The sequence below is a fragment of the Streptomyces sp. CBMA29 genome (genome assembly GCF_014596445.1).
GTDB lineage: Bacteria > Actinomycetota > Actinomycetes > Streptomycetales > Streptomycetaceae > Actinacidiphila.
Map to the genome: position 1 here is coordinate 1 of NZ_MECL01000034.1, position 57,671 is coordinate 57,671.

Sequence of the window (57,671 nt, forward strand, 5' to 3'; positions counted from 1 at the left end):
CTGGCCGGGCGAGGCGCCGCCCGGAGCGCGCGGGGACCGCGAGACCGCCGAAGCGTTCGGCGCGGCCTGGCACGCCAAAACCGGCGCCGAGGTCGTAGTCGAGCGTGTGCTGCGGCTGCACCGGCTCGGTGAACTCACCCCGCGCAGCCCCGCGCCGCCGGGCCGCGCCCGGCTCGCGGGCACCTCCGACCGTGAGCTGGTGCTGCGCTGGCACCGTGACTTCAGCGCCGACATCGGCGAGACCCCGGTCGACGACACGCGGGCCGTGGACGAGGCCATCGCGCTGGGCGGACGCACCCTGTGGGAGGTGGACGGCGAACCGGTCGCCATGGCGGGGCGCAGCGCGGACCCGGCGGACCCGACAGGATCGGTCCGGATCGTCGCCGTCTACACCCCGCCCGAGCTGCGCGGGCGCGGCTACGCGGGCGGCGCCACCGCGGCCGTCTCGCGCGCCGCGCTCGACGCGGGCGCCCGCGACGTCCTGCTCTTCGCCGACCTCGCCAACGCCATCAGCACCGGGCTCTACCGGAAGCTGGGATACGTGCCGGTGGGCGATCACGTGTCGCTGGTGTTCGGCGAGGCGCACGGTGCCGGGAACGGTGACGGACCGACCGGCGCCGCCGGATCGGCGCACTGACCCGAAATCGCCGTCGCGGCGAAGGGGCGGCGGCGGGTCCGCCGTAAGAGGATATGACGGCAGATGTGACACCAGGGACGGGGGAGACCGCGCGATGGCGGCGCGTCCCGCCGCATCGCCGCCCCGGCGGGGCCGCCGCGCCGCCGCATAATGGGTGGTGGCGGAACCCCGCCGCTCGTCGTCATCTGCTCTGGAGGACCCGTGACCGGCGCCGGCCGACAGCCGTCCCGCCTCGTGAAGATGCGCCCCCCGTCGTTCGGCGCGGACCCCACGGGCGCCCGGCTGGAACGCATCCTTTCCTCACCGAATTACGCGGACGGCGCCTTCGTCAACCCCGTCGGCGCCCGCAGCGTCCCCAGCGGCGGCATGTTCAAGGCGCTTCCGGCCAGTTTCCGCAAGGAGGCAAGGCAGCCGCGCAAGCCCGCGGGGCCGGTGCCCCTGCACCCCACCACGCTCGCCGACATCGCGCGCCCGCCCGCCTCCGGGCTGCGGCTGACCTGGATGGGCCACTCCACGGTGCTCGCCGAGATCGGCGGCAGGCGCGTGCTGTTCGACCCGGTGTGGGGCGAGCGCTGTTCGCCCTTCGCCTTCGCGGGCCCCAAGCGCGTGCACCCCGCGCCGGTCCCGCTGGAGTCGCTGACCGGCCTGGACGCGGTCGTCATCTCGCACGACCACTACGACCACCTGGACATGCCCTCCATCGTCGCGCTGGTCCGCAGCGACGCCGTCTTCGCGGTGCCGCTGGGCGTCGGCGCGCACCTGGAGCACTGGGGCGTACCGCCCGAGCGGCTGCGCGAACTGGACTGGAACGAGTCCACGGAGGTCGCGGGGCTCACCCTGACCGCCACCCCGGCCCGGCACTTCTGCGGACGCGGCCTGCGCGGTCGCCAGCAGACCCTGTGGGCGTCCTGGGCGGTCACCGACGGCACCCACCGCATCTACCACAGCGGCGACACCGGCTACTTCCCCGGCTTCGCGGACATCGGCGCGCAGCACGGCCCGTTCGACGCCACGATGATCCAGATCGGCGCCTACAGCGAGTTCTGGCCCGACATCCACATGACCCCGGCCGAGGGGCTGCTGGCGCACAGCGACCTGTCGGGCGGCACTCCGGCGGGCACGATGCTGCCGATCCACTGGGCCACCTTCAACCTGGCCATGCACTCCTGGGCGGTGCCCGCCGAGGGCAGCGTCGCCGCCGCGCGCGAGACCGGTGCGAAGATCGCCACCCCGCGCCCCGGCGCGCCCTTCGAGCCCGCCGACGAACAGCCCGAGGACTGGTGGTGGCGGGCCGTCGCCATGCCGCCCGCGGGCGGCTGGCCCGAGCGGCCGGAGCACGCGGAGGGGACCGAGCGGATCAACACACCGGACGGGTCGGAGGCCGCCGAGGCTTCCGAGTCCGCCGGGGGCGTGGACGGGGACGCGGGGGCCGAGCCAGAGTCCGGGTCCGAGCCCGAGCCCGGGTCCGATCCCGAGTCCAGTTCCGATCCCGAGGACGCCGGCCGTACGGACAGCGGCGACTACGAGGTGGCGCGGCCCAAGTAGGTCAGCTCCCCGGCGTCCGGCACCGCGATCTCGTGGAAGCCGAGCCGGTCGTAGAAGGCCCGCGCGGGAGTGTTGGCGGTGAGCATCCCCAGGTGCACCGCCGGTACGCCCCTGGCGGCCAGGGCGTTGAGGAACGCCTCCGTCAACGCCCGCCCGTGGCCGCCGCGTTGGAAGTCCGGCAGCACATCGATGTGCAGGTGCGCCGGATACGCGGCCAACTGCGGCTGCTGCGCCATCCGTTCCGGGTGGTGCAGCAGCACGGCCATCGCCTCGCTCGGCGTACCCGGCTCCCCGACCGGCTCGGGGAAGCGGTCGGCGACCGTCGGCAGCCACTCGTCGCGGAAGCGCTCGACGAAGGCCGCCGTGTCACCGGTGCCCAGCACATAACCGACCGCCCGGCCGTGCCCGTCGTCCAGCACGAAGGCCGCCTCCGGCTCCAGCACGGCGTACGGAGCCGCGAAGATCGCCCCCAGCAGTTCGTGGTCCCGCTCCGGGTACCGCGCGCTCGCGTCCCCGCCCGCGTCAGCCGTGCGCAGGCAGATGTCGTACAGCGCGGGCAGGTCCTCCGGCCTGAACGGGCGTATCGCGGTGGTCACTCGGTCTCCAGGGGCGGGAGGTCGGCGGGCCCCTCGGGGTCCGCGGCGGCGGGCAGGCTCATGAAGGTGAACGCGAAGGCGGCGGGCGCCGCACGCAGTTGGTGCCGGGGGAGTACGTCGGGGCCGCAGGCCGCGCTGCCCATGCCGTGCAGCGCGTGGTCGAGGTGCACCCACAGCACCTCGGAACGGGTCAACTCGTTGGTGTGCGTGGCCTGGTCGAGTTCCCGGGTGCTCCACGGACGGGCGGTGAACCAGAACGGCGGCTCGCCCTCCACCTGTAGCCCTGTGCCGTCCGCGCGGCGCAGCCGCGCCCACCGCACGTCCGCGCGTGCGCCGTTCTCCTGCGGGCGGACGTACGGCGTCTGGAGCCCGTCCACGGTGCCGGTGTACCGGCCGATCCGGGACGCGGCGCGCGTGTCCGGGTACGCCTCGCCGGGCCCGCCGCCGTACCACTCGACGGCGTCCAGGGTCTGGCACAGCCCGAGCCGTACCCCGAGCCGGGGGAGCGGCAGCGTCCAGTCGCCCTCGGGCGTGACCTCGACGCCCAGGCGCAGCCGGTCCCCGGCGGCCGTCCAGGTGCAGACGGTACGCAGTGCCAGGTCGGAGGAGGCCGGCGCGACACGGGTGGTGACGGTGAGCGCGTCATCGCCGACGGCCACGGAGACGATCCGGTGCCGCATCCGGTCGAGGCCCAACTCCCGCCACAAACGGTCCAGTTGCCCCTCCGGATTCCAGTCCGCACCGCGGTCGTTGTCGGTCGGGGCGCGCCACACGTCCAGTACGGGTCCGGTGACCGCCGCGCCCTCCAGATAGCGCAGCGTGCCGTCCGCCGCGTCGAAGACACCGGGGCCGAGCACGATCAGACCGCCCTCGGCGAGCCGCGGGGAGTGCGGATCGCCGACGCGCGCGGTGGCCGCGTCCGTCGGCGCGGGCGCCGCGAACTGCGTCCACGCCACCTCGTGACCTGACGGCGCCCACGCGGTGTCCTCGGCGAGTACCGCCCGCACCGTCCACCACCCCTCGCCGCGGCCCACCGTCCGCGCCGCCCGCGGCAGTTCGAGCACCGCGCTCTGTCCGGGGCCGAGCGACGGCACCTCGAACCGGCCCGCGTCGCTCCGCGCGCCCGCCACCTCGTACGACCAGCGGAACGCCAGATACGACAGGTCGGTGAAGTCGTGCAGATTGGTCACCGTGACTGTGCCGCGCTCCGCGTCCCCCTCGATCCTGACCGGCTCGACGACCTTCTTGTACTCGGTCAGCCCCGGCGACGGCGTGCGGTCGGGGAAGACCAGCCCGTCGCAGACGAAATTCCCGTCGTGCACCTCCTCGCCGAAGTCACCCCCGTAGGCGAAGTACGACGTCCCGTCCGCGGTGCGCTGCCGCAGCCCGTGGTCGATCCACTCCCAGACGAAACCGCCCTGGCAGCGCTCGTACGCCTCGAACAGCCGCTGGTACTCGCTGAGTCCGCCGGGCCCGTTGCCCATCGCGTGCGCGTACTCGCAGAGGATGAAGGGCAGTTCGCGCCGGTGCTTGTCCAACTCGGCGTCCGCCAGAGGCGGTTCCGCGCGGCGGCCGATCAGCTCGGTCTCGGCGTGGTTGGCGTACATCCGGGAGTAGACGTCGGTGTCGGCGCAGGTGAGGTCGCCCTCGTAGTGGATCGGCCGGGCCGGGTCGCGGCGCCTGATCCAGTCCGCCATCGCGGAGAGCCCGGCGCCCGTGCCGCACTCGTTGCCCAGTGACCACATCACCACCGAAGGATGGTTCTTGTCCCGCTCCACCATCCGCGCGGCCCGGTCAAGCAGCGCGGGCGTCCACCGCTCGTCGGCGACCGGGTTGCCGCGCCAGCCGACCACCTCGAAGCCGTGCGTCTCCAGATCGCACTCGTCCATCACCCACATGCCCAGCTCGTCGCACAGGTCGAGGAAGGCCGGATGCGGCGGATAGTGGCTGGTGCGGACCGCGTTGACATTGTGACGCTTCATCAGCAGCAGGTCGCGGCGCATCGTCTCGCCGTCCACCACCCGGCCGTGGTCGGGGTCGAACTCGTGCCGGTTCACACCGCGCAGCAGGATGCGGCGGCCGTTGACCTTCAGCACACCGCCCTCCACCGCGACGGTCCTGAAGCCGATCCGCAGCGGTATCCGCTCGCCCTCGGTGGCCAACTCCGCGTCGTACAGCCGCGGTACCTCCGCCGACCACGGCTCCACCGGCACCGTCACCTCCTCACCGGTCGCCAGGTCGAGCCCCAACTCCGGTACGGTCACCGTCCCGCCCGGCTCGCAGTCCACCCGCAGCGTGCCCGTACCGCTCGCGTGGTCGTAGCCGCAGTGCACGAAGAAGTCGGTCACCGCGCCCTCGGGCCGCTCGATCAGCGTCACGTCGCGGAAGATGCCGGGCAGCCACCACTGGTCCTGGTCCTCCAAGTAGCTGCCGGACGACCACTGGTGGACCCGGACCGCCAGCACATTGCCGCGCGGGCGCAGCAGTTCGCCGACCTCGAACTCCACCGGCAGCCTGCTGCCCTTGAAGGTCCCCAACTCCCGCCCGTTCAGCCACACCCGCGCGCACGAGTCGACGCCGTCGAAACGCACCACCGCCGCGCCGCCCGGCCAGTCGTCCGGCAGGTCGAAGGCGCGCAGATGGTCACCGGTCGGATTCTCCGTCGGCACGTGCGGCGGGTCGACCGGGAACGGGAAACGGATGTTGGTGTACGCGGGCCGCCCGTACTCGTGCTCATGGGTGTGCCCCTGGAGCGGCCAGTGCGACGGCACCGTCACCGCGCCCCAGCGCGTCGCGTCGAACCCCGGCTGGGCGAAGGAGTCGTCCTCCGCGTCCGCCGTCGCCGACAGCCGGAAGCGCCACGCGCCGCCCAGATTCACCCGCCGCGCGTCCGACACCGCCCACCACGCGCGCGGCGCGAGCGCGCCGGTGCCGGGCGACACATCCTCGTAGTACGGATCTACCCCGGACTGTGACGCGTCGCGCATCGTGCTGCTCCTCATGAGGATGCTGGTGGTGTGCCCGCTGTATCGCCTGCGGCTGTACGGGCATGGGGTGGTATCGGACGGTACGGCCGCCAGGCTTCGCGGCCTCCAGCGGTGTTGGGACATGCCGGTGGCCTGGTCGGTCACGGTTGATTCTCCTGAGGTGAGGGCCCGCGCCGCTAGAGCCTGTCCGGCGGATCATGGGCGGACAGGCGCTGATCGTCGGGATCAACGCATCCGGTACGGGGGAGCGGAGCGGCGGCGCGCCGGGCGTCGCGGTGACGTACTGCCTTGACCCGTAAGGGAGTTGGCGGTGCCGACGGATTTGACCGGCGTACGGCGGCGCTGGGAGCATGCCCGCCCGGGGCGCGGGGGCGGACCCGTGGTGCGGACGAGGGGGGCGCTTTCACCATGACGGACATCACGACGGTTGACGTCGCGACGGCGTATGCCGGGACCGGCCGGGGGCTGGCTGCTGCCGCCGAACCGATCAGCGGCCTCGACGGCGGCTCCGCGCTCGTCCTCATCTCGGTGGTGGTCGTGGCCGTCGCCGCGGTCGCGGTGATACCGCTGATCATGGATGTGCGGCGGGCCACGGCCTGGCGTCAGCAGATCACCGACCGGCTGATCGAGGACGCGGCCCGCGACCACGAGGTACGCGACCTGCTGCGCGACCTCCGCGAGCCGCGCGGCGTCCGCGGTCTGACCCGCAGCGTCATCGCTGTCCTCATCCTCGCGCTCGTCGGTTTCGCGCTGGCCGTCGCGATGCTGTCGTCGGGCGCCGACTCCGGCGACCTCCGCAAGACCATCGTCACCTCGCTGATGACCGTCCTCGCCACCGTCTCGGGCTTCTACTTCGGCTCGCTCGGCGCGCAGAACAGCGCGGAGGACGCGCGGCGGCAGGTGGGGCGGTCGTCGGCGGCGGCGCCGAAACCGGGCGCCTCCGGCGGGGGTGCCGCTGGGGGGAGCGGCAAGGAGGCCGTGCCGCCGCCCCCGGGGCCGATCGCTCCCGCTGCTCCGGCGGGTGCTGGTGCTTCCGAGGGCGGGCACGGGGCCTGAGGCGTTTCTTGCCGGGCCGCTCCGACCGCGGCCGGTGCCGCCCTCCGCCCCGCCCTCTCGCGGGTCAGACCCGCAGGAACGCGTCGATCCGGGCCCGTAGCGACTCCGCGTCCAGGCCGTGCCCGGCCACGTGCTCCCGCCAGGTGCCGTAGTGGCGCAGTTCGGCGCGGCGGGTGCCGAGCGCGAGCACGCGGTGCGGGACGTCGGCCAGCGCCTCGGCGGCGTGCGCCGACGACGTACCGGTGAGGTAGGGCTCCACGACGACGAGGTCGGCCGCATCGGTCCCGGCGGTCGCCTCCCGTACGGTCGCCGCGTCGAACGGCCGTACCGTCGAGGCGTACAGCACCGTCACATCGCGGTCGGCCGTCGCGTCGAGGACGGCGTCCAGCATCGGCCCGACGGCCAGGACGACCCCGGCGCGCCCTTCGCGCAGCACCTGGAAGCGGCCGGGCGACACGGGCCGCGGTGCCACGTTCGAGTGATCGCTCAGCCGTACGTAGACGCGACTGTCGCCGTCCGCCGCCGCGTGCCGCAGCAGCGCGTCGGCCTCGTCGGGGTGCCCCGGCACGTGGACGGTCCAGCCGTCGAGCGTGTCGAGCAGCGCGACGTCGCCCGGCGCCTGATGCGTACGCCCGCCCGCGGCGATGTCGTACGAGGCCCCCGCGCTGACCAGGACCGCGCCCACGCCTTGGTGCCCGATGTCGAGCTTGACCTGCTCGAAGGCCCGCTCGGTCAGGAAGCTCGCGAAGGTGTGCGCGATCGGCCGCAGCCCGGTGAGCGCCAGGCCGCCCGTCGCCCCGACCAGCAACTGCTCCCTGATCCCGACGTCGATCACCCGGTCGGGGTGGGCGCGGGCGGCGTCACTGAAGCGGTCAGAAGAGATCACGGCGAGGACGACGGCCAGCCGCGGATCGGAGTCGAGCAGTTCGGTGGTGACGGCGGCGAACCGCTCCCGCATGGTGTCCATGGAATCCCCAGTCATGTCGTTCCTTCGCCTGGTCGCGGTCGCGACAGATGGCGCTCGGGTGACGTCGCTTGTCGTCGCTCGTGGACCCGGCGGTCACTTCGGCTCGACGCGGGCGACCACGGCGTGCGGCCGTCCCGGATGCGGCGCGGTGAACGCCTCGTACAGCGCGGCGTGGTCCCGGCCGTCCACGGTCACCGCGGACCAGCCCTCGGCGGCGAACCGCGAGGCCAGGCCGCCGGGCCAGCCGTACGTGGCCGAGGCGTTGTCGACCGCGACGACGTGGAGCCGGTCGAGGCCGGCCGCCCCCGCGTACTGCACGGCCTCGTGATTGCTGCCCTCGTCCATCTCGGCGTCGCCCACGAGCACCCATACCGCCGGTTCGTTCCGCCCCTGGGCCCGCAGCCCCAGCGCGCTGCCCACCGCCAGGCCGAGCCCGTGCCCGAGCGACCCGGAACCGATCTCCGCGCCCGGTACGAGCGTGCGGTCCGGGTGGTGGCCGAGCGGGGAGTCGTACGCCCCGAAACCGGCCAGCCACTCGTACGGGATGAAGCCCTTGGCGGCGAGAACGGCGTAGTACGCCATCGGGCCGTGGCCCTTCGACAGCAGGAAGCGGTCCCGGTCCGGGGCGTCGGCCCTCTCGGGCCCGACCCGCAGGACCCGGTCGTACAGCACCCACAGGACGTCGAGAGTGGACGTGGCGGCGGAGTCGTGTTTCTCGTCGCCGGTCATCCGTGACATCAGGTGGCGCAGGTCGTCGTACCCGTAGCGCTCGGGCTGTTCCGAGGGGCCGGACGGCCCGGTGCGGTGCGTCATCGTCATGGGACGACCTTGCAACTTCAAGCCGACTTGAAGTCAAGCGTATGCTGGGCCGATGTGACCCTCTCCACCCGTGACCTGCTGCCCATCGGCGAACTTTCGGCCCGCGGCGGCATCGCCGCCTCCGCGCTGCGCTATTACGAGGACCTCGGGCTGATCCACTCCGAGCGCACCTCAGGCGGCCAGCGCCGCTACCGCCGCTCCACGCTGCGGCGGCTCGCCTTCATCCGCGCCGCCCAGCGCATCGGGCTCTCCCTCGACGAGGTCGGCGCATCCCTCGCCCGGCTCCCCGTCGACCACGTCCCCACCGCCGCGGAATGGAGCGGCGTGGCCCGGTCCTGGGAGCAGCGCATCGACGACCAGATCGCCGAGTTGCAGCGCCTCAAGTCCAAGCTGACGAGCTGCGTCGGGTGCGGCTGTCTCTCCCTGACGCGCTGCGGTCTCTACAACGTCGACGACGCGGCGGGTGCGGCGGGCCCCGGCGCCCGCTATCTGCTGGGCGAGACGGCTCCCGAGACGGCTCCCGAGACGCCTCCCGACGCGGCTTCCGCGCCTCACGGGTCCGCCGCGCCCGCCGCGCCCTGAGGGTCGCCGGGCCGCCGGGCCGCCGACTAGATGCCCTCCATCTTGAAGGGGTCGTGCTCCGCGAGCAGCTTGTCGAGCCGCGCCTGGTCCACCCGGCTCACGACCTGCCCGACCTCCTGCCGGTCGCGCACCACCTTCGCCAGCGTGAACGCCGCCGTCACCACATAGAGCAGCCCCAGCCCCAGAAACGCCCGCTCCCATCCCCCCACCGGCAGATACGCCACCCCGACCACCATGGCCCCCAGCGCCACCGCGAACGAGATCGCCGCCTGCGCCGCATACGCCGCCGTCGTCTCCTGCTGAATCGGTTTCGTCATGCCCCGACCTTCCCCCCGCCCGGCCCCGCCCCACATGAGTACCGCTACTCAACTCCCCCCGCCCCAGCCCCCACCCCCTGTGCGCACAAACACCCCCCGAGGTGCGGTATCGTTCTCGTGCACGGTCACCCGGGGCCACCACCCCGACCGACCAAGCACCGGGACGTGGCGCAGCTTGGTAGCGCACTTGACTGGGGGTCAAGGGGTCGCAGGTTCAAATCCTGTCGTCCCGACGGTGCACGAAGGGTCCGCTGATCTGGCATTTAGCCAGGTCAGCGGGCCCTTCGCCTTGTCTCGGCAACGGCACGGCCGCTGACCCTCTCCCACGATCCGTGCGTCTCTGTCCTCGGATGTCACGAATCCGCCGGCAGGTAAGCGCGGACCCGCAGTGCGGCGGACAGCGGCCCGGTGCCCACCGTCAGACGGCGCTCTCCCGGAACTGCTGGTTCGCGCCGCCGCCGCAGGTCCACTGGATCAGCCGGGCGCCGTCCGAGGCGGCGGCTCCCGAGACGTCGAGGCACTGGCCGCTGTGCCGGGCCTGGAGACGGACGTAGCCGTTGCCCTGGTCCTGGACCAGCCACTGCTGGTTGGCACCGCCGTTGCAGTAGTACTGGTTGACGAACGCGCCGGCGACGGTAGAGGCGTTCGAGACGTCGAGGCACTTGCCGCTGTGCTGCGCGATGACCGAGACGTATCCGCCGCCCGTACTGGTCATCCGCCACTGCTGGTTGAGGCCGGCGCCGCAGGTCCACTGCACGACGGTGGCGCTGTCGGCGGCGGAGTTGTCGGAGACGTCCAGGCACTTGCCGCTGTGCCGTGCCACCAGGTTGTCGTACGGGCCGCCTGCGACGCCCGTGACGGCGCCGGTACCGGTGTCGATCCCGACCTGCGGGTACCAGGGCAGGTCCATGGTCGTCGCGGTCGGGAAGGTCAGCGGCAGCCATACGTACTGGGAGCTTTCGACGTTACCGCCCATGGAGTTCCCCCAGCGGTCGCCCATGTAGAGGTAGGAGGTGCCGGAGGTGCCCTGGACCGGGAGGACGTAGGCCGTCTGCGAGCCGTACGCCGTGTGGTCCCCGACGTCGGTCATCGCGGTCCACGGGCCGGCCGGATTCGTGGCCGTGGCGTACCTCTGCTGGTTGGGGCTCCATCCGCTGTTCGCGGACGTGAGCATGAAGTAGACGCTTCCGCGTTTGAAGAGGGCCGGCGCCTCACGGAAGGTACCCGGCCAGGGATTCGCCACGAGACTCGCGACGCCGGTGTAGTCGCCGGTCAGTTTGAAGATGTCCAGGTCCGCGTTCTCGTTGGCGGAGGAGACCAGGTACGCACTGCCGTCGGTGTCCTGATAGAGCGTCATGTCCCTTGAGGTGATGCCGAGAGGCCGGAAGCTGCCGAGGTAGGTGTAATTTCCGTCCACCGTGTCGGACTCGGCCACGGCGACCTTCGCCTCGGTGTAGTCGGTGGCGGTTTCTTTGTGCATCCACATCACGTACTTGTGGGTGGTGGAGTTGTAGATCACTTTCGGGCGCTCGATGCCGGCGGTGGCCAGCTCCGCCGCGCTGTTCTGGGTCAGCGCGTTGTTGCGGAACTCCCAGGTCTTGAGGTCGGTGGACCGGTAGACGGATACGTAGCGGAAGGAGTTGTCGGCGTTGCGGTTCTCGCCGAACCAGTAGTAGGAGGAACCGACCTTGATCACCCCTCCGCCGTGGGCGTGGACCACCGCACCCGTGGTGTCGGTGAACTGGGTGGCGTTGGTGACGGTGACCGAGGCCGCTCGGGCGGGCGTGACAGTGGCGAACAGGGTCAGCAGGCTCACCAGCACGGCGAGTGGCAGCAGCCGAAGACGATGCGGCACGGAGAACCTCCGGTGAACAGGGGTGCGCGGACGCGCCGGACCGACGGGCGGTCGGGCGGTCGGACCGGCGAGCGGCCGCTTGGCGGACCCGCACTGGGGATGTTTCTTTCTGTTTACTTTCGATGGAGGACGGTAGGCCGTCGGACTTTCGCCGTCAATGCTCCGCGCGAAGAGTTCTCATCCGATGTGTCGCTCGGGTCGGCGCTGGCCGCATATATGACACTTCTGGTGCATAGCTCATGAAGTTGGACTGATTTCGGAGGAGTTTTGACGCGGCCTCTGGACAAGCGATGCGGGATCGCCATTAATTCATCCGACGACTCCACGTCGCGTACTTCATGTTTGCGCAAATACTCCGCCATGTCGCCGGAGCGGAACGCATCACTGGGGCGCGTCATGCCCGAATGCCCCGCATCCGTGTGGCTGTTTGTTCGATCAAGGAGATCGCATTGTCCCGATCCGAACCCTCGCGCCGCAGCGTTCTCACCGGCATCGCCGCCGCCACGGTCGCCGCCGCGGTGGGCGGTACCGTCTACGCCCCGCGCTCCGCCGCGGCCACCGCCGCTCCCCGGCCCGTCCCTCTCCAGCCGTTGCGCGTCCCGGCGTCGGATCTGGGGGTGGACCAGCAGCCGGACAGCAAGGTCGCATGGTTCCAGGACGCCCGGCTCGGCATGTTCATCCACTGGGGTGTCTACTCCGGCCCCGCCAAGGGCGAGTGGTGGATGCACAACGCCCCCGTGACTCCGGACGACTACCGCGCATACGTCACCGACGCCACCGCCGAGCAGTTCACCGCGGACGCCTACGACCCGACCGCCTGGGCGCGGTTGGCCACCGACTTCGGCGCGAAGTACACGGTGCTCACCACCCGCCACCACGACGGCTTCGCCCTGTGGCCGCTGAACCACCCCAACAGTTGGAACTCCGGACAGGCGCCCCTCAAACGGGACTTCGTCAAGGACTACGTGGCCGCCGTCCGCGCCGCCGGCCTGCGCGTGGGCCTGTACTACTCGCCGATCGACTGGCGGTATCCCGGCTACTACGACGTCACCGGCGCCAACTGCGCCCCCAACCCCTGGAACTACACCACTGACGCCGCGCACAAGGAGAACGCGCGGGTCATGAAGACCGAGGTCTACGAGTCGGTCAGGGAACTCGTCACCCAGTACGGCACCATCGACGACCTGTGGTGGGACGGCGGCTGGATCGCCGAGCAGGGCACCGACGCCGACGGCGCCTTCTTCTGGGAGCCGGGCCAGTACCGCGACACCGCCAACCAGTGGCCGGTCGACGCCCAGTACGGCGAAACCGACAGCGCCGGAAAACCCCTCGGCCTGATGGGCATGGTGCGCAAGCACCAGCCCGACATCGTCTGCACCTCGCGGTCGGGCTGGATAGGCGACTACACCAGCGAGGAAGGCGGCTCCGTGCCCACCGGCCCGATCCGGACCGGCGTGGCGGAGAAGGCATTCACCGTCGACGGTTCCTGGGGCTACAACGCCTCGGCGACAGTGATGGCCTACGGCACCGCGATGAGCGTGCTCGTCAACTCATGGGTCCGGAACATGACCGTGATCGTCAACGTCGGTCCCGATCGTCACGGTACGGTCTCCGGCGCCCAGGCGGGCCTGCTGCGCCAGATCGGCACCTTCATGAAGGCGTGCGGCGACTCCGTCTACGGCACCCGCGGCGGCCCCTGGCAACCGGTGGACGGACAGTACGGCTTCACCTTCAAGAACAGCACGGTCTTCGCCCACCTGCTGCCCGGCTACAGCGGCACCACGTTCACCACACCGCCGGTGGGGGACGCCAAGGTGAGCAAGGTCTACGACGTCGCGACCGGCGGCAGCCTCTCCTACAGCGTGGGCAGCGACGGCCGTGTGACGGTCACGGGCGTCAACCGCACCCGCTACGCCGACGACAGCGTCATCGGCATCACCCTGGACCGCACCGTCCAGCCGACCGACATCGCCTCCGGGCACACGGCCACCGCCAGCAGCCAGCAGACCGGCAACCCCGCCTCGAACGCCCTCGACGGATCCACCGCAACCCGCTGGTGCGCCTCCGACGGGAGCACCGGCCAGTGGCTGAAGGCCGACCTGGGTTCGGTCAAGAGCGTCACCGGCGTCCGCGTCGTCTGGGAGTCCGACGCCCGCTACCTGTACCGCGTGGAGGGCTCCGCGGACAACAGTTCCTGGAGCAACCTCGCGGATCTCACCGCGACACCGCTCACCGGCCGGACGCAGTCCGTCACCGTCACCGGACAAGTCCGCTACGTACGAGTGACTGTCACCGGCCTGCCCGCGGGGACCTGGGCATCCATCCGATCCCTCCAGGTCTTCGACCGGCCCATCGAGGCCGACCTCGGCACCTGCCGGCTCGTCAACCGCAACAGCGGCAAGGTGCTGGATGTCAGCGGCGCGGCGCTGACCGACGGAGCCGCTGTGATCCAGTGGCCGAGCACGGGAGGCACCAACCAGCACTGGAGCCTTCAGCCGAACAGCGACGGCTCCTACCGCCTGCTCAACTCCCGCAGCGGCAAAGTCCTCGACAGCCCCGGGAGCTCCGCCCAGGGAGCGGCGATCGACCAGTGGAGTGACGACTCCGGCACCAACCAGTGGTGGAAACTCGTCCCGTCCGCCACGAGCGGCTACTACCAACTGGTCAACGTGCGCACGGGATGGTGCCTCGACGTGGCAGGCGCTTCCACCGCGGACGGTGCCGCCGTCATCCAATGGCCCGCCACCGCGGGCGCCAACCAGGACTGGCAGATCATCGCGGTCTGAATCACACGCGCTCGTGCGAGAAGTCCTGCGAACCGGTTCGCACCACCCGGTGCCAATGGTGATGCGCGGCAGTCGGTCCGCAGGGCCAACTCGTTCAAGGAGACAGGGTTCTGGGGCCTTGACGGACGAATCGGTTCGCTCTACGTTCGCCCTCGAACCGATTCGCATCGTTGATCCGCCCAGGACAGTGCCGGTCCTGCGGGTCAAGGACTGAACCGCTGTCCCGACCACGCGGCGGCCGTGATGCCGCCGAGCCCTCCAGCAAGGATCGAGTTCTGTCGATGTCCGACCTCCTCAACGGACCTTTCAGCATTGAAGAGATACCGTTCAGCCACTACGGATCGTGGTTCAACGTCTCGCCGGTCATCGCCCAGGACACCCGTGCCCGCGATCTGCATCTGGTGTCCCACCAGAACGGGATGCACCCTGTTCTGCGCTTCGTACCGCTCCTTCCGGGCAGCGCCGACCGCGCGGAGACCGTTTGGGAGGCGACTCCCGCGACCTTGACCTGGCGTCATGCCGGCGGGCGGATCGACCTGGCGCACGACACCGCCGACACCGTCCGGCTGGTGGGGGACAACCTCGATCTCATGATCGTCCCGGCGGCCCCGGAGCTGACACCGTTCAGCGGCACCTACTTCTACCGGGACCCCGTCGACGATTCGTACCAGTTCACCTCCTACGAGACCGGGCGCCGCTACCGGATCACCCTCCTGACGGGCGCGGTGGCCGTCCCGGCGGGGATTGAGGGCCTGGGCGGCGTCCCCCGTCGGCTCACTCTGTCCGGAGCGCGCGGCTGGGAGGCGGTGATCGAGGAGATCGACAACGCTCGGGCGCCGCACGTGGCGACCCGCGACTTCGGTGCCGTCGTCGGCCGCAGCGAAGCGGCGTTCCGCGGCTTCGCGGACGCCGTCGTCGGACCGGCCGCCGACCGGCAGCCGGCTGCCGAACTGGCCGCTTACGTGCTGTGGTCGGCCACGGTCCGCCCGGCCGGGTTCCTCCGCCGTCCCGCCGTGCTGATGTCCAAGCACTGGATGGACAAGGTGTGGAGCTGGGACCACTGCTTCAACGCGCTCGCGCTCGCGCCCGGCCTGCCGGAGCTGGCCTGGCATCAGTTCCAGCTCCCGTTCGACCACCAGGACGAGAGCGGAGCGCTGCCGGACTCCGTCACCCACTCCGAAGTGCTCTACAACTTCGTCAAACCGCCGATCCACGGCTGGGCACTGCGCCGACTGCGCGAACGCCTGCAACAGTCCCCGGAACAGGAGGAGTTGAGGGAGACCTACCGCAGGCTCAGGCGGTGGACGGACTACTGGCTCGTGGCACGTACGGCGCCGGACCAGGCGCTGCCGCACTACCAGCACGGCAACGACAGCGGCTGGGACAACGCCACCACCTTCGACGCCGCGCGCGTTCTGAGCACGGCGGACCTCGCCGCCTTCCTCATCCTCCAGTTGGCCGAACTGGCCGAACTGGCCAAGGAACTGGGCTACGCCGATGACGCGGACCGCCATCTGCGGACCGCCGAAAGGGTGCGGGCCGCGATGCTCGACCGCCTGTGGGCGGACGGCCGGTTCCACAGCCGTTCACCGCGGACGGGCCAGGTGTCCGCCAGCCGGAGCCTCCTGGACCTCATGCCGATCGTGCTGGGGGACCGGCTGCCGTCCGAGGTGAGCGACCGGCTCGCCGACCGTATCGCCTCCCATCTCACCCCCTACGGCCTCGCCACCGAGCACCCCGACTCCCCGCACTACGCGTCCGACGGCTACTGGCGCGGTCCCATCTGGGCACCGTCGACCGTCCTCATCGAGGACGGACTGCGCCGCACCGGCCACACCGATCTGGCGGACGAGATCAGCAGCCGTTTCCGCGCGTTGTGCGAACGCTTCGGTTTCGCCGAGAACTTCGACGCACGCACCGGCGTAGGACTGCGGGACCGGGCGTACACCTGGACCGCCAGCAGCTATCTCCTGCTCGGCGACGACCATCACCGGCGGGTCTCGGCATCGGCCTCCTCCGCTCACACCGGCGGGTGAGTCCGATGCCCAGACATGGGATGTCCTCGGTGGGTTCGCCCTCGCGGACGGCACCGAGACTTCGGGTAATCCCTGCACGGGTATGGACATCGCCCCGTGTCCGGCATGTAAATTCATCCCATGTCGCTGCGTGCGGCTCGTGCTTCTGCCCTTGGGGTGGGCGCCCCGGGGCCGGGCGGACGTCCTTCGCCATGCAACAAAATCCACTCGGTCGTCCGACGTTAGCGCTAACAAAACATCGACTCACTCGCGGGCCTCTGCGGCGGCCACGCGGGTGAGTACCGCACTCCCTGTCTCCTCCCCCCACTTCCCCAAGGAACAGGCAATGGAGTCTTCACTCGTTCCCTCCCGAATCCCGGCCGCCCGCGGACAGCGTTCCCCGGCGACCGTCGTGCTGAGCGTATTGGCGTTGCTGGCCGCGATGTTGGCGTCGGCGCTGACCTGGTCGACGTCGGCCGCGGCGGTGGCCGCGCCGGTGGTGGGTTCGCAGTCCGGACGATGTCTGGACGTCAAGGGCGGCAGCGACACGGCGGGAACCGCTCTGCAGATCTGGGACTGCGACAGCCAGCCGAACCAGGCGTTCGAGTTCACCTCGGCGGGTGAGCTGAGGGCGCTGAACGGCACCCGCTGCGTGGACGCCTCCAACGGTCAGACGTCTCCGGGCACCGCGGTCATCATCTGGCCGTGCAACGGGCAGTCCAACCAGTCGTGGCGCCGTAACGCCGACGGTTCGATCACCGGAGTCCCGTCCGGTCTGTGCCTGGACGCCAACGGCGCGGGCACGGCCAACGGCACCGCGGTCATCCTGTGGACGTGCAACGGCCAGGCCAACCAGAAGTGGAGCACGTCGACGACGCCGCCTCCCGCGGGGGGATCGGGCCCGTGCGACATCTACGCCACGGGCGGCACGCCCTGCGTGGCCGCGCACAGCACGGTGCGCGCGTTGTACAGCTCCTACGCCGGCGGGCTCTACCAGGTCAGGCGTTCCTCTGACGGCGCGACCAGGGACATCGGCGTGCTCGCGACCGGCGGTTACGCGAACGCCGCGGCGCAGGACTCGTTCTGCGCGGGCGCCTCCTGTGTGATCACGGCCGTGTACGACCAGTCCGGCCACGGCAACGACCTGTGGTATCAGGGGTCGGCGCAGGTGCCGGGATCGAGCCAGAGCAGTCCCGCGAACGCCACGTCGGAATCGCTGTCGGCGGGCGGTGGCAAGGCGTACTCGCTGTACGTCAAGCCCGGGAACAGCTACTGGCGGGACGGTCATCTGACGGGTGTGCCGACGGGGGCCGCGCCGGAGGGCGCCTACATGGTGACCAGCGGTACGCACGTCAACGGCGGCTGCTGCTTCGACTACGGCAACAGCGAGACGGACCGGAAGGCGGACGCGGCCGGGGCGATGGACGCGATCAACTTCGGTACGCAGTGCTGGTTCGGCGGGTGCTCGGGCAGCGGCCCGTGGGTGCAGGCGGATCTCGAATGGGGCCTGTTCTCCGGCGGCAGCCAGTCCTGGAACTCCAACCAGCGGGCCTTCACCAGCAAGTTCGTCACCGCGATGCTCAAGAACAACGGGACCTCGAGATTCGCGCTCAAGGGTGCGAACGCGCAGTCGGGCGGGCTCAGCACGCTGTGGGACGGCGCTCTGCCCGGCGGCTACAGCCCGATGAGGAAACAAGGGGCGATCGTGCTCGGCAGCGGCGGCGACTGCTGCAAGCCCGGCGGCGGCGCCAACCTCAGCGCGGGCACCTTCTACGAGGGAGCCATCGTGGCCGGCTACCCGTCCGACGCCACGGACAACGCGGTGCAGTCCAACATCACCGCGGCCGGCTACCGCTGAATCGCGTTCCCAGCGGGGGTGACCGGTGGCCCTCGGCCGGCCCGAGGACCACCGCACCCCGTTCCTTTTCACCGATCCCGGACCAGGAGCTGATGAACCATGTCTGTGTTCACCGCGAGAGCCAGGCGGGTGCCGACGTCGTCCCCCCGTTCCCTCCGCAGGACGTTAGCGCTCACATTCGCAGTCGCACTGCTGTCGGCGGTGGCCCCCATGGCCGTCCTGACCACCGCCCAGCCGGCCGCCGCGCTCGGCAACGGGCTGGCGTTGACGCCGCAGATGGGCTTCAACGACTGGAACGCCTACGGCTGCAACGTCTCGGAGTCACTGATCAAGTCCACCGCGCAGGCCATGCACACCAACGGCATGCAGTCCGCGGGATACGGCTACGTCAACATCGACGACTGCTGGATGACCCACTCGCGCGACAGCGGCGGCCACCTCGTACCGGACCCGGCGAAATTCCCCGACGGCATCAAGGGCACCGCGGACTACGTCCACTCGCTGGGCCTGAAGCTCGGAATCTACGAGGACGCGGGCACGGCGACCTGCGCCGGGTACCCCGGAAGCCTGGGGCACGAGACCACTGACGCGCAGTCCTTCGCGTCCTGGGGCGTGGATTACCTCAAGTACGACAACTGCAGCAACTCCGGTGTGGACGCGCAGGCCCGCTACACCGCCATGCGCGACGCCCTGGCCGCGACCGGCCGGCCGATCCTCTACAGCCTGTGCAACTGGGGCCAGGACAACGTGTGGACGTGGGGCGCCGGGGTCGGCAACAGTTGGCGCACCACCGGCGACATCAACGCCAGCTACTCCAGCATGCTCTCGATCTTCCACAGCAACGTCGGGCTCGCCTCCTACGCCGGGCCCGGTCACTGGAACGACCCGGACATGCTGGAGGTCGGCAACGGCTCACTGACCACCACCGAGAGCCGTACGGAATTCAGCCTCTGGTCCGAGATGGCCGCGCCGCTGATCGTCGGCACCAACGTCGCCTCGGCCAGTGCGACGACACTGGCCACGCTCACCAACACCCGTGTGATCGCTGTCGACCAGGACTCGCTGGGCAAGCAGGGGACCATGGTCTCCTCCTCCGGCGGCCTGGACGTCCTGGCGAAGCCCCTGGCCAACGGCGACGTGTCCGTAGCGCTGTTCAACGAGACCGGATCGACCGCGACCATCAGCACCACCGCGGCCGCCGTCGGCAAGACCGGCGCCTCGGGCTACACCCTGACCGATCTGTGGTCGGGCGCGACGTCCTCCACGTCGGGCGCGATCAGCGCCTCCGTGCCCGCACACGGCACGGTGATGTACCGGGTCGCGGGCGGTACGACCGGCGGCGGAGGGACCGGTACCGCCGGCGAACTGCACGCCGTGGGCGCGGGCAAGTGCCTGGACGTACCGAATTCGACGACGGTCGCGGGCACCCAGGTGGAGATCTGGAGCTGCGGCGGCGGCGCCAACCAGGTCTGGACCCGCTCCGCCTCCCACCAGCTCACCGTCTACTCCGGCGGCTCCCAGATGTGCCTGGACGCCAATGACAACCAGACCGCGGCCGGTACGAAGGTCGTGATCTGGGGCTGCAACGGCCAGGCGAACCAGCAGTGGCTGCTGAATCCCGACGGCACGGTGACCGGAGTGCAGTCCGGCCTGTGCCTGGACGTCACCGGCGCCTCCACCGCCAACGGGGCCCTGGCCGATCTGTGGCCCTGCAACGGCCAGACCAACCAGCAATGGTCGCTCACGTGAAGGCGCGGGACCGCGCCGCACACCATCCATCCCGTCCGGCCCGTGGAAGGACCGCGCCAGTGTCAGCATTAGGAAGACTGTTCCGGCGGATCAGAACCTCGACGGCCGTGCTCACGGGCCTCGTCCTGGCCGCCGGCGGCCTGGTGGGCACGGTCGCCGCACCGGCCCACGCCGCTACCTCGATCGTGATCAACGGCGCCTCCGGCGGCCGGACCTTCGACGGCGTCGGCGCGATCAGCGGCGGGGGCGGCAACAGCAGACTCCTGACCGACTACCCGGAACCCCAGCGCGGCCAGATCCTGGACTACCTCTTCCGGCCGGGCTACGGCGCCTCCCTCCAGATCCTCAAGGCCGAGATCGGCGGCGACACCAACTCCACGTCCGGCGCCGAGCCGAGCCACCAGCACACCCGGACCGATCTGAACTGCAACCGTGGCTACGAGTGGTGGCTGATGGAGCAGGCCAAGACGCGCAACCCCGACATCAAGCTGTACGGGCTCGCCTGGGGAGCGCCCGGCTGGATCGGCAACGGGAACTTCTGGTCCACCGACATGGTCAACTACCTGCTGTCGTGGCTGGGCTGCGCGAAACAGCACGGGCTGACCATCGACTACCTCGGCGGCTGGAACGAGAGAGGCTACAACGTCTCCTGGTACGAGCAACTGCGCAGTGCGCTCAACAGCAACGGCTACGGCGGCGTGAAACTCGTGGCGGCCGACTCGGACTGGTCCGTCGCCAACGACGTCGACTCCAACCCGGCCTTCGCCTCCGCGGTGAGCGCCATCGGCACGCACTATCCCTGCGGCTACCGGTCGGCCCAGAGCAACTGCTCGGTGCCGTCGTCCGCGCTCTCCTCCGGCAAACCGCTGTGGGCGAGTGAGAACGGCTCGGACGACTACAACGGCGGGGCGCAGGCGATGGCGCGCGGCATCAACCGCGGCTACATCGACGGGAAGATGACGGCGTATCTCAACTGGCCGGTGGTCGCGGCGATCACCCCGAACCTCCCGTACCCGACCATGGGTGTCGCCCTTGCCTCGCAGCCGTGGTCCGGCTCCTACTCGATCGGCAAGAACGCCTGGGTGATGGCGCAGACCACCCAGTTCACCGCTCCCGGCTGGCACTATCTCGACGATTCAAGCGGTTACATCGGAGGCAACCGGAGCAACGGCAGCTATGTCTCGCTGAAGTCGGCCAGCGGGTCCGACTACTCCACCGTCATCGAGACGATGGACGCCGGCAGTGCTCAGACGCTGAACTTCACCGTTGCCGGAGGACTGTCGAACGCGACGGTGCATGTCTGGTCGACCAAGGTGAGCTCCGGAAACCAGGCCGACTACCTCGTCCACGCCGCGGACGTCACGCCGTCCGGCGGCAGCTTCAGCCTCACCGCCCAGCCGGGTTACGTCTACACCCTGACCACCACGACCGGCCAGGGCAAGGGCACCGCCACCAGCCCCGCCGCGGGCAATCTGAGCCTGCCCTACAGCGACTCCTTCGACAGCTACGCGGCGGGCACCGAGGCGAAGTACCTCATGGACTGGCAGGGCGCCTTCGAGACGGTCGCCTGCGCGGGTGGCCGCAGCGGCCGGTGCGAGCGCCAGATGAGCCCGCAGAAGCCGATCACCTGGGACGCGCTGTCCGATCCGCACGCCCTGCTCGGCGATGTGAGCTGGAGCAACTACACGGTCTCCTCCGACGTGCTGCTCGAACAGCCGGGATACGCCGACCTGATCGGCCGTGCGAACTCCCAGGACTACACGACCACCGGCGGCCTCAACGCCTACCGTCTCCGGGTGAGCGACACCGGAGCGTGGTCGATCCTGAGTTCGAGCACCAACGGCAGTGTCACCACGCTGGCCCACGGCACGGTGTCGGCGCTCGGCACCAACCGCTGGCACACCGTGGCCCTGACCTTCTCCGGCGCCGCCGTCACCGCCGCCGTCGACGGCGCCACGGTCGGCTCGGTGAACGACTACTCCTGGGCCGGCGGCCAGGTGGGCTACGGCACCGCGCAGACCGAGACCGCCCAGTTCGACAACCTGTCCATCACCCCCGGCAGCGGCGGCAGCGGCGGGGGCACGACGGCGGCCGTCGTCGGAGTCGGCTCGGGCCGGTGCATGGATGTGCCGAACCAGTCGCAGACATCCGGCACCCAGGTGGCGCTCTGGGACTGCAACGGCGGGACCAACCAGCAGTGGACCAGCACCTCCGCCGGTGAGCTGCGGGTCTACGGCGGCGACTGCCTGGACGCCTCAGGCCAGGGCACGAGCCCCGGCACCAAGGTCGACATCTGGAACTGCACCGGTGGCGCCAACCAGAAGTGGACGCTCAACGCCAACGGCACCATCACCGGAACGCAGTCCGGCCTGTGCCTGGACGCCACCGGAGCCGGAACGGCGAACGGCACCCTGCTGGAGCTGTGGACCTGCAACGGCAGCAGCAACCAGAAGTGGACGCGCGCCTGATCCGCGCCTCCCTCCTGCTCGGGACCCCGCGGCGACGCGGGGCCCCGAGCCCTCCCCCCCCTCAACCTCCTGAGAGGCACCCATGCCCTCTTCACCCTTCCAGCCCAGCCGACGGCACGTGCTCACGGCAGCCGGAGCGGCGGCGGCCGCCGGCCTGTTGCGGTTCGCCCCCGAGGCCGCCGCGACCGACGGTCCCGGCAGTTACACCGCGAGTTGGCCGTCGGTGGACCAGCACCCTCCGGCCCCGGCCTGGTTCCAGGACGCCAAGTTCGGCATCTACTACCACTGGGGCGCCTTCAGCGTTCCCGCCTTCGGGAACGAGTGGTATCCGCGGAACATGTACATCGGCGGCTCGGCCGAGAACCAGCACCACATCGCGACCTACGGCGACCCGTCGGCGTGGCCGTACAACAACTTCATCGACGGCGCACGCGACAAAGCGGGCAATCTCGTGCAGTTCGCTCCCCGGCTGGCATCCTCCGGCGGCGCCTTCGACCCGAACGCGTGGGCGCAGTTGTTCAAGGCCGCGGGGGCGAAGTTCGCCGGGCCGGTCGCGGAGCACCACGACGGTTTCTCGATGTGGAACAGCCAGTCCAACCCGTGGAACTCGGTCAGGCACGGACCCAAGCTCGACCTGGTGAACCTGCACGCCCAGGCCATCCGCGGGCAGGGCCTGAAGTTCATGACCTCGCTGCACCACGCCTACCACTTCAACGGCTTCTACGACCACGTGCCGTACCAGTCGGACCCGACGCTGCGCATCCTCTACGGACAGCAGGGCACCGCGGTGGAGAACCAGCTCTGGTACAGCAAACTGGCCGAGGTGATCAGCGGCTACCAGCCGGACCTGATCTGGCAGGACTTCGACCTGGGCCTGGTCCAGGAGTCCACCCGGCTCCAGTTCCTCGCGTACTACTACAACCAGGCCGTCGCGTGGAACAAGGACGTCGTCGCCACGTACAAGGACGGGTTCGACACCAAGGGCGAAGTCCTGGACTTCGAGCGCGGCGGCCCCGCGGGCCTGCTCGCTCCGTACTGGCTGACCGACGACAGCATCTCCTCGTCCAGTTGGTGCTACACCGTCGGCATCGGCTACTACACGACGCAGGCACTGCTGCACGCGCTGATCGACCGGACCAGCAAGGGCGGCACCATGCTGCTGAACATCGCCCCCATGGCCGACGGCACCATCCCCTCGGGGCAGCAGACGATCCTGCGCGCCATGGGCGACTGGCTCGGCCGCTTCGGAGAGGCGATCTACGGCACCCGCTCCTGGGCGAGTTACGGCGAGGGGCCGACGGCGATGGGCGGCGGCTCGTTCAGCGGTCCCAAGGCCGGCGTCGCCCAGGACATCCGGTTCACCCGCAGCCAGGACAGCAAGGTCCTCTACGCCACCGCACTGGGCTGGCAGGGCGGCACCATGACCATCACGACCCTGAACTCCCGCCAGATCAACCTCAGCGGCCTGACCGGCGCGCAGTTGCTGGACAACGCGGCGGGGACCTACGTCAACCTGCCCGCGCCGACGCAGGACGGCTCAGGACTGCACCTGGCCATGCCCTCGTCCAACCCGCCGTTCAGCGCGCTGGCCTACACGGTCAAGCTCACGTTCTCCGGCCAGATCCCGGCGCTCGGCGCTCCGGGCGTCCCCACCTCATGGGCGAAGATCACCAACGTCACGAGCGGACTGGCGCTCGACAGCGGTGGCAGTGTCGGCTCCGGTTCCAACCTCAAGCAGTGGAACTACGACGGCAGCAACAACCTCCAGTGGCAGCTCATAGACGCGGGCGGCGGCTTCTACCGCATCGTGAACCGCACCAACGCGATGGTCGCCGACAGCTGGGGTGACGCCTCCAACGGCGCCCCCGCGCGGCAGACGACATGGAACGGCGGCGTCAACCAGCAGTGGTCGCTCCGGAGCGTCGGCAACGACCGCTACCAGATCGTCAACCGTGGCACCGGCACCGCCCTCGACGGCAGCGGCAGCACCACCGCCGGTTCGACGACGGTGATGTGGACCCCGAACTCCAGCACCAACAACGAGTGGACCATCACCGGGATCTGACGCCCGCGACGTCGGGCCGCCGCGTGCGGCACCCCCCGATCTCACCGACCCGCCACGTTCGCAGACGACGCGGCGGGGCACCCCCTAGGAGGAGATTGATGAGAAAGAGAGCCGGACGAGGCAGATTGGCGACGGCCGCAGCCGCCGCGGTGGGGCTCGCCGCCCTGCTGGTGATGCCGACCGCGGGGCATGCCGCCTCGGGCGAGTCGCTGAGTGTGGACCTGAGTTCCTCGCGCGGGACGTCGACCGGCGTAGGCGAAGGCTTTCTCTACGGCATCACGCAGGACGGCAGTCAGCCGTCGGACCAGTACATGCAGCCGCTGGGAATCAACGCCTTCCGTGGCGGCGGTTGGTTCTCCGGCGGCTGGATCAAGGACGGGTACCGGTACGGAGCGGCCACCAAGGCCGACATCGACTCGATCACCGCGCAGGCGCGGAGGCTGACCCAGCCGCCGTACCACGCCCAGTACCAGGTCCTGGTCAGCGACCTCTACGGCAACAACGGCGGCCAGCCGTCCAACGAGACGTATCCCTGCGACAACGGTGACTGCTCCAACTGGGTGAGCTTCATCGACTCGACCGTGGGTGCGTTGCAGGCGACCGGTCTCCCGTTCGTCTACGACATCTACAACGAGCCCGACATCTCCGTGTTCTGGACCCGGGGGATGAACAGCCCCCAGTACTTCCAGATGTGGGACACCGCCTACCGGGAGATCCGCCGCGTCGCCCCCAACGCCAAGATCGTCGGCCCGTCGCTCGCCTTCACTCCGCAGAGCAATCCGGGTGAGTGGAACACCTGGCTCGCCCACGTCAAGGCGGCCGGAACCGTACCGGACATGATCACCAACCACGACGAGGGCGACGTCGACGACCCGGTGACCGTGGCGCAGTCGCTCACCAACGCGCTGTCGGCGAACGGCATCTCCGCACGGCCGCTGTCGGCGAACGAGTACCAGCCAGCCGACCGGCAGACCGCCGGGGTGACCGCCTGGTACTTGGCGCGGTTCGCCCAGTCCGGGTACACCAACGCCATGCGGGGCAACTGGGCGTGCTGCACGACCCCGAACCTCACCGGCGTCCTCACCCAGTCGAACGGAGTGTGGCAGCCCAACGGCAACTGGTGGGCCCTTCGCACCTACGCGGACATGACCGGGACTCTCGTCAACACCTCAGGTCAGGTCGGCTCGACCGCCATATCAGCCTCGAAGGACAGCGCCGCCAAGCGGGCGGTGGCCGTGATCGGTGACAGCAACGGATACACCGGCACCGCGTCCGTGACCTTCAACGGCCTGGCGTCGGTGCCCTGGCTGGCGAACAACGGCAGCGTCAACGTCACCGTCGAACGTATCCCCGACCAGTACCCGCTCAGCGCCCCGCAGGTGGTCTACAACCAGAACGTGAGCACCTCATCGGGCGCCCTCTCCGTGCCCGTCACGTTCCAGGCCGCGCACGACGCCTTCGCGGTCTACGTGACTCCGGCCGGATCGACGGGCGGCAACACGACGGGTGCGTTGCGCGCGGTGGGTGCGGGCAAGTGCCTGGATGTGCCGAATTCCTCGACCACGCCGGGTACGCAGCCGCAGATCTGGGACTGCAACGGTCAGGCCAACCAGAGCTGGTCGCGTACGTCCTCGAATCAGTTGACGGTCTTCTCCGGCGGCAGTCAGTTGTGCCTGGACGCGTATGACAACCAGACCGCGGCCGGTACGAAGGTCGTGACCTGGACCTGTAACGGCGGTGCGAACCAGCAGTGGCAGGTGAACTCCAACGGCACGGTCACCGGCACCCAGTCCGGTCTCTGCCTCGATGTCACCGGAGCCTCCACCGCCAACGGCGCCCTCGCCGAACTGTGGACCTGCAACGGCGGCAGCAACCAGCAATGGACCCTCGGCTGACCTGATCCTTCGCGCGCCTGGCCCGAGACCCACTCCTCAGGGTCAGGCGCGCGTACGGCAGGCGCCGGTGCTGGAACGGAGGGAGATGGGAGGCGCGAGGAGGATGTGCCGGGGCGGCGTATCGGGCGCGGCAATGCGTTCGATGAGCAGTGTCACGGCCTTCCCGCCCATGTCGACGGCCGGGACGTCCGCCGCGGTGAGGGGCGGACGGAAGTCCTCGGCCCACATCCGCGCCGCGACGCCGGTGACCGAGAAGTCGTACGGCACCGTCAGCCCCGCGTCGGCCAACGCCCGCTGGATGCCCGGCAGGGCGGCCTCGTTGACGGTGGTGACGGCGGTGAGGTCCGGGTGAGACCCCAGAAGTTCCTCGATGCTCTCCTGTCCGGAGCGGGCGTCGTCGCCGCAGGTGACCTCCACACCTTCCAGACCCCGCTCGCCCAGGGCGGCCGTGAACCCCTCGCGGGCCCTGAGCGCCGGGCCGTAGCCCGCCGCGACGAGTTCGGGCGAGCGGCTGATCAGCGCCACCTTCCGGTGGCCGAGGTCCGCCAGATGATGGACCGTGTGGCGGATCAGCCCCGCGTAGTCGACGTCGATCCAGCACATCGCCTGGTCGTCGGACGTATGCCCGATACCGACGAAGGGCAGTCCCGCACGCTGGAGTCTGCCCACCCGCGCGTCCTCGAGCCGGATCTCCATGAGGATCACCCCGTCGACCCGGCTTTCGGAAACCAGCCGTTCGAAGGAGCGGTCGTGGTCGCCGCCGGAGGGGGACAGCAGCACGTCCAGGTCCGCGCGGGCGGCCGCGTCGACCACGCTGGCGACGAAGTCCAACTGCATATGGGTGAGCCGGTTGCCGGCCGGGGGGATCACCAGGCCGATCGTGCGGGTCCGGCCTTCCTTGAGCGCTCGGGCGGTCGCGTTGGGGCGGTAGCCCACCTCGTCGATCACGTCCTGAATACGTTGACGCGTACCAGCCGCGACGGGCCGTTTGCCACTGAGCGCGTACGACACCGTGCTGCGCGAAACACCCGCTCGTCGCGCGATCTCCCCGATGTTCATGCAGCTCCTCAGTGGCATACCGCAGCCGTGATCATACTATCCGCGAATCGATTCGCTGTTCCCGGAGCCCGCATCCGGCAGGGAAGGCGCCGATCGACCGTCGGCGGGGAACGACGTCCGTTCCGAGTACCAGCCGGAAAACGCATCTTTCCCGGCATGGCCACGATCGCCAGCGATCATCAACTGCCCTGGCGCCGTGGGGAACTGGCCGTGCGCGTTCCCTTGACCGGGTGTTACAGCAGCCCTACGGTGTCCGCTGAGAAATCGTTTGCTCTGTTGCGCAGAGCACACACGGTGGAGGCCGGTCGACCCGGTGCCGCAGGACGGGCGGCACTGGTGTCGACGGCGCCACTGGTCGCTGTACGGCATCACCCCCACTTCTCAGGAGGGCATTTCGCCATGCGTGGATTCGCGCATCTCCAGCCGGGCCGGCCGCTCGGCCGCACCATCGGCCTGGGAGCCGCAGCACTACTGGGCGTGGCTTCGGCCGCGTTCGCCGGCACATCCGCCCAAGCCGCTCCCACTCCGTCCACGACCCTGGTGGTCAACGCCGGTCAAGTGCTGCGCCCGGTGACCCATGTCGCCACCGGATCGCTGTACGGGCTCGCCAACGCCACCGCACCCGCAGACAATCTGGTGCAGGCGATCAAGCCGAACACCTTCGTGCAGATGCCCGCCGGTGGCCATCAGCAGGGTTCCGGCGACATCCTCGTCGTCGCGCCGAAGGCCGCCAGAGCCGGGGCCAAGGTCGTCAACCGGCTGTCCGACTACTACGCGGGCTGGCCCTACCAGTTCACTTGGAGCAACTGGCTGAGCGTGGTCGACGACCAGATCGCCAGGACCAAGGCGTCCGGGATCACCAACCTGGCCGCGTACGCCCCGTGGAACGAGTCCGACGGCACCTGGAATTCGGCCAACGGCACGTTCGAGGACTTCTGGACCACGACCTACCGTGAGATCCGCTCCAAGGACGCCACGACGCCGATCCAGGGTCCGAGCTTCTCGGACAACATCAGCGACATGGACAACTTCCTGCGCAACGCGGTGGCGACCAACACCGTGCCGGACATCATCGCCTGGCACGAACTGACGAGGTCCTCGAAGATCGCCGGTGACGTCACCACGGTGACCAACCTGGAGAACAAGTACGGCATCAGCCCTCGCCCCATCGCGATCGAGGAGTACGCCGCCCCCTCCGAAGTCGGCATCCCCGGCGCTCTGGTGGGCTACATCGCGAAGTTCGAGCGGCTGGGCGTCCACGACGCCGAACTCGCCTTCTGGAACCAGTCCGGCGCCCTCGGAGACCTCCTCACCGGTCAGGGCGGCAGCCCCAACGGCGCGTACTGGCTGTACAAGTGGTACGGAGACATGAGCGGGAGCATGCTCACCACGACCGCCCCGGCGCAGACCGGCATCGACGGCGCCGCGTCGCGCAACAGCGCCGGCAACGAGGTCGACGTCATCTTCGGCGGCGGCAACGGTGACTCGGCCGTGACGGTCAACGGGCTCAACACCCTTTCCGCGTTGGGGTCGTCCGTCCATGTCAAGGTCGAGTACACGCCGTCCCGCGGGCGGACGACCGCCGTGTCGGGTCCGATCACGCTCTCCGAGTCGAACTACACGGTGAACGGCGGATCCATCACGGTCCCGGTGACCACGAACACCACCGACGGCTATCACCTGGTCATCACACCGGCCACGACAGGCGGCGGCACCACCACCCTCGACGGCACCTACCAGATCGCCAACAAGAACAGCGGGCTGGCGCTCGACACCGCGAACGGCGGCACGGGCCAGGGCACGCTGGTCGACCAGGCCACCGTCAGCTCCTCGGCCACCCAGAAGTGGACGCTGGTGTCAGCCGGTTCCGGACTGTACAAGATCCGCAACCAGGCCAGCGGACTGCTCCTCGGGATCACCAACGCGAGCACCGCGGACGGTGCGACCGCACTCATCTGGGGCGACAACGGCACCGCCGACCACCTGTGGCGGCTGACCGCCGACAGCGGCGGCTACTACAAGATCGCCAACTCCAACAGCGGCCTGCTGCTGGGCGTGACCAACATGAGTACCGCCTCCGGCGCCCAGGTTCTTCAATGGGACGACAACGGCACCGCCGACCATCTGTGGAAGCTCACCGCCCGCTGACACGGGCTGTACCGCCAGGCCCGACCGCCGCGCCCCGAAACGTCCGGAGCGCGGCGGCCGGGCCGCCCCGCGGGCAGCCGGCCCCAGCACGTTCCGGCACGTTCCGGCACGTCCTGGCGCCGCCCGGCAGCGGCGGTGCGCCGGTACCGCTCAGGCCGACTCGCGCATGATCAGCCTGCACGGAACGGTCTGCACGCCACCCGAACCTCCGCCGTCGATGGCGTCCAGCAGCCGCAGCGCGGCGATGCGCCCGATCTCGCCCAGGTTCATGTCGATCGTCGTCAGCGGGGGACGGGACGCGAGCGCCATGATGTCCCAGTTGTCGTAGCCGATGACAGCGATGTCGTCCGGCACGCGACGGCCCTCTTCGCGCAGGGTGTCGGCGACTCCGCGGGCGATCTGGTCGTTGCCGCAGAAGAAGGCGTCGGTGTCCGGCGCGGTACGCAGCACGCGCAGGGCGGCCCGCCGCCCCCACGCCTCGCTCCAGTCGCCGAAGTACACCTGGCCGCCCGACGGCTCACGCCCGGCCTGGCCGAGCAGTTCCTCGGTCAGGCGCGCCCGGTGGCGGGCCGCCGCGTGATGGGCAGGACCGGAGACATGGGCGATGCACCGGCGTCCCGAACCGATGAGGTACTCCACCGCCAGCCGGGCTCCGCCCTCGTCGTCGGAGGCCACCGACATGTCCGCGGGGTCCTCCGAGGGGGCCAGCGCGTAGACGGTCGGGATCTCCCGCAGACCCTGCAACGCGGGCCGGGGGTCCGTACGCCGTCCGGTGACGATGATGCCGTCCACCCGGCGGGCCATCAGGGTCTGTACGTAGTGCCGCTCGCGAATCGCGTCACCGCGCGTGTCGCACAGCAGGACCGAGATCTTGCCCGCGCCGAGGGCGTCCTCCGCGCCGAGCAGCACCGGCGTGCTGAACCGGCCGATGCCGTCTGTGGTGATCAGACCGACGGTCCAGGTCCGTCCCGCCAGCAGGCCCCGGGCCTGCTCGTTGGGCTGGAAGCCCAGGCGGCGCGACGCTTCGAGTACCCGCTCCCGGGTCTCGGGCCGCATACGGCCGTTGCCATTCAGCGCCTTGGACGCCGTGCCCACGCTGACGCCCGCCACGACGGCCACGTCCGTCAGCGTCACACGTCCCGCCGACAGGCGCCGATCAGTCTCTGTCACGGACAATCCTTTTCTCACATACAGGTCTGTACCCATCCTGCCAGGACGCGGCATGTATCCCAAGCGTTACGCGGAAGTTGATGCGGGGTCTGCAGGAGGTCTTGACTCGCCTGACTCGGCGCTTCTAGGTTTCCTGCAAGAAAACCATTGCTCACGTTTCGCGGCCCTACGGATCGTCGGTGGCCGCTGCGAAATCGCGCGGACGCGGTCCGCGGTGTCGCCGACCCGGCGACGCACCTCATATCGACCGTGCATTCCGGGGAGATCCATGTCCCACAGCAAACCGACACCACTTGTTCCGGCCGGGCCCGTCCGTCCGGGCCGCGGCGCCGCAGTGGCCCTGCGCCCCGTCGTCGCGGCCGACGTCACGGGAGGGTTCTGGCACGGCCGCCGCGAGGTCAACGCCCGAGTCGGCATCCCGCAGGGACCACGACTGCTGGAATCGGCCGGAAACCTCCACAATCTGCGGCTGGCCGCGCATACCGCGCGGGGAGCGTTCCGGGGTGACTACCCCTTCATGGACTCGGACGTCTACAAGTGGCTGGAGGCCGCCGCCTGGCGGCTCGGCGCGTCCGGCGGCGCCGCGGACGTCGAACTGGCCGCCCAGGTCGACCGGATCACCGCCCTGGTCGCGGACGCCCAGCAGCCGGACGGATACCTCAACACCTGGTTCCAGGTCACGAAGGACGGCCGTCGCTACGAGGACCTGCGCTGGGGGCACGAGCTGTACTGCGCCGGCCACCTCATCCAGGCGGCGGTCGCCCACCACCGGGCGACGGGCGGCAAGGAACTGCTGGAGGTGGCGGTGCGGTTCGCGGACCACCTGGACTCCGTCTTCGGCCGCGACAAGCAGATCGACGGGTTCGACGGTCACCCGGAGGTCGAGACGGCGCTGGTCGAGCTGTACCGGGAGACCGGCGAGCGACGCTACCTCGACCTGGCCGGATACTTCGTGGAACGCCACGGGCACGGGCTGCTCGGCGGCGAGGCGTACTGCCAGGACCGGCTGCCGCTGCGGGACCAGGAGAACGTCGAGGGCCACGCGGTACGCCAGTTGTACCTGCTGGCCGGCGCCGCCGACCTCGCGACCGAGACGGGCGACCGCGGGCTGCTGGCGGCGTGCGAGCGGCTGTGGGCGGCCATGGTCGCCACCAAGACCCACATCACCGGCGGTCTCGGCGCCCATCATGACGAGGAGGACTTCGGGGACCCCTTCGAGCTCCCGAACGAGCGGGCCTATTGCGAGACCTGCGCCGCCGTCGCGTCGGTGCACTTCGGCTGGCGGATGGCGCTGCTCACCGGCGACGCCCGCTACAGCGACCTGATCGAGCGCACGCTCTTCAACGGCTTCCTCGCCGGAGTCTCGCTGGACGGCGAGCGATGGCTGTACGTCAACCCGCTCCAGGTCCGTGACGGCCACGCCGATACCGGGGGCGACCAGTCCGCGCGCCGCACCCGGTGGTTCCGCTGCGCCTGCTGTCCGCCCAACGTCATGCGACTGCTGGCCAGCCTGGAGCACTACATCGCGTCCAGTGACTCCGACGGCCTGCAGATCCATCAGTACGCCACCGGCCGCTACGTCGGCGAGGTGGCGGGCGAGCCGGTTATTGTTAGCGCTCACACCGACTACCCGTGGTCCGGTGTCGTGCGGCTCTCCGTCGAGGACGGCCCCGCTGACAGACCGTGGACCCTGTCCCTGCGCATCCCGCAATGGTGCGCGGGTCACCGGATCTCGGTGGCGGGGCAGGACGCCGCGGCCACCGTGTCGGAGTCCGGCTGGCTGCGCGTCGAACGGAGGTGGGCCCCGGGCGACGAGGTGACGCTTGAGCTGGACATGGCGCCGCGCCTGGTCGCCGCCGACCCGCGGGTCGACTCCGTCCGCGGTTGTGTCGCCCTTGAGCGAGGCCCGCTCGTGTACTGCCTCGAAGGCTTCGACAACCCCGGCGGCGGGCTGGACGACATCGTCATCGACGCCGCCCGGCCACTCGCCGAGGAATCACGTCCCGAACTGCTCGGCGGCGTCATCACCGTGACCGCCGCCGGTTATCGGCGCACCGTGCCGAACGACGGCTGGTGGCCCTACCGCGCCCCGGCCGACCTCACCCGCACCCCGGCCGCCCAGCACACCGGGCCCGGGGACGGCGCCCTCGTGCTGACCGCCGTCCCCTACTACACGTGGGCCAACCGGCAGGACGGATCGATGCGGGTGTGGATCCCCACCCGCTAGACCGCAGCCCCACCCCCATCCCACCCCATCCCACCGCAGCACCTCCCTCCCTCTCTCCCTCCCACACCCGTCACGCACAAGCCAAGGACCGCCATGAGACACACACGCTTCGTCATCGCTGCCGTCGCGGCCTGTACCGCCCTGGCCGGGGTCACCGCCTGCGGCGGTTCCGGCGGCGGCTCGTCCTCGTCCGCCGCCTCGGGGACCTACACCTTCTGGGACCCCTACCCGCAGTTCGACGGCTCCTCGGCGTGGGCGAAACTGGTCGCCTCCTGCGGCGCCAAGGCCGGCGTCACGGTCAAGCGCACCGCGTACGACACGACTGACCTGGGCAACAAGGCTCTGCTGGCCGCGCAGCAGGGCAACGCCCCGGACGTGATGCTCGTGGACAACCCCGTCGTGTCCACCCTCGTGCAGGCCGGGATACTCAGCAAGATGAGCGACGTCGGCGTGATCACCACGTCGATCCAGGTCAACATCATCGGTGCGGGCACCCTGGACGGCTCGGCCTACGGCGTCCCCATCGGGGCCAACACCCTGGCGCTCTACTACAACAAGGACGTCCTGGAGGCCGCCCACGTCGACCCCGCGTCGGTCAAGGACTGGGACTCCCTGAACGTGGCGCTGAACAAGGTGAAGGCCGTCGGCAAGAAGGGCATCACGTTCTCCGCGATCGGTACCGAGGAGGGCAGTTTCCAGTTCCTGCCCTGGTTCTGGGGCGCCAAGGGCGATCTGACCCACGTGGACAGTGCCGAGGGGCAGGCCGCGCTGTCGCTGTGGAAGGGCTGGGTCTCCCAGGGCCTGGCGCCCAACGACGTGCTGAGCAACACGCAGACCACGAGCTGGCAGGAGTTCGCCACCGGCCAGTACGCGTTCGGCGAGAACGGCACATGGCAGTTGGCCAACGCCAAGAAGACCGGGTTCCCGTACGGAGTGATCAGCATTCCCGCCCGCGCGGGCGGAGCCGCACCCGCGCCGACCGGAGGGGAATTCGCCACCGTGCCCGTGCAGAAGGACGCCGCACGGTACAAGACCTCCGCGAGGATCGTGTCCTGTCTGACCAGTGACGCCAACCTGCTGGCCACCGACACCACGCTGTCCTACATCGCCCCTACGAACACGGTGCAGAGCCAGCAGGTCAGCAAGGACCCCGAGCTGAAGCCGTGGGTCGACGCCGTGGCAGCCGCCCGCGGCCGGACCAGCGACGGGCTCGGCACCAAGTACCCGGTGATCTCCGAGCAGTTGTGGACCGCGGTGCAGTCGGCCCTGTCCGGAGGCAAGAGCCCGGAAGCGGCGCTGAAGGCGGCCCAGAGCGCGGCCGACAGCCACCAGAACTGAGCGGGGGACGGCCCCCCGCGTCCCGCCCCGTGGCTCCGGCGCCGGGCCGGCCCGATCGGGGCGCCGGACAGACGCGACCCCGCCGTGTCGCCGCCCGTCCCGGCGGCACGGCGGACCCGCCGCCGTCGCGGCACCCCACGCCTGCCGGGGTGTCGCGACGGCGCAGGTACTTTCCATGCCGGTACCGGCGTCCGCCCAGGCGGACCACTGACCGAGGAGCACCTATGGACACCGCCCGCGCCGATGGCCTCCAGTGGCCGCCGGGCTCATCCGGGGCCGGCCGTGAACGGACCCCACCCGCACCGAGCCGTACGGTCCGCCGACGCCACGGCCACGGCCGCGTCGGCGGATCCCGTACGACACAGCTCGCCGCCTGGGGGTTTCTGGCTCCGGTGGGGATCTACCTCGGCGCGTTCTACGCGTACCCGCTGTACCGCAATGTGGACCTTTCCGTACGGCACTACACCGTGCGCTCGTTCGTACAGGGCGGGGCGCCGTTCTCCGGCTGGCACAACTTCGACCAGGTCCTCCACGACCCGACCTTTTCCACCGCGCTGCGCAACACGATCGTCTTCACGCTGGTGTCGATCCTCTTCCAGTACGTGCTGGGGCTCGCCCTCGCGGTGTTCTTCCACCGTGGTTTCCGGCTGGCGCCGACGCTGCGGGCGCTGTTCCTGATCCCCTGGCTGCTGCCGCTCATCGTCTCGGCCTCGACCTGGTCGTGGATGCTCAACAGCGAGTCCGGCGTGGTCAACTACGCCCTGGGCCTCATCGGGGTGGCGAAGGTGAGCTGGCTGACGTCGCCGTCGTGGGCACTGACGTCGGTGATCATCGCGAACATCTGGATCGGCATCCCGTTCAATCTCGTCATCCTCTACAGCGGGTTGCAGAACATCCCCGGCGAGTTGTACGAGGCGGCGTCGCTGGACGGTGCGACCGGCTGGCAGCAGTTCCGGCGCATCACCTTCCCGCTGCTGCGGCCGGTCTCGGCGATCACCGTGCTGCTCGGCCTCATCTACACCCTCAAGGTGTTCGACCTGATCTGGATCATGACCAAGGGCGGACCGGGAGACTCCTCCTCGACGCTTGCCACCTGGTCCTATCGACTGGGATTCGGCTCGCTGCTGCCCGCGTTCGGTCCCGGCGCCGCGGTCGGCAACATCCTGATCCTCATCGCCCTGGCCTTCGGGCTGTTCTACATCCGACTCCAGAGGAGGCAGGCGGCATGACGTCCCGCGTCTTCCGCTCCCGCCGCAACACCGTCGTCGGGATCGTGCTCACCGCGCTCATGCTCTTCCCGGTGTACTGGATGATCAACGTCTCGCTCACCCCGCAGCAGGACATGCGCAAGGACCCGCCGGACCTGGTGCCGCTGCACCCCACTTTCAGCGGCTACCGGTCTGTCCTCAACGATCAACTGCCCTACCTCGGCACCAGTCTGCTCATCGGACTCGGCACGGTCGCGCTGACCCTGCTGCTGGCCGCTCCGGCGGGCTACGCGCTGGCCAAGCTGCGGCCGCGCGGGGCCGGGCTGGTCGGCCTCCTCCTGCTGATCGCCCAGATGGTCCCCGGCATCGTCATGGCGATGGGCTTCTACGGCATCTTCCTCAATCTGCGGATCATGAACACCTGGTGGGGACTGATCATCGCCGACTCCACCATCGCCGTGCCGTTCGGCGTCATGATCTTCAGCGCGTTCATGTCCGGAATCCCCGACGAGCTGACCGCCGCCGCGAAGATCGACGGCGCGAACACCTGGCGTACCTTCACCGCCATCGTCCTGCCGGTCTCCCGCAACGCGGTCGTGACCGTCTCCCTGTTCACCTTCCTGTGGGCGTGGTCGGACTTCGTGTTCGCCAACACCCTCGACAGCGGTGGCGACATGCGCCCCATCACGCTGGGCATCTACAAATACATCGGCAACAACAACCAGGAATGGAACGCCATCATGGCGACCGCCGTCGTCGCGTCGATTCCCGCGGCCGTCCTGCTCGTCCTCGCTCAGCGCTACGTCGCCGCCGGAGTCACCGCCGGCGCCGTCAAGGACTGACCCCCGGCCCGGTTCGCCCGGAGGTAGGGTCTGGACCCACGGGACATCCATCCCATGTCTGTCGGAGCGGGGATGGACGCCGATCCCGTGCGGCACCCGCGGGGGAGTGGGGGACCCATCGATGTCACTGACTGACAAGGCCATCGCCCGGATTCGGGAGCTGATCCAGTCCGGAGAGCTTCTCCCCGGCGCGAAACTGCCACCGGAACAACAGTTGGCATCGGACCTCGGGCTCTCCCGCAACCTCATGCGCGAGGCGGTCAAAGCCCTCGTCGTCGCACGGGTTCTGGAGATCCGGCGCGGGGACGGCACCTATGTGACCAGCCTGGAGCCCGCGCTGCTACTGGAGAGCCTGGGGTCGGCGGTGGAACTGCTGCATGGCGACACGTTGCTGGAGCTGACCGAGGTCCGCAGACTCTTCGAGCCGGTCGCCACGGGCCTGGCCGCGGGCCGGATCACCGAGGAGGACCTGGCCGAGATCGCATACCACCTGGACGCGATGGCCCGCGTCAGCGACGACGTCGAACTGCTCAACAAGCACGACGCCGCGTTCCACCGTGCGGTGATCGCCTCCGCGAGGAACAGCACGCTGGCCACCCTGCTCGAGGGCATCTCCAGTCGCACGGTACGTGCCCGGGTGTGGCGCGGTCTGATCGACGACAGGGCCGGCGACCGGACCATCGCGGAACACCGGGCGATCTACAACGCCCTGCTCGCCAGGGACCGTGCCTTGGCGGAGGCCGCGGCGCTGGTCCATGTGAGCACGACCGAACGGTGGCTGCGCGAGCACGTCGCACGGCAGGACAGCGCGTGATGTGAAGGGCGCGTCCCCGGCCCGCGGGGACGCGAGAGCCGTCCCCGGCCCCCACCGGCCGAGGACGACCCCCGTTTGTGGCGACAGCCGACGGAACCGGTCGGTTACCCGGCGTCGGCGTCCCGTTCAGCTCCGCAGGCTCCACTGCTGGTTGGATCCGCCCGTGCAGCTCCACAGTTGGATCTTCGTGCCGTTGGCAGTGGACGCGCCGCTGGCGTCGAGGCACAGGCCCGACTGCGCACCGGTGACGGTGCCGTTGGAGTTGAGGTTCCATTGTTGGTTGGCCTGGCCGTTGCAGTCCCAGATCACCGCCGCGGTGCCGTTGGCGGTGCCTTGGCCCGATGCGTCAAGGCACTTGTTGCCGTAGACCATGAGCTGCTTGCCCGAGGTGTAGGTCCAGCGCTGATTGGCACCGCTGTTGCAGTCCCACAGTTGGGCCTGGGTGCCGTTGGCGGTCGTGGAGTTGGAGATGTCGAGGCAGCGGCCGGACTGCTGGCCCACGACGGTCTGGGCGCCTCCTGTCGGCGGAGGCGTGGTCGGCGGAGGTGTGGTCGGCGGGGTGGTGGAGTCGAACTGGGTGAAGAATTTCCACACCTCGCCCGATGTCCAGGTGTGCCAGCCGTCCCCGGTCGATCCGTCGATCGGGCCGGGGTCGTGGCCCGCTCCGTCGAAAGCGGCCCAGACCACCGGGTATCCGGACCGGCATCCGGAGTAGGCGGTGACGATGTGGGTGAGGCTGCCGGAGGCCGGCTCGGGCGGATTCTGCGGGGTGCAGCCGTTGTTCCTGACGAACTGGTCACGCAGTGCGCGTCCGCCGGCGATGGGCAGCACGTTGTCCCGGAGACCGTGCAGGCCCATGTAGGCGATGGGCTGGGTACCGCCACTGCACCCGCTGAGGTTGGCGCCGGAGTACACGGCGACGGCGCGGAACACCGTCGCCCGCGCACAGGCGAGCGCGTAGGTCATGGACCCGCCGTAGCTGAACCCGGAGGAGTAGAGCTGTGTGGTGTCGACGCACAGGCCGGACTCGATCTGCCCGATCATGTCGTCGACGAAGGTCACGTCCTGGCCGCCGGAGTTGGCCCAGCCGTTGTTGATGCCCTGGGGCGCGACGAAGATCGTGCCGTTGCCCGCGCTGTCGGCCAGCCGCCTGAGCCCGTAGTAGGACCAGTTGTATCCGTCGGTTCCGCCGGAGTCGACGTCGTTCGCGGTGCCGCCGACCCAGTGGAATCCGAAGACCAGCCGGTAGGGGCGGCTGTTGTCGTAGTTGGCCGGGACTCTCAGGATGTAGCTGCGGTTCTGGCCGCTGCTCTGGATCGAGTGCGTGCCGCTCGCCAGCGTCGGAGCCTTGCCGCACCCGGCGGTGGCCGCGGCGGCTCTCACGGCCGAGGGCGCCGCGCTCGTACCGAGGCTCAGGGCGGTGCCGGCGGCTGCCAGGACCATGGCCAGCGCGGCCAGAACGGGCATGAGGAGGGATCTGCGTCTCATGGGCGCTTCCTTCTGTGTGGGGGGACAGAAGCCACCCGCGTCAGTCCGCTGCGGCGGCGGTCGGCCGAAACGATTCCTGCCGGCGGTGGGCACGGCGTAGCCACGGACTTGGCTCGCAGCAGTACGTGAGCGCTAACATCCGGACCTTTGCAAGAGGGTGATCTCGAAAGGGGAAGATGGGATGTATTTGGGCGACGGCGGCAGCTTCCATCACCGTGGACGCGCTGTCAACCCTGCTCGCAGGAAATGAAACACCCGGCGATCCCATGTCGTGAGGGAGTTCTCCGGCCTTGAAGATCTGTGAGCGTTAACGAAAACACTGGTCGGGCACACCTGTCAGCGAGGTCAGCAGGCCGGCGTCGCCCAGGATGTCCGGTTCACCCGTGGTCGGGACCCCAACGCATCCCGCGCAAGGGATTACGCGCGGTCGTCAGTCTGGTTAGGCTCGACCAGGCTTCGCGGGAGCGCTCCCACGCTCCTGGCGCGGCCGGCCCTCACCTCCCGAGGGCACTCTCCCCCCACGAGAGCACGGAGGACAACTGTGTCACGCCTCACCCGAAATCCACGTCCCGGCGGGACAGCCGCAGGCCCCGCGCGCGCGTCCCGGCTCCGCAAGGCCGCGGTGTTCGGCCTGGTCACGGGACTGGCCGCCGCCGGCATCGCGCTGGGCACCGAGATCACCGCGGGCGCCGCGGTGCAGGGCAGCCTCCCCAGCGGGACCCAGCTCTACAAGGACCCCCAGTCCCAGGTCGCCCGCTGGGTCGCCGCGAATCCGGGCGACTCCCGGCAGCCGGTCATCTCGCGGCGGATCGCCTCCCAGCCGCAAGCCGTCTGGTTCTCCAACTACCGCCCCGCCACGGTCACCAACGACGTCAAGGCGATCACCGGACCCGCTGCCGCCAGCGGACAGGTGCCGGTACTGGCCGTGTACGAGATCCCCAACCGCGACTGCGGCGGCGCCTCGGCCGGTGGCGCGCCGGACCTGGCCTCGTACGACGCCTGGGTGCGCAACTTCGCCGCCGGTCTCGGCAGCGAGCGGTCGATCATCATCCTGGAGCCCGACTCGATCGCCCTGACCACCTGCCTGTCCGCGCAGCAGCAGGCCGACCGGTTCGCCTCGCTCTCCCGGGCGGGCTCCGCCATCCACGCCGCCGCGCCCAACGCCAAGGTCTATCTGGACGGCGGCCACTCGGCCTGGAACAGCGCCTCGGAGCAGGCCAATCGGCTGCGCAGCGCCGGCATTCTGACCAATGCCGACGGGCTGTTCACCAACGTCTCCAACTTCAACACCACGTCGAACGAGGTCAACTTCGCCAAGAACGTGCTGGCCGCGTTGGGCAATCCGGCCAATCTGCACGCCGTGGTGGACACCAGCCGCAACGGCAACGGTCCGGCCTCCGGCGGGGCGTGGTGCGATCCCTCCGGCCGGGCGATCGGCGCCTACCCGACGACCAGCACCGGGGACTCCGCCATCGACGCCTTCCTCTGGGTGAAGCCGCCGGGTGAGGCGGACGGCTGCGCGGGCGCCGCGGGTACCTTCCTGCCGGACGTGGCCTACGCTCTGGCCTCCGCCGGAGCGTCGGACCCGACCCCGCCGACCACCCCGCCGACCACTGCTCCGCCGACGACCCCGCCGACGACTCCGCCCACCACCCCGCCGACGACTCCGCCGACCACCGCTCCGCCCACGACGCCCCCGCCGGCCGGTGCGGGCTGCGCTGTCAGTTACAAGATCGCCAGCGCTTGGACGGGCGGTTTCACCGCGGACGTGACCGTACGCAACACCGGCGGCAGCGCCGTCAACGGCTGGTCGCTCAAGTGGACCTTTCCCGGCGACCAGAAGATCACCAGCGCGTGGAACGCCGGCACCCAACAGTCCGGCGCGGCCGTGACAGCGACCGATCTGGGCTACAACGCGGTGGTCGCCGCGGGCGGCTCGACCGGCTTCGGTTTCCAGGGGACGGGCACCGGCACCTCCGCCCCCACCGCGTTCACGCTCAACGGCACTGCCTGCACGGTGTCCTGACACACCATCCGCTCCCGTACGACGGCCGGCCCGGTGACTTCCGGGCCGGCCGTTTGACGCGGTGGCGGGGTAGGTCACCGTTGGAGGGTGAGGAGGCCCGGACGCCAGGGGAGTTGGTCGTAGGCGCCGCCCGCGTTGGGGTTCTTGCCCTGGTAGAGGAGTTGGAGGTTGCAGGGGTCGATGGTCATGGTCTGGTCGGGGTTGTCGCGGACGAGGTCGCCGTGGCTGATGTCGTTGGTCCAGGTGGCGCCGCTGTTGGCCTTGCCTGCGAAGGGGTTGTTCTCACTGGCGGCTTGGGGGGTCCAGGCGCCGTTGAGGCTGGTGGCGGTGAAGGAGCGGAAGTAGCGTCCGCCGGCGCCCATGGCCTCGACGATCATGAGGTACTGGTTCTGGTTCTGCACCTTGTAGACCTGGACGGCCTCGAAGAGGTTGTTGGTGGAGTCGCTCATGACAGTGGTGTAGGAGGAGCCGAAGCTGCCGGGGAAGTTCCCGATGGGCATGCTGGCGCGGTAGATCTTGCCGTTGTCGCCGGCGAAGAACAGGTACATGTTCTGGCCGTCGGCGATGAGGGTCTGGTCGATGGGGCCGGTGCCCGAGTCGGGGAGGCTGCCGGTGAACAGGGCCTGGGGCGAGGACCAGCCGTTGGGGTTGGTGGGGTCTGTCGAGGTGCGGTAGATGAAGGGCCAGGCACCCCACTGGTAGGCGAGGATCCAGATCTTCTTGGGTGCGAAGTAGAAGAGCGTGGGTGCCACGGCGGACTGGCTCATCCCGGTCTGGCCGGCCGAGGCCATGTCGGACCAGTTCGTGAAGGGGCTGAACGCCATCGAGCCGTAGGAGGTTCCCGACACGTTGGAGGCGTAGACCAGGTGTTTGCCGTTGTAGACCACGCTGGTGAAGTCCTTCAGGGACAACCATCCGTTGGCAGGCTGCGCCAACGCGCCCGTTGAGGACCACCGGTAGGTCGACGGGAGAGAACACGTACCGCTCGTCGGCGGTGTGGTCGGCGGTGTGGTCGGCGGTGTGGTCGGCGGTGTCGTGGGGGGAGTGGTGGGCGGGGTTGTCGGGGGAGTGGTCGGGGGCGTCGTGGTCGGCGGGGTGGTCGTGACGGCGCCGGTGCAGGTGGTGCCGTTGAGGGTGAACGCGGTGGGGACGGGGTCGGCGGCGCTGTAGGCGCCGTTGAAGCCGAAGCTGGTGGACGCGCCGGTGGCCAGGCCGCCGTTCCAGGAGGCATTGGTCACCGAGACCTTGGTGCCGGTCTGGGTGAAGGAGCCGCTCCACAGCTCAGTGATGGTCTGTCCGGTGGCGAAGGTCCAGGAGAGCTGCCAGGCGTTGATCGGCTCGCCCAGATTGATAACGCTCACATTCGCGCCGAAGCCGCCGGGCCACTCGTTGGTGACGCTGTAGTCGACGCGGCAGCCGCTGGCCGCCTGCGCCGAGGTCGCCACGAGCGAGATGCCCGCAGCGGCCAGCACGGTGGAGAGTAAGGCGATGAACAGGGACTTGTATCTTTTGAACGTGTGCGGGTGTTCCACGGAGCACACTCCTTGGACGAGGACGAACGCGCCAGTGCTGAGGGGTCGTCAGACCTCCGGCAGTGAACTGGGCGCTGTGGGACGACAGATACGCGCAGTGCCCTAACCGAGGGTCCACTGCTGGTTGCTCTGGCCGTTGCAGGTCCACAACTCGACCAGGGCGCCGTTGCTCGTGGAGGAGCCGGTGACATCCAGGCACAGTCCGGACTGCACGCCGGTGACCGTGCCGTTCGCATTGAGCGTCCACTGCTGGTTGCTCTGGCCGTTGCAGGTCCAGATGGCGACCTTGGTGCCCGGTGCGGTGCCCTGGCCGCTGGCGTCCAGGCACATCGGGCTGCCGCCGTAGACCGTCAACTGTCCTGAGGACGTACGGGTGAATGCCTGGTTGGCCGCTCCGTTGCAGTCCCAGATCTGGGTCTGGGCGCCGGGCGTGGTGGTGGAGTTCGGCACGTCGAGGCACTTGCCCGCGCCCACCGCGTGCAGCGCTCCCGTGCTTCCCGTGCCCGTGCCGCTCGTCACGCCCGCCTGGGCGATCACCTGTTGGGCGTTCGACGGCCAGTTGGTGCCGCTGACCTGGACGTTGCCGGTCAGGACGTTGTTGTGCGGCGAGCCGGTGGCTACCTGGGTCGCGCCGGAGTTGTACCAGTTGGTGTCGAAGGTGTTGTCGTTGGTGTTGTTGGAGCCGCCCGCGTTGGTGAAGGCCCACACACCGGAGTCCTGGATGACGTTGTTCTTGAGCGTGACGTAGCGCGAGCCCTCGTCGAGGTAGAGGCCCACGGTGTGCTGGTTGTCATAGACGTAGTTGTGGTCGATGGTCGTGCCGGGGTTGGCGGACAGGTTGTAGATGCTGCCGCCGTCGTGGAAGACCTTCTTCGTGCCGTGCACCGCGTTGTAGCTGACGACGGTGTTCTTGAGGGTCGTCGGTGTGGTGTAGACGGGCTGGTAGTTGTACAGACCGCGGTTGCGGTAGTCCTGGCTGCCGCCGGAGTCGTTGGCGCCCCAGCCCCAGCCGATGTCTATACCGTCGTAGGCGAGGTTCGAGACCTCGTTGTGGCTGATGACGGCGTGGGTGACGTAGGTCGACAGGATGCCGGCCATGTCCTTGTAATCCTTGGCGACATCGGAGATCCGGTTGTTCTGGATGGTGATGTCCTGGTTGGTCATCGCCGTGTTGGACGGGTGGTGGGCGTCGGGCTGCACACCGCCGACCACGATGCCGGCGCCGGAGTCGTCGGTGAAGGTGCTGCCGGAGACGGTGACCGAGGACGCGCCGAGGCCGACTCCCGAGGCGTGGGCGTTGGCGTCGTTCCCGATGCCGAGGCCCACCTGGCCCAGGTGCGCGAAGGTGTCACCGGTGAAGGTGATGCCGCGCGCCGCCGAGACCTGGACGGCCGCCGGCACCTGGCTCCAACTGTTGCGGGCCGCCTCGAACAGCGGGCATCCGGACTGGCAGGAGGTCATGAAGTCCGAGGGCTGGGTGAAGGTGCGGCCCAGGAAGGCCCCGCTCTGCTGGTCGGCGTAGCCGGTGGAGGTGCTGGGCTGGAGCCAGGTGGTGTGCTGGAAGGCGATGCCCTTGACGGTGATGTCGTGCGCGGGATCGCTGTAACTGCCGCCGATCTGGAGCAGAGAGGTCAGCCGCGGCAGCTCGATGTCGTGGGACGGCGGCGACCAGTTGGCGGGCGCTTTGTAGTAGAGCTGTCCGGCTTGCGGGTCGAGGTACCACTGGCCGGCGGTCTTCAGGAAGCTGTAGGAGTTCTCCAGTTGGAGACTGCCGCCGGCGAAGGGACTGGCGAGGGTGTCGTAGCCCCAGTTGTTGTTGTTCCAGGCCGGCTGCTGCATCGTGATGGTGCTGCCGCTGATGGACTGGACGGGAGCAAAGCGGTCGGTGAAGGAGTTCTGGCTCTCCAGCTCGATCCGATTCTGCTGCGGCAGCGTGGCCAGGTAGTTCAGCGCGGAGTTGACGATGGTCATCCCGCTGGCGGTGATCTTGACATCGCCGCGCGAGACGGGGATCGCCGCCCGCGGCGCCAGTGCGCCGTCGACGTACAGTTGCCGGGAGTCCGCTCCCGAGGGTACGGCGGCGGCGTAGATGTTGTTCGACGCGTCCTTCAGCGTCCACCCGGTCACCTGCTGACCGCCCGACAGCACCGGCTGCTGGCCCGAGGCCGCCTGCCAGATGACGGTGTGTCCGTTACGCCCGGAGTCGGCGCTGCCCAGCGCGAGCGGGGACGACATGCGGTACGTACCGCCCGCCAGTTCTACGACGACGTCGCCGCTCATGGACCCGCCGATGTTCGCCACGGAGGTCTTCGCCTGGGCCAGGGAGCAGGGCGCCGACGCGGAGCACGCGGTGCCGCTGCCGGTGGGGGACACGTAGAGCGTGGTCATGGTGGCCGCGTGCGACGTCACGGCCGGTGCGGCGAGGACCGCCCCGATGGCGAAGGCCGCGACCAGGGCCGCTCTTTGTGGTCGGCCGCGATGCGGGCGCGGGCGGAGAGGAAAGATCATGGTCCGCTCTCTTTCTGTGTGGGGGAAGGCGCGGTTCGCGTCGACCGGACGATCGCCCTGCCGATGCGGTGACTCATCCATGGGCCAGGATCTATGGCATTCATGTCCTTGCTTGTGGAGCCCATGAATCAGTCTTATCCGCGATAGAAGGCCGTGACAGCGCGCGTATGACGTGCCCACGAGGGCGTACGGGGAGAACCGGGTCTACGAACGCCGAAATGAGACTGACACATTCAAGTGCCGACCCTCAAGAGGTGCGTCACGGCGGGGCCGCCCGACCTGAGGGTCGGGCGGCCCTGCTGCCGAGTGGCCGCGGCGAGTTCAGGAGCAGGAACTGCCGTTGAGGGTGAATCCGGCGGGAGGGGTGAAGGCGCCGGACGAGGTGCCCTGGAAGCCGAAGGACTGCGTACCGCCGGCGGGGATCTGCGCGTTGTAGGCGAGATTCGAGGCGGTGACGGCGCCGGAGGAGGGGCTGACGTCGGCGTTCCACGCGCTGGTGATGCGCTGCCCTGAGGGAAGGGTGAAGCCGAGCCTCCAGCCGTTGACCGCGGCCGAGCCGGTGTTGGCCACGGTGATGTCGGCGGTGAAGCCGCCCGCCCAGGACTGCGGGGTGACGGTGACCTTGCAGGACGCGGACCCGGTACCGCCGGTCGTACTCCCCGTCGTACCGCCCGTCGTACCGCCGGTGGTCGAGCCGCCGCCGATGTTCACCGAGGACGAGAAGGACGTCACCGCCAGCCCCGCGCCGTTCTGCCAGGGCTCGAAGCCGGCCTGGACGCTGGTGAGGTACCAGGAGTTCTGGGCCATCCCCCGGTTGATCGTCTCGTTGGCGAACGCCTTGACGTCGAAGTCCCAGGTGCCGATCGGCGAGGGCGCCACGAAGGAGATGACGTCGTTGGAGCCGTTGTTGCCGGTCCACACGTCCCAACTGCGCCCGCCCACACTCGCGGTGCCGACGCGGGAGCCGACCGGCTGGACAGGGCTGGTCTGGTTGTACCAGACCATGATCTCGGTCTTGTTGACGCCGTCCTTCCTGGGCGTCGGGTCGAGCCAGATGTCGTAGGCGGCGTCGTAGACGGCGTTTGCGACGTAGCCGAACGAGACACTCGTCGGCGCGCTGCTGATCGTGCTGAGCTGCGCGGGCAGATTGGTGCCCGGTGAGCAGTTGGTGTAGTGGCAGCCGTAGAAGACCGAGGGGTACGACTTGGGGCCGCCGTTGGTGGCGGTGCCGTCGGCCCGGGTGATCTGGAAGCCGGTGCTCGTGACGTTGACGCACTGCGTCGCGGTGGTGCCCCAGCGGTTGTTCTGCACCACGTAACGGCCCTGAATGGTGGTCGAACCGTACTGGTCGCAGATCTGGGTGTCGGCGTGGGCGGCCGGAGCGGCGGTCAGCGTGATGAGACCGCCGATGATGACGCCGAGCGCCACGACGGCTGAGAGCACGGCCCTGCGGGTCGACCGGAAGGCTCGCTGAAGTGTCGGCATGCTTGTCTCCTTCGACAGGCACGGAGGTGGGGGGAGAGGGAGCAGCGTGGAGCCTTGTCCACCAGGGAAAAGTGGGAGCGCTCCCAAAAGTCTCCGGACGCAGACCGTCGAAGTGGGCCGTTGACGCAGGCGACGGCGGCTCGACTACGTCGTGTCCATGCCCGGTGCGCGAAACGTTGGCAAGTGTGCTCACACGGCGCCCGAAACGTCAACGCATGCGTCGCGGGGAGGATGCCTCGGTGCGCGGTGTCTTGACGCGTCCCGGTGGGCGTCCTAAGGTGCCGCGAAACGATCGCAGGACTTGCGAAACTTTCGATGATTGTTAGCGCTCACTCCAGCGCTACAGAAGGCAGTGCGTCGGCAGCGGCCGGGCAAGCCGGCTTCCGTCGACGCTGCGTCCCCCCACTCCAAGGAGCGCTACTGACATGTCCTGGCTCACCAGACATCGAAGCATTCACAGCAGGGCGGTGGCGGCGGCCACCGCGGCGGCGGTCAGCGCCTCCCTGGCTGTCGTCGCCCTGGCGACGTCCATGCCCCATGCCGCGGCGGCGACCTCTCTGGGTTCCGCCGCCGCCCAGTCGGGCCGGTACTTCGGTACCGCCGTGGCGGCGGGCAGGCTGGGCGACTCGACGTACTCGACGATTCTCGACCGGGAATTCAACATGATCACCCCGGAGAACGAGATGAAGTGGGACGCGACGGAGCCTTCTCGGGGGTCGTTCAACTTCGGCGCCGCCGACCAGATCGTCAGTCACGCCCAGGGCCACGGCCAGCGGATGCGCGGTCACACCCTGGTGTGGCACTCGCAGTTGCCCGGATGGGTATCGGGTCTGTCGGCATCGGACCTCCAGTCCGCCATGGACAACCACATCACCACCGAGATGACCCACTTCAAGGGCAAGATCTACGCCTGGGACGTGGTCAACGAGGCATTCGCCGACGGCGGCAGCGGCCAGCACCGCAGCTCGCCGTTCCAGGACAAGCTCGGCAACGGCTTCATCGAGCACGCCTTCCGTACCGCCAGGTCCGCGGACTCCTCGGCCAAGCTCTGCTACAACGACTACAACATCGAGAACTGGACGGACGCCAAGACCCAGGGCGTCTACAACATGGTCAAGGACTTCAAGGCCCGCGGCGTGCCCATCGACTGCGTCGGCTTCCAGAGCCACTTCGGGAACGGCGGTCCTCCCGCCAGCTTCCAGACCACGCTGTCGAACTTCGCCGCCCTCGGCGTCGACGTCCAGCTCACCGAACTCGACATCGCCCAGGCCGGCAGCACACAGTACGCCAACACCGTCAAGGCGTGCATGAACGTCGCCCGTTGCACCGGCATCACCGTCTGGGGCATCCGGGACAGCGACTCCTGGCGGTCCGGTGACAACCCGCTGCTCTTCGACGGCAACGGCAACGCCAAAGCCGCCTACACCGCCGTGCTCAACACCCTCTCCGGGGGCGGTTCGACCACGCCGCCGCCCAACGGCGGCACCAGGCAGATCAAGGGCGCCGGCTCCGGACGCTGCGTGGACGTGCCCAACTCCACGACCACCGACGGCACCGCACTGCAACTGTGGGACTGCTCAGGCAACAGCAACCAGCAGTGGACCAGCACGTCCGCCGGTGAGCTGACGGTCCTGGGAGGCAAGTGCATGGACGCGGCCGGAACCGGCAACGGAGTCAAGGTGCAGATCTACTCCTGCTGGGGCGGCGACAACCAGAAGTGGCGCGTCAACTCCGACGGAACCATCGTCGGAGTCCAGTCCGGGCTGTGCCTGGACGCGACCGGTCTCGGCACTGCCAACGGGACACAGCTCGAATTGTGGACCTGCAACGGCGGCAGCAACCAGAAGTGGAGCTGATCCGGCAGTAGTGCCACCGCCCTCCGGCCTCTCGGCAGGCCGGGGGGCGGACCCCTGCCTCCGGACGCGGGCGGAAATGCGAGACGCTGGCTCAGCCGAACACCCGCCGCTGGATCTCGCGGCGGTAGTCCTCCAGGGTCTGGTCCAGGTGAACGGTGGCCGCGTGCGCTGCCGCCTCCGGGTCACCGGCCTTGATCGCGTGGTAGATCGCCGCGTGCTCCGTCACCGCCTCCTCGGCGTGGCCGCCGACCGTACCGTGCAACCCGATGGTGCTGCACTGGCGTTGCAGCCGCCGTGCCTCGCGGACCGCGTCCACCAGAAACGGATTCTGCGAGGCCTTGGCGACGCTGAGGTGGAAGTCGTCGTCGCCGCGGTCGAACAGGTCGCGCCGGTCGGTCAGGTGACCCTGCCGACATGTCTCGGCGGCCGTTTCGATCGCCCGCAGGTCTGCCGGTGTCGCGCGGGTCGCGGCGAGTTGGCTGGCGGCGGCCTCCTGCACCCGGCGGAACTCGAACAGACGGTAGACGTGGTCGAGGTCGGTGGGCATGAAGAAGCTGCCCCACAGCGACGAGCCCAGCATGCCCTCGTCGTTCGCCACGAACAGGCCACGGCCCTTCTGGGCCCGGATCCGCCCGATGGCCGAAAGGATCTTGACGGCCTCTCGCACCACTGTCCTGCTGGTGCCCAGCCGCGCGGCCAACTGGTTCTCGGTGGGCATGCGGTCACCCGGCTGCAACTGCAACTCGGCGATGAGCCGCAGGATTTCCTCGGCCACGCGTTCGTAACCGGGCCGATAGGCCGCGGTGTCCGGTGTCGATGCCGGTGCCTCCGCCGACGGTGATGCCGATGCCGAGCCGCCGGTCGTCGCAAGCACGGGGTTTCCGTCCAACGACCCGCCTCCTTCGTCTCCGGTCGTCGGCCGCGCGGTACGCGGCCGGTCCGACGTCTCGCGGCAGCATACAACGGGCCGCAGCAGCGGCAATATGTGTAGGACTCATTGTCACCTCCAGTCTGTCGCAAACTCCTATGAAATGGCCCATATGCAGCGAGTGTGCGTCCGTCACGTGAAAAGATCTTGGAAATAACCATGCTCATTCTGTTGACGCCCCCGGGGTCGGGCGCTTGTTATATGTGATCAAAGCGCGATGCCGCTTCGCCTGAACAGCTCAGCTCGGGACGACTTCGTCCCGGCGGCCACGAAGCTCCCCCTTGTCCGCGCTCCCCTCCGGGAGCGCGACATCTCCAGGCCCGCGCCCAGTGGTGGTCCGGCCCTACGACGTAGTGGAGTTGATCATGAAAGCCAAGGTCCGCGCGGTCGGCGCGAACACACGTGAGAGAACCCGTGGGAGCCGTGGACGCCGTGGACGCAGCGGCATGCTGGCCGTGGCGGCCGCCCTGGCGCTGGCCACGGTCGCCGCCTGCGGCGGGGGCAGCACCGACAACGGTTCGCACGGCGGCTTCCGCCCCGTCAAGCAGACCGGCGGCGCCCTGACCGTATGGGTGGACGCCTCACGCATGGACGCGGCCAAGCTGTACCAGCGGCAGCACCCCGACGTGAAGATGAACATCGTCAGCTACGACGGGGACGCGAACGGCTCCAACTACCTGCGCACGAAGGTCAGCCTGTTCAACCGCACCCACAAGGGCTGGCCCGACGTGGTGTTCAGCTCCCAGAACAACGAGACCACCTGGGCGGTCGACGCCGGATTCACCGCTCCGCTGAACAAGGGCCTCATACCGGAATCGACCCTGTCGGGCTGGGCCAAGGGCGCCAACATCCCCTGCACGGTGGACGGCACGCTCTACTGTCTGCGCAACGACCTCGCCCAGACCGTGCTGTGGTACAACGCGCCGCTGATGAAACAGTGGGGATATCAGGTCCCGCAGACCTGGGAGCAGTACCAGGCTCTCGGGGAGAAGGTGGCCACCGAGCACCCCGGCTATCTGGTCGGCTCGGCCGGCGACACCTGGGCGCCCGAGCTCTACATGTGGCCGAGCAAATGCGGAGCCAACCAGATCACCGGCCCCAAGGCGGTGACGGTCGACACCGGCAGCGCGAACTGCAAGCGCATGGCCTCGTTGCTCGACACCCTGGTCAAGAACAAGACGATGTCCATGAGCAGCGTCTTCAGCTCGGACTTCGACAAGAACCTGGCCGGCAAGATCCTCATGATGCCCGGCCCCTCCTGGTTCGGTGGCGCCCTGTTCCAGGGCAGCTTCAAGACCCCGGCACACCAGATCTCCATCGCCCCGATGCCCAGGTGGTCGGCCGACAGCGGCAGCACGGCGGGCAACGTCGGCGGCGGAACCTGGCTGTTGTCCGCGCACAGCGCGAACCTCAAGGCCGCATCGGCCTTCCTCACCTGGGCGACCACCTCGGACGACTACCAGGCCAAGCTCGCACCCGGCTATCCGGCCTACGCCGCCGCGGCCAAGAGCTGGCTGGCCAAGCAGGCGTCCTCCGACTACTTCGCCGGCGACATCGCGGCGCCGCTACAGGCCGCCGCTGAAGAGGTCTGGCCCGGCTGGGGCTACGGCCAGTTCAGCCAGGAGGCCGTCTGGGCCGCCACGGTCACTCCCCAGTTGACGGCGGGCAAGTCCATCGTGTCCCTGCTGCCGGCCTGGCAGACGGCGATCGCCAACTACGCCCGCGCGGCGGGCTACAAGGTGACGACGCAGTGACGACCCTACCCACGGAGGCCGGCCGGGCGCCGGTGCGCAGCGCGCGCACGCGGTGGCCCGGCCGGGCCGGCCACGGCTTCGTCGTCGCCTACACGGTGCTGCTGATCGCCTTCGGGGTCGTGCCGACCGGCTACGCGATCTACTTCGCCTTCACCGACGGCGGCGGCACCTTCAGCGGTCTGTCCAACTTCTCCACGGCCATCGACGACTTCCGCTTCACGCCCGCCGTCGAGCACGTGGCCCTCTATCTGCTCTGGTGGCTGACCTCGCTGGTCGTCTTCGTCGTCGGGCTCGCGCTGCTGCTGCACCGCCTCATGCTGAGCGGAGTCAGCAGGGCGCTGCGGTTCCTGTACTACCTGCCCGGCGCGCTCGCCGGGGCGGCCAGCGTCATGGTGTGGCTGTTCGTGCTCGACCCCACGGTCAGCCCGGTCGGCTTCCTGCTGCGGGCTTTCGGATACCACACCTTCGGTGAGGTCATCGCCCCCGGACACCTGCCGATCCTGTTCACCCTCATCGCTTTCTGGACCGGAGCCGGCGGCTGGATCGTGGTGATGTACGGGGCGCTGAACAACATCTCGCAGGACGTCCTGGAAGCCGCGCGGATCGACGGCGCCGGGGCCTGGCAGACGGCCTGGCGCATCCAGATCCCCCTGCTGCGCAAGTGGATCGTCTACATGGTCATCCTCGCCTTCGCCGGCGGCACCCAGTTGTTCGTCGAGCCCCAACTGCTCTCCCAGGCCAGCGTCGGGGTCGCGGGCCGGGACTACTCGCTCAACCAGCTCGCGTACGACTTCGCCTTCCAGAACAACGACGTCAACACCGCGGCGGCCGTCTCGGTGGAACTGCTCGTGGTCGGTCTGGTCGTGGCAGGGGTCTTCGTGGCCAGATCGGGGTTCTTCGATGCGGACTGACATCCGACGGCCCGCGACCGCCTTGGTGCTCCTGCTGTTCGTGGCCTTCTTCGTGCTGCCGGTGCTCTGGCTGCTGCTGGCGGCCACCAAGACCGACGACCAACTCGTGCACGACAATCCGCTCTCGTTCGGCTCCTTCCACGCACTGCATGCCAACTGGAACGCCCTGAGCGCCTATCAGGACAACGCCGTCTTCACCTGGCTGCGCAATTCGGCCGTCTACTCCTCCCTCGCCCTGGTGATCACCCTGTGCGTTGCGGTGCCCGCCGGTTACGCGATGGCGATGACCGAGTTCCGGGGCCGGCGCGTACTGCTGGTGGCCACCCTCGTGGTGATGCTGATGCCGAACGCCACCCTGGTCGTGCCGTTGTTCCTGGAGGTCAACGCGGTCCACCTGATCGGCTCGATGTGGTCGGTCATCCTGCCGTACGCGTTCTACCCGTTCGGGGTGTACCTGACCTACATCTACTTCAGCACCGCGCTGCCCCGGGAACTGCTGGACGCGGCACGGCTGGACGGCTGCTCGGAATTCGGCATCTTCCGCCGGGTGGCGCTGCCGCTCGCGTCGCCCGTCGTCGCACTGGTCGGCTTCTTCAGCTTCGTCGCCAACTGGACCAACTACTACCTGCCGTACGTCATGCTGCCGCAGAGTGACCAGTACCCGGTCCAGGTCGGTCTGGGGACGCTGCTCGACTCCGTCCCCCAGTTCAACCCGACGGCCAGCACGCTCCAGGTCGAGCGTCCTGAGCTGGCCCTGGCCACGCTGCTGGCGATCGTCCCCGTGCTGATCGTCTTCCTCTTCTCCCAACGGTTCCTGGTCGCGGGCATGCTCGCCGGCGCGACGAAGAACTGACCTCGCCGGCCACCCCGTACGACGTGCGGCACGCCGCCCGCCCGGCCTCCGCGCGGGCGGTGCCGTGCCCGGACGCGGCCGAGCCCGAACGCGAATGGAGCTCCTCCCGATGCATCCCGTCATCACCGCCTCGGTGCCACTGCTCGAACCGCCGGGCTGGGCGATCGCGCAGCGCGAGTTGTTCGACCTGCTCGACCGGGCCTGGCGCCGGTTCGCCCGCGACTTCACGGAGACCGACGGACGGCTCCGCTACACCGGCGAGCTGACCTCACGGGACGGCGTGGACGACTTCTACGAAGTCTTCTTCAACTGGCCCCAGCTCTACCTGCTGGGCGGAGCGGACGATCTGCTGGCCCAGTCCGAGCACCACTGGGAGGGCGTCACCCGCCAACTGTCCGAACTGGGCGTGCTCAAGGACGAGTACGAACGCGGCTACGACTGGTTCCACCAGGGCGAGAGCCTGCTGCTGCTCTACTTCCTGTGCATGGCGGCCCCCGACCGGTGGGCCGAGCGGGCGCGGCGCTTCGCCGATCTGTACGTGGACGTCAGGCACGGAAACTACGACCCCGATCACCGCATCATCCGCAGGCCGCACAACGGCAGCGACCCGCGGCGCGAGGGCCTGTCCGACGGCGCCGCCTATCCGTGGCTGCCGAAGGAAGCCCAGACGTACGGCTTCCCGCTCGGCTGGACCCTGCCCGCGGGCGTACGGCAGCCTCCGCTCGACGCCGACCCGCGGCTCGGCGCGGAGATGCGCCGCCGGATGGGCTCCGGTGACACAGCGGTCAATCTCGCCGCCACAGGACTCGTCCTCAACGCCTGGATGCTCTCCGGCGAGCAGCGTTACGCGGACTGGATCATCGAGTACGTGGGCGCCTGGCGGGAGCGCGCCGCCGCCAACGGGGGCGTCCTGCCGGACAACGTGGCGCCGGACGGCACCGTCGGCGGGCTGTTGGAGGGGCGCTGGTACGGCGGCCACTACGGCTGGTCCTGGCCGCACGGCTGGTACAGCGTAGGACACGCGGCGGTCGTGGCCGCCCTCGCGGGCGCCGCCGCCACCGGCGACGACGGGTATCTGGACCTCGTGCGCCCCGCGCTGGACGAGATCATCTCGCACGGCAAGGTGATCGCGTTCACCGAGGCCGACTCCAGCATCCGGTCCAAGTGGAACCCGCAACTGGCGCAGGACGTGCGGACCCCGACCTTCCACGTGCCGTACCGGTACGCGGACGACGGCTGGTTCGACTACAACCCCATGATGATGGCCGTCCCGACGGCGCTGTGGCACCATACGGCCTCCGACGCCGACCGGACGCGTATCGAACGCCTGCGCGGGACCGCGGGATACGACTGGCGTACGGTCCGCCCTTTCCGGAGCAAGGAGGAAGGCGGCCACGAGGAGCCCTGGCTGGCCTTCCTGGCGGGTGACGACCCGGGCTATCCGGAGAAGATCCTGGCAGCCGCGCAGGCGCAGGTGCGGCACCGGCTGTCCCGTATGGAGAAGTACCGCGACCGGGACGTGCCGGAGGCGGACATCCATCTGTGGCAGCAGTCCAACCCGGTGGTGACCGAGGCGCTGGTCCAGTTGACCTGGGGCGGCCCCCAAGTGGTCTACAACGGCGGCCTGCAACAGGCGCGGGTGCGGTACTTCGACGCGGTCGCCCGCCGTCCCGGACTTCCCCCCGGGGTCGCGGCCCTGGTCTCGGCCATCGACCCGGACGGCACGGTCGTCGACCTGGTCAACCTCGACCCCGAAGCGGCACGATCGGTGATCGTCCAGGCCGGCGCGTTCAGCGAGCACACCATCCGCTCGGTGGAACACAGCGTGTGCGACGACCCTTCCTGGATCGGCGACCTGTACGACTACGGGCACACCGCCCCGACGGTGACCGCCGTCTCGACGCCGGTCGACGGACCCTGGCTGCGGGTCGAACTCCCGCGCTCCAGTACCGTCCGCCTCACCTTGCGCCTCGACCTGCGCACCGGGCCGCCGTCGTACCGCACCCCGTTCGACGAGCGGGACCGGGGGAGCGCGCCGTGAAACGCCGCACGATGGGTGCGACCGGGCTTGAGGTCTCCGAGCTGGGATTCGGGGCGTCGCCGCTGGGCGCGGTGTACGGCGCGTTCGCCGAGCCCGACGGGATCGACGCCGTGCACACCGCCCTGAACCTGGGCGTCTGCTTCTTCGACGTCTCCCCCTATTACGGTGCGACGCTCGCCGAAACGGTCCTGGGCAAGGCGCTGCGCGGTGTCGAGCGCTCCAGCTACGTCCTGGCGACCAAGGTCGGCAGATACGGCGACGACGTCTTCGACTTCACCGCCGACCGCGTCAGGCGCAGCGTGCACGAGAGCCTGAAGCGGCTGCGGACGGACCACCTCGACCTGGTCCAGTGCCACGACATCGAATTCGGCGACCTCGGCCACGTCGTCCACGAGACGCTCCCGGCGCTCCGCGAGATGCAGGCGGCGGGCCTGGTGCGCGCGGTGGGCATCACCGGATATCCGCTCGGCGCCCTGCGGCACGTGGCGGCCCGGACGCCGGTGGACACGGTGATGTCCTACTGCCAGTACACCCTCCAGGACCGGCGTCTGGCGCGGTACGGCCCGGAGTTCGACACGGCACGCACCGCGGTGATCAACGCCGCGCCGCTGGCGATGGGGGCGCTCACCGCGCCAGGGCCCGCCGCCTGGCACCCCGCGCCGACGCCCGTCCTGGAGCGCTGCGCGGCGGCGGCCGAGCTGTGCCGGGTCAGGGGGGCCGACATCGCACGGCTCGCGGTCCAGTTCGCCGTCTCCACCGGCGGCTTCGCCTCCACCGTGGTCGGCGCCTCCAGCGCACGGAAGATCCGCCGCCTCGTGGAGTGGATCGCCCAGCCCCTGGACGGGGAACTGCTGCGTGCGGTGGAGGACTGCCTGGCGCCGGTGCGCGACCGGGGCTGGCTCAACGGGCGTCCCGAGAACCAGCACCCCGAGAACCAGCACCGTGAGGAGCGGCCATGACCGTGGACGGGGTGGCGGACAGTGCCACGGGGGTGCGTATGCCGGTGATCGACAGCCACGTCCACTTCTGGAACCCGCGCCACCTGTCCTACCCGTGGCTCGCCGACGTTCCCCCGCTCGATCGGCACTTCTCCCCTTCCGCCTATCTCGACGGTGTGTCCGAGCCGGTGGAGGCGGTCTTCGTCGAAGCGGGGCGCAGGCCGGACCAGGCGGAGCGGGAAGTGCGGTGGGTGCGCGGCCTGGCACGCGACCGGCCGTGGATTCGCGGCGCCGTGGCCCACGTGAGTCTCGACGACCCCGCCGGGGCTCCGGAGGCCGTCAGCCGATTCGCCGCCGATCCGTTCGTCGTCGGCGTGCGTCACAACATCCAGGACGAGAGACCGGGCTTCACCCGGGGCGCCGACTTCCGCGCCGGCGTGGGACTTCTGGGCCGGGCAGAGCTGCCGTTCGACGCGTGCGTGCGGCAACAGCAACTCGGCGAACTCGCCGAACTCGCGACCGCGTGCCCGCAGACCCTCATCGTCCTCGACCACCTCGGCAAGCCGTCGGTCCCCGTCCCCGACCCCTCGTGGCGCCCGGCCCTGCACCGGCTGGCCCGCAGGGACAACGTCGTCTGCAAGCTGTCCGGCCTTGCCACCGAGGCGGCTCCCGGCACCGGCGCGGCAGCCCTGCTCGGCGTGCTCGGCGAGGTCCTGGAGGCGTTCGGCCCCGACCGGTGCCTGTACGGCGGCGACTGGCCGGTGATGACGCTGGCCACCTCGTACGCGTCCTGGCTGGATCTCGTCCGCGAAGCGCTCGCCGGTCTGCCGGTGGCCGAGGCAGACGGCGTGATGCGTACGAACGCGGTCCGCACCTACCGGCTGCGGGACCGGGACCGGAACCCGGCTCCGGCCGCCGACGAGGCCCCCCGACCCGCATGAGCAAAGGAATCCGCATGAGACGTCTCGCCCAGACCATCCGGCTGCGGCCGGAACGCCGCGAGGAGTACCTGGCGTTGCACCGTTCCGTGTGGCCGGGAGTGGAGGCCGCGCTGCGCGCGGCGCACATCCGCGACTACACGATCTTCCTGCGCGGCGACACCCTGTTCGGCTACTTCGAATACCACGGCTCCGACTTCGAGGCGGACCTCGCCGCCGTCGCCGCCGACCCGGACACCCAGCGCTGGTGGCGGCTCACCGACCCGTGCCAGGAGCCGTGGCCCGACAGCGGAGCCGGCGGGAACTGGTCCGACCTGGAAGAGATCTGGCATCTCGAAGAGGAGCCGCCCGCATGAACGCACGACGAGTCGCCTACACCGCGCCACGGACGCTGGCCCTGGAGACCGGCGCCGCCGCAGCGCCCCCGGCGCCAGGACACGTGGCGATCGACGTCGCCTACACCGGGATCTGCGGCACGGACCTGCACATCTTCCACGGCTCCATGGACGACCGGGTGGGTCCGCCCCAGGTCATCGGACACGAGATGTCCGGACGGATCGCGGAGACCGCTCCCGACGTCACCGGGTGGCAGGCGGGTGACAACGTCACCGTCATGCCCCTGGTCCCGTGCGGGCGGTGTCCCGCGTGCCACGCCGGCCACCGCCACATCTGCCACCGCCTGGTGTTCCTCGGCATCGACGCGGCCGGCTCACTGCAATCCCGCTGGACCGTCCCGGCCCACACGCTCGTCCGGCTCCCCGAAGGACTCCCGCTGGACCGCGCCGCGCTCACCGAGCCCACCGCGGTGGCGGTGCACGACGTACGGCGCGCCGGGCTGCGCGAGGGCGAGAAGACCCTGGTCGTCGGTGGCGGCCCCATCGGCCTGCTCATCGCGATCGTCGCCCTCCGCACGGGGGCCGACCTCCTGCTGGTCGAACCCGATCCCTATCGGCGCGCGACGGCCGGGTCGCTCGGCCTGGCGACCCTCGATCCCGTGACGGCCGACGCCGCCCGCGCGGTGGCCGACTGGACGGGCGGCGCGGGGGCGGACGTGGCCTTCGAGGTCTCGGGGGCGGCAGCCGGGGTGACCACCGCGGTCGACGCGCTGGCGACCCGCGGACGGCTGGTGCAGGTGGCCATCCACCCGGCTCCGCGCGAGATCAGCCTGCACCGCTTCTTCTGGCGCGAACTCACCCTTCTCGGGGCACGGCTCTACGAGCGCTCGGACTTCGAGACCGCGGTGGACCTGATCGCCGAGGGCCACATCCCGGCCGACACACTCATCTCACGGATCGAGCCCATCGACAGGGCGGCGTGGGCCTTCGAAACGCTCGAAGCGGGCGGCGGCGTCATGAAGGTCCTGATCGACTGCCGGTCCGACACGGGAGCAGACGCACGATGACGACGATC

Annotated in this window: 41 protein-coding genes and 1 tRNA gene (1 of these 42 running past the window's edge); 29 read left to right on the plus strand and 13 right to left on the minus strand. The window is 69.6% G+C overall.

Features of this window, described 5'->3' with window-relative positions; all coding sequences use genetic code 11:
- Together BGM09_RS04950 and BGM09_RS04955 are read left to right on the plus strand one after the other, a co-directional pair.
- Positions 1–637 (plus strand): GNAT family N-acetyltransferase (locus tag BGM09_RS04950; protein ID WP_188280166.1); only part of this gene is annotated, 637 nt, incomplete at its 5' end.
- Between the two features lie 201 nt (positions 638–838).
- Entirely contained in the window at positions 839–2,182 is a 1,344-nt protein-coding gene (locus BGM09_RS04955) for an MBL fold metallo-hydrolase (protein ID WP_411158256.1), read from the plus strand.
- On the opposite strand, the gene BGM09_RS04960 is transcribed toward BGM09_RS04955, so the two are convergent.
- On the minus strand, positions 2,158–2,778 hold the full coding sequence (locus tag BGM09_RS04960) for a GNAT family N-acetyltransferase (RefSeq protein ID WP_188280168.1): 621 nt from the start codon (positions 2,776–2,778) through the stop codon (positions 2,158–2,160). The two genes, BGM09_RS04955 and BGM09_RS04960, sit on opposite strands and share 25 nt — an antisense overlap.
- A complete protein-coding gene (locus BGM09_RS04965) occupies positions 2,775–5,765 on the minus strand; it encodes a glycoside hydrolase family 2 TIM barrel-domain containing protein (protein ID WP_188280169.1) in 2,991 nt (996 codons plus the stop codon). The genes BGM09_RS04960 and BGM09_RS04965 overlap by 4 nt, the downstream gene beginning before the upstream one ends.
- Positions 5,766–6,173: 408 nt before the next feature.
- Between BGM09_RS04965 and BGM09_RS04970 the strand changes: the two genes are divergently transcribed.
- Positions 6,174–6,821: a hypothetical protein gene (locus BGM09_RS04970; protein ID WP_188280170.1), complete on the plus strand. Its 648-nt coding sequence runs from the start codon at positions 6,174–6,176 to the stop codon at positions 6,819–6,821.
- Positions 6,822–6,885: 64 nt separating this feature from the next.
- Here BGM09_RS04970 and BGM09_RS04975 read toward each other — a convergent pair whose 3' ends face one another.
- Both BGM09_RS04975 and BGM09_RS04980 read right to left on the minus strand, forming a co-directional pair.
- Entirely contained in the window at positions 6,886–7,788 is a 903-nt protein-coding gene (locus BGM09_RS04975; RefSeq protein WP_188280237.1) for a transketolase C-terminal domain-containing protein, read from the minus strand.
- Positions 7,789–7,881: 93 nt separating this feature from the next.
- On the minus strand, positions 7,882–8,601 hold the full coding sequence (locus BGM09_RS04980) for a transketolase (RefSeq protein WP_188280238.1): 720 nt from the start codon (positions 8,599–8,601) through the stop codon (positions 7,882–7,884).
- Between the two features lie 60 nt (positions 8,602–8,661).
- On the opposite strand from BGM09_RS04980, the gene soxR reads away from it, so the two are divergent.
- Positions 8,662–9,189, plus strand: a complete 528-nt coding sequence (soxR, locus tag BGM09_RS04985; RefSeq protein WP_317452532.1) for a redox-sensitive transcriptional activator SoxR — start codon at positions 8,662–8,664, stop codon at positions 9,187–9,189.
- Positions 9,190–9,215: 26 nt separating this feature from the next.
- On the opposite strand, the gene BGM09_RS04990 is transcribed toward soxR, so the two are convergent.
- Complete coding sequence (locus BGM09_RS04990; RefSeq protein ID WP_188280171.1) at positions 9,216–9,506, minus strand: YiaA/YiaB family inner membrane protein; 291 nt, start codon at positions 9,504–9,506, stop codon at positions 9,216–9,218.
- Between the two features lie 159 nt (positions 9,507–9,665).
- Here BGM09_RS04990 and BGM09_RS04995 point away from each other — a divergent pair.
- Positions 9,666–9,739 (plus strand) — tRNA-Pro (locus BGM09_RS04995).
- A gap of 185 nt (positions 9,740–9,924) precedes the next feature.
- Here BGM09_RS04995 and BGM09_RS05000 read toward each other — a convergent pair.
- A complete protein-coding gene (locus BGM09_RS05000; protein ID WP_411158257.1) occupies positions 9,925–11,361 on the minus strand; it encodes an RICIN domain-containing protein in 1,437 nt (478 codons plus the stop codon).
- 449 nt (positions 11,362–11,810) lie between these two features.
- Between BGM09_RS05000 and BGM09_RS05005 the strand changes: the two genes are divergently transcribed.
- From BGM09_RS05005 to BGM09_RS05035, 7 genes are all read left to right on the plus strand, one after another.
- The gene (locus BGM09_RS05005; RefSeq protein WP_223186331.1) at positions 11,811–14,147 is read left to right on the plus strand and encodes an alpha-L-fucosidase; all 2,337 of its coding nucleotides are present in this window, start codon (positions 11,811–11,813) and stop codon (positions 14,145–14,147) included.
- Positions 14,148–14,428: 281 nt separating this feature from the next.
- A complete protein-coding gene (locus BGM09_RS05010) occupies positions 14,429–16,183 on the plus strand; it encodes an amylo-alpha-1,6-glucosidase (RefSeq protein WP_188280173.1) in 1,755 nt (584 codons plus the stop codon).
- A gap of 403 nt (positions 16,184–16,586) precedes the next feature.
- Positions 16,587–18,020, plus strand: a complete 1,434-nt coding sequence (locus BGM09_RS05015; RefSeq protein WP_411158262.1) for an arabinofuranosidase catalytic domain-containing protein — start codon at positions 16,587–16,589, stop codon at positions 18,018–18,020.
- Between the two features lie 99 nt (positions 18,021–18,119).
- Positions 18,120–19,769, plus strand: coding sequence for a ricin-type beta-trefoil lectin domain protein (locus tag BGM09_RS05020; RefSeq protein ID WP_188280175.1), 1,650 nt, complete (start codon positions 18,120–18,122; stop codon positions 19,767–19,769).
- Positions 19,770–19,828: 59 nt separating this feature from the next.
- Complete coding sequence (locus BGM09_RS05025; protein WP_188280176.1) at positions 19,829–22,237, plus strand: ricin-type beta-trefoil lectin domain protein; 2,409 nt, start codon at positions 19,829–19,831, stop codon at positions 22,235–22,237.
- A gap of 82 nt (positions 22,238–22,319) precedes the next feature.
- Complete coding sequence (locus BGM09_RS05030; protein WP_188280177.1) at positions 22,320–24,302, plus strand: alpha-L-fucosidase; 1,983 nt, start codon at positions 22,320–22,322, stop codon at positions 24,300–24,302.
- 98 nt (positions 24,303–24,400) lie between these two features.
- The gene (locus tag BGM09_RS05035) at positions 24,401–26,197 is read left to right on the plus strand and encodes a ricin-type beta-trefoil lectin domain protein (RefSeq protein WP_188280178.1); all 1,797 of its coding nucleotides are present in this window, start codon (positions 24,401–24,403) and stop codon (positions 26,195–26,197) included.
- 42 nt (positions 26,198–26,239) lie between these two features.
- Here the strand turns inward: BGM09_RS05035 and BGM09_RS05040 are convergent, their stop codons facing one another.
- Positions 26,240–27,274, minus strand: a complete 1,035-nt coding sequence (locus BGM09_RS05040) for a LacI family DNA-binding transcriptional regulator (RefSeq protein WP_411158258.1) — start codon at positions 27,272–27,274, stop codon at positions 26,240–26,242.
- A 381-nt stretch (positions 27,275–27,655) separates the two neighbouring features.
- Here BGM09_RS05040 and BGM09_RS05045 point away from each other — a divergent pair, with 381 nt between their 5' ends.
- On the plus strand, positions 27,656–29,404 hold the full coding sequence (locus BGM09_RS05045; protein ID WP_188280180.1) for an RICIN domain-containing protein: 1,749 nt from the start codon (positions 27,656–27,658) through the stop codon (positions 29,402–29,404).
- 150 nt (positions 29,405–29,554) lie between these two features.
- Here BGM09_RS05045 and BGM09_RS05050 read toward each other — a convergent pair whose 3' ends face one another.
- Positions 29,555–30,574 (minus strand): LacI family DNA-binding transcriptional regulator, encoded by a 1,020-nt coding sequence (locus BGM09_RS05050; RefSeq protein WP_317452533.1) that lies wholly within the window; start codon positions 30,572–30,574, stop codon positions 29,555–29,557.
- A gap of 268 nt (positions 30,575–30,842) precedes the next feature.
- Between BGM09_RS05050 and BGM09_RS05055 the strand changes: the two genes are divergently transcribed.
- The 5 genes from BGM09_RS05055 (at position 30,843) to BGM09_RS05075 (ending at position 37,003) form a co-directional block, all read left to right on the plus strand.
- Positions 30,843–32,801, plus strand: a complete 1,959-nt coding sequence (locus BGM09_RS05055) for a glycoside hydrolase family 127 protein (protein WP_188280182.1) — start codon at positions 30,843–30,845, stop codon at positions 32,799–32,801.
- A 93-nt stretch (positions 32,802–32,894) separates the two neighbouring features.
- On the plus strand, positions 32,895–34,139 hold the full coding sequence (locus BGM09_RS05060; protein WP_188280183.1) for an ABC transporter substrate-binding protein: 1,245 nt from the start codon (positions 32,895–32,897) through the stop codon (positions 34,137–34,139).
- A 224-nt stretch (positions 34,140–34,363) separates the two neighbouring features.
- Positions 34,364–35,368, plus strand: coding sequence for a carbohydrate ABC transporter permease (locus BGM09_RS05065; protein WP_188280184.1), 1,005 nt, complete (start codon positions 34,364–34,366; stop codon positions 35,366–35,368).
- Positions 35,365–36,189 (plus strand): carbohydrate ABC transporter permease, encoded by an 825-nt coding sequence (locus BGM09_RS05070; protein WP_188280185.1) that lies wholly within the window; start codon positions 35,365–35,367, stop codon positions 36,187–36,189. The genes BGM09_RS05065 and BGM09_RS05070 overlap by 4 nt, the downstream gene beginning before the upstream one ends.
- Positions 36,190–36,310: 121 nt before the next feature.
- A complete protein-coding gene (locus BGM09_RS05075; RefSeq protein WP_188280186.1) occupies positions 36,311–37,003 on the plus strand; it encodes a FadR/GntR family transcriptional regulator in 693 nt (230 codons plus the stop codon).
- A gap of 126 nt (positions 37,004–37,129) precedes the next feature.
- On the opposite strand, the gene BGM09_RS05080 is transcribed toward BGM09_RS05075, so the two are convergent.
- The gene (locus BGM09_RS05080; RefSeq protein ID WP_188280241.1) at positions 37,130–38,470 is read right to left on the minus strand and encodes a ricin-type beta-trefoil lectin domain protein; all 1,341 of its coding nucleotides are present in this window, start codon (positions 38,468–38,470) and stop codon (positions 37,130–37,132) included.
- A gap of 562 nt (positions 38,471–39,032) precedes the next feature.
- Between BGM09_RS05080 and BGM09_RS05085 the strand changes: the two genes are divergently transcribed.
- Positions 39,033–40,517: a glycoside hydrolase family 6 protein gene (locus BGM09_RS05085; RefSeq protein WP_317452534.1), complete on the plus strand. Its 1,485-nt coding sequence runs from the start codon at positions 39,033–39,035 to the stop codon at positions 40,515–40,517.
- 74 nt (positions 40,518–40,591) lie between these two features.
- Here the strand turns inward: BGM09_RS05085 and BGM09_RS38760 are convergent, their stop codons facing one another.
- From BGM09_RS38760 to BGM09_RS05100, 3 genes are all read right to left on the minus strand, one after another.
- Positions 40,592–42,049, minus strand: a complete 1,458-nt coding sequence (locus tag BGM09_RS38760; RefSeq protein WP_317452535.1) for a non-reducing end alpha-L-arabinofuranosidase family hydrolase — start codon at positions 42,047–42,049, stop codon at positions 40,592–40,594.
- Between the two features lie 102 nt (positions 42,050–42,151).
- Positions 42,152–44,557 carry a ricin-type beta-trefoil lectin domain protein gene (locus BGM09_RS05095; RefSeq protein WP_188280187.1) on the minus strand — a complete coding sequence of 802 codons (2,406 nt, stop codon included), beginning with the start codon at positions 44,555–44,557 and terminating at the stop codon, positions 42,152–42,154.
- 321 nt (positions 44,558–44,878) lie between these two features.
- Positions 44,879–46,042 (minus strand): GH12 family glycosyl hydrolase domain-containing protein, encoded by a 1,164-nt coding sequence (locus tag BGM09_RS05100; RefSeq protein WP_188280188.1) that lies wholly within the window; start codon positions 46,040–46,042, stop codon positions 44,879–44,881.
- Positions 46,043–46,467: 425 nt separating this feature from the next.
- Between BGM09_RS05100 and BGM09_RS05105 the strand changes: the two genes are divergently transcribed.
- Positions 46,468–47,898 (plus strand): endo-1,4-beta-xylanase, encoded by a 1,431-nt coding sequence (locus BGM09_RS05105; protein ID WP_188280189.1) that lies wholly within the window; start codon positions 46,468–46,470, stop codon positions 47,896–47,898.
- A 91-nt stretch (positions 47,899–47,989) separates the two neighbouring features.
- On the opposite strand, the gene BGM09_RS05110 is transcribed toward BGM09_RS05105, so the two are convergent.
- Positions 47,990–48,673 (minus strand): FadR/GntR family transcriptional regulator, encoded by a 684-nt coding sequence (locus BGM09_RS05110; RefSeq protein ID WP_188280190.1) that lies wholly within the window; start codon positions 48,671–48,673, stop codon positions 47,990–47,992.
- Between the two features lie 599 nt (positions 48,674–49,272).
- Here BGM09_RS05110 and BGM09_RS05115 point away from each other — a divergent pair.
- From BGM09_RS05115 to BGM09_RS05155, 9 genes are all read left to right on the plus strand, one after another.
- Positions 49,273–50,580, plus strand: coding sequence for an ABC transporter substrate-binding protein (locus tag BGM09_RS05115; RefSeq protein ID WP_188280191.1), 1,308 nt, complete (start codon positions 49,273–49,275; stop codon positions 50,578–50,580).
- Positions 50,577–51,491 carry a carbohydrate ABC transporter permease gene (locus tag BGM09_RS05120; RefSeq protein WP_188280192.1) on the plus strand — a complete coding sequence of 305 codons (915 nt, stop codon included), beginning with the start codon at positions 50,577–50,579 and terminating at the stop codon, positions 51,489–51,491. Before BGM09_RS05115 ends, BGM09_RS05120 begins: the two co-directional genes overlap by 4 nt.
- Positions 51,481–52,344: a carbohydrate ABC transporter permease gene (locus BGM09_RS05125; protein ID WP_188280193.1), complete on the plus strand. Its 864-nt coding sequence runs from the start codon at positions 51,481–51,483 to the stop codon at positions 52,342–52,344. The genes BGM09_RS05120 and BGM09_RS05125 overlap by 11 nt, the downstream gene beginning before the upstream one ends.
- A 109-nt stretch (positions 52,345–52,453) precedes the next feature.
- Positions 52,454–54,385: a hypothetical protein gene (locus BGM09_RS05130; protein ID WP_188280194.1), complete on the plus strand. Its 1,932-nt coding sequence runs from the start codon at positions 52,454–52,456 to the stop codon at positions 54,383–54,385.
- Complete coding sequence (locus BGM09_RS05135) at positions 54,382–55,344, plus strand: aldo/keto reductase (protein ID WP_317452536.1); 963 nt, start codon at positions 54,382–54,384, stop codon at positions 55,342–55,344. The genes BGM09_RS05130 and BGM09_RS05135 overlap by 4 nt, the downstream gene beginning before the upstream one ends.
- Positions 55,341–56,264, plus strand: a complete 924-nt coding sequence (locus tag BGM09_RS05140; protein WP_188280195.1) for an amidohydrolase family protein — start codon at positions 55,341–55,343, stop codon at positions 56,262–56,264. The genes BGM09_RS05135 and BGM09_RS05140 overlap by 4 nt, the downstream gene beginning before the upstream one ends.
- A gap of 14 nt (positions 56,265–56,278) precedes the next feature.
- The gene (locus BGM09_RS05145) at positions 56,279–56,617 is read left to right on the plus strand and encodes an L-rhamnose mutarotase (RefSeq protein ID WP_188280196.1); all 339 of its coding nucleotides are present in this window, start codon (positions 56,279–56,281) and stop codon (positions 56,615–56,617) included.
- Positions 56,614–57,663, plus strand: a complete 1,050-nt coding sequence (locus BGM09_RS05150) for a zinc-dependent alcohol dehydrogenase (RefSeq protein ID WP_188280197.1) — start codon at positions 56,614–56,616, stop codon at positions 57,661–57,663. Before BGM09_RS05145 ends, BGM09_RS05150 begins: the two co-directional genes overlap by 4 nt.
- Positions 57,660–57,671 carry the 5' end (the start) of an SDR family oxidoreductase gene (locus tag BGM09_RS05155; protein WP_223186333.1) on the plus strand. The gene runs 762 nt beyond the window's last position, so 12 of the gene's 774 nt are visible here — the first part of the coding sequence; the start codon lies at positions 57,660–57,662; its stop codon lies off the right edge, out of view. Before BGM09_RS05150 ends, BGM09_RS05155 begins: the two co-directional genes overlap by 4 nt.

What these genes read in the sequence shown, in the direction of transcription:
- BGM09_RS04965 (WP_188280169.1), bottom strand. Translation starts at nt 5,765, where the DNA reads ATGCGCGACGCGTCACAGTCCGGGGTAGATCCGTACTACGAGGATGTG.
- BGM09_RS04970 (WP_188280170.1), top strand. Translation starts at nt 6,174, where the DNA reads ATGACGGACATCACGACGGTTGACGTCGCGACGGCGTATGCCGGGACC.
- BGM09_RS04975 (WP_188280237.1), bottom strand. Translation starts at nt 7,788, where the DNA reads ATGGACACCATGCGGGAGCGGTTCGCCGCCGTCACCACCGAACTGCTC.
- BGM09_RS04980 (WP_188280238.1), bottom strand. Translation starts at nt 8,601, where the DNA reads ATGACGCACCGCACCGGGCCGTCCGGCCCCTCGGAACAGCCCGAGCGC.
- BGM09_RS04990 (WP_188280171.1), bottom strand. Translation starts at nt 9,506, where the DNA reads ATGACGAAACCGATTCAGCAGGAGACGACGGCGGCGTATGCGGCGCAG.
- BGM09_RS05010 (WP_188280173.1), top strand. Translation starts at nt 14,429, where the DNA reads ATGTCCGACCTCCTCAACGGACCTTTCAGCATTGAAGAGATACCGTTC.
- BGM09_RS05020 (WP_188280175.1), top strand. Translation starts at nt 18,120, where the DNA reads ATGTCTGTGTTCACCGCGAGAGCCAGGCGGGTGCCGACGTCGTCCCCC.
- BGM09_RS05030 (WP_188280177.1), top strand. Translation starts at nt 22,320, where the DNA reads ATGCCCTCTTCACCCTTCCAGCCCAGCCGACGGCACGTGCTCACGGCA.
- BGM09_RS05035 (WP_188280178.1), top strand. Translation starts at nt 24,401, where the DNA reads ATGAGAAAGAGAGCCGGACGAGGCAGATTGGCGACGGCCGCAGCCGCC.
- BGM09_RS05040 (WP_411158258.1), bottom strand. Translation starts at nt 27,274, where the DNA reads ATGCCACTGAGGAGCTGCATGAACATCGGGGAGATCGCGCGACGAGCG.
- BGM09_RS05045 (WP_188280180.1), top strand. Translation starts at nt 27,656, where the DNA reads ATGCGTGGATTCGCGCATCTCCAGCCGGGCCGGCCGCTCGGCCGCACC.
- BGM09_RS05055 (WP_188280182.1), top strand. Translation starts at nt 30,843, where the DNA reads ATGTCCCACAGCAAACCGACACCACTTGTTCCGGCCGGGCCCGTCCGT.
- BGM09_RS05060 (WP_188280183.1), top strand. Translation starts at nt 32,895, where the DNA reads ATGAGACACACACGCTTCGTCATCGCTGCCGTCGCGGCCTGTACCGCC.
- BGM09_RS05065 (WP_188280184.1), top strand. Translation starts at nt 34,364, where the DNA reads ATGGACACCGCCCGCGCCGATGGCCTCCAGTGGCCGCCGGGCTCATCC.
- BGM09_RS05070 (WP_188280185.1), top strand. Translation starts at nt 35,365, where the DNA reads ATGACGTCCCGCGTCTTCCGCTCCCGCCGCAACACCGTCGTCGGGATC.
- BGM09_RS05075 (WP_188280186.1), top strand. Translation starts at nt 36,311, where the DNA reads ATGTCACTGACTGACAAGGCCATCGCCCGGATTCGGGAGCTGATCCAG.
- BGM09_RS05080 (WP_188280241.1), bottom strand. Translation starts at nt 38,470, where the DNA reads ATGCCCGTTCTGGCCGCGCTGGCCATGGTCCTGGCAGCCGCCGGCACC.
- BGM09_RS05095 (WP_188280187.1), bottom strand. Translation starts at nt 44,557, where the DNA reads ATGATCTTTCCTCTCCGCCCGCGCCCGCATCGCGGCCGACCACAAAGA.
- BGM09_RS05100 (WP_188280188.1), bottom strand. Translation starts at nt 46,042, where the DNA reads ATGCCGACACTTCAGCGAGCCTTCCGGTCGACCCGCAGGGCCGTGCTC.
- BGM09_RS05105 (WP_188280189.1), top strand. Translation starts at nt 46,468, where the DNA reads ATGTCCTGGCTCACCAGACATCGAAGCATTCACAGCAGGGCGGTGGCG.
- BGM09_RS05115 (WP_188280191.1), top strand. Translation starts at nt 49,273, where the DNA reads ATGCTGGCCGTGGCGGCCGCCCTGGCGCTGGCCACGGTCGCCGCCTGC.
- BGM09_RS05125 (WP_188280193.1), top strand. Translation starts at nt 51,481, where the DNA reads ATGCGGACTGACATCCGACGGCCCGCGACCGCCTTGGTGCTCCTGCTG.
- BGM09_RS05130 (WP_188280194.1), top strand. Translation starts at nt 52,454, where the DNA reads ATGCATCCCGTCATCACCGCCTCGGTGCCACTGCTCGAACCGCCGGGC.
- BGM09_RS05140 (WP_188280195.1), top strand. Translation starts at nt 55,341, where the DNA reads ATGACCGTGGACGGGGTGGCGGACAGTGCCACGGGGGTGCGTATGCCG.
- BGM09_RS05145 (WP_188280196.1), top strand. Translation starts at nt 56,279, where the DNA reads ATGAGACGTCTCGCCCAGACCATCCGGCTGCGGCCGGAACGCCGCGAG.
- BGM09_RS05150 (WP_188280197.1), top strand. Translation starts at nt 56,614, where the DNA reads ATGAACGCACGACGAGTCGCCTACACCGCGCCACGGACGCTGGCCCTG.